This is a genomic window from Sphingopyxis panaciterrae (genome assembly GCF_011762125.1).
In the GTDB taxonomy this organism is placed as follows: domain Bacteria; phylum Pseudomonadota; class Alphaproteobacteria; order Sphingomonadales; family Sphingomonadaceae; genus Sphingopyxis; species Sphingopyxis panaciterrae.
Genome location: NZ_JAASQN010000004.1, coordinates 283,069 through 340,537, shown reverse-complemented (window position 1 = coordinate 340,537; position 57,469 = coordinate 283,069). Strand labels below are relative to the sequence as shown.

Below are 57,469 nucleotides of genomic sequence, written 5' to 3'. Positions count from 1 at the left end.
TGGAGCAGGCGGCCTTCGAGCCCGACCGTCTCGCCAAGATGCGTGCCCTTCGAGCAAAGGCGGCCGCGGTTAGCGGGATGGTCGGGATCGCCCGCAATCTCGACCGTCCGCGCACCCGTTACCGTCGCGCGAATGCCGCAGCCGACGCCGCAATAGGCGCAGGTGGTGCGGATGGCGGTCATATAGGCCACATTTTATGAAGACTGCCGTACCCCCGCGAAGGCGGGGGCCCATCTCCTGCGCTATCATTCGCCGATCGCCGTCCACGTCGTGCCGACAGAATAGGTGATGGGCCCCCGCCTTCGCGGGGGTACAGGGATAGGGAATGCGCGATGATCACGCGGCGGCCTTCAGCGTGCTCGCGCGGCAGATGAGGACGCGGCCGCCGTCGATCTTGACCGGTACCGTGGGCGTGCAGCCCTTGTCCTCACCGAGCGCTTCGCCGGTCGACAGCGAAATCCGCCAGTTGTGCAGCGGGCAGGCGACCGCGCCGCCATGGACGATGCCCTGCGAAAGGCGGCCATGCTTATGCGGGCAGCGGTCGAGCAGCGCGAAGACCTTGCCCTCGGCGGTGCGGAAGAGGGCGATGTCGTCGCCTCCCGCGACCTGCACCGTGCGGCTGCCGCGCACCGGGATCTGGTCGACCCAGCCTATGTCGAGCCAATCGGGGGCGCTCATGCCAATTCCTCCTGCGGGGTGAAGCGCGCCATCGGCGCATGATGTGCGGCCTCGGCCCCCTCGGCGCGCTGTGCCCAGGGATCGTCCTGCGAAAAGCTCTGCGAAGTGAGGAAGCGCGCGCGCAGCGCCTCGCGGTCTGCCGGGTCATCGACGATCCGCGCCATGATATGGGCGAGCCCGACGCGTTCGATCCACGGCGCGGTGCGCTCGAGGTAGCGGGCCTCTTCGCGGTAGAGCTGGATGAAGGCGGCACAATACTCCATCGCCTCCTGCTCGCTCGCGACCTTGCAGAGCAGGTCGGTGACGCGGACGTGGATGCCGCCGTTGCCGCCGACATGCAGTTCGTAACCGCTGTCGACGCAGACAATGCCGAAATCCTTGATCGTCGCCTCGGCGCAGTTGCGCGGGCAACCCGACACGGCAATCTTGAATTTGTGCGGCATCCAGCTGCCCCAGCTCATCCGTTCGAGTCTGACGCCGAGCCCGGTCGAATCCTGCGTGCCGAAGCGGCACCATTCGGAGCCGACGCAGGTCTTCACCGTGCGCAGCGACTTGCCATAAGCGTGGCCCGAGACCATGCCGGCGGCATTGAGATCGGCCCAGACCGCCGGCAAATCCTCCTTCCTGATCCCGAAGATGTCGAGCCGCTGACCGCCGGTCACCTTGACCATCGGGGCGTTATATTTCTCGACGACGTCGGCGATCGCGCGCAGCTCGGTCGGGTTGGTGAGCCCGCCCCACATGCGCGGAACGACGGAGTAAGTGCCGTCCTTCTGGATATTGGCGTGCATCCGCTCGTTGACGAAGCGGCTCTGCTGGTCGTCGACATAATCGCCGGGGAGCGCGCAGAGCAGATAGTAATTGAGCGCGGGACGGCATGAGGAGCAGCCGTCGGGGGTGGTCCAGTGCAGCTTCTGCATCACCTCGGGGATCGAGTGCATTGCTTGTGCGACGATCTCGCGGCGGACGTCGTCATGGCCGAAGCTCGTACATTTGCACATCGTCTTCGGGCCACTCTGCACATCGTCCCCAAGTGTCAGAGCGAGCAGGGTTTCGACGAGGCCGGTGCAGCTGCCGCAACTCGCCGACGCCTTGCAGGTGCCCCGCACCGTGTCGAGGCTGCGCGCGCCCTTGGCGATGCACGACACGACCTGGCCCTTGGTGACGCCGTTGCAGCCGCAGATTTCCGCATCGTCGGAAAGCGCCGCAACGGCTGCCTTAGGGTCCGCCGCGCCGCCTCCCGCGGCGAAGGCCTGGCCGAAGATCAAGAGGTCGCGGAGGCCGGAGACATCCTCCTGTTTCTTGAGCAGGTCGAAATACCAGCTGCCGTCGGCGGTATCGCCATAGAGCACCGCGCCGACGATGCGGTCGTTCCTGACGATCACGCGCTTGTAGATACCGCGGCTGGCATCCCGGAGCACGATATCTTCGCACCCGTCGCCGCCCGAAAAATCGCCCGCCGAAAACACATCGATCCCCGACACCTTGAGCTTGGTCGAGGTCACCGAGCCGCGATAGCCCGTGTGTTGCTCGACCAGCCCGTCGGCAAGGCTGCGGCACATGTCCCACAGCGGCGCGACAAGGCCATAGACCTGCCCGTCGTGCTCGACGCATTCGCCGACCGCGAGGATTTCGGGGTCGCTGGTCACCATATGATCGTCGACCTGGATGCCACGCCCGACCGCCAGCCCGGCGTCGCGGGCGAGGGCGACCGAGGGGCGGATGCCGACCGCCATGACGACAAGGCTGGCCGGGATCAGCGTCCCGTCCTTGAGCTTCACCCCCTCGACCTTGCTGTCGCCGACGATCCCGGCGGTGTCGGCGCCGGTCAGGATCGTCTGGCCGCGGGCTTCGAGCGCCTGCTTGAGCAGCCACCCGGCTGCCTCGTCGAGCTGGCGTTCCATCAAGGTCGGCATCAGATGGACCACCGTGACCTTCATCCCGCGCAGGCTGAGCCCGTGCGCCGCCTCGAGCCCGAGCAGGCCGCCGCCGATCACCACCGCATCGCCCCCGGCATCGGCGGCCGCAAGCATCGCGCTGACATCGTCCATGTCGCGAAAGGCAATGACGCCGGGCAAATCCTTGCCGGGGACAGGGATGATGAAGGGATCGGAGCCGGTCGCGATCAGCAGCCGGTCATAGGCTTCCACGGCCCCGCCACGCGTGGCGACGGTCTTCGCAGCCCGGTCGATCGCGACGACCGGATCGCCAGCGACCAGCGCAATCCCGTTGTCGGCATACCAGCCCGCGTCGTTGATCACGATATCGTCGAAACATTTCTCGCCCGCGAGAACCGGCGAGAGCATGATGCGGTTGTAATTGACCCGCGGCTCGGCGCCGAAGATCGTGATGCGATAACGCGCCGGATCGCGTGCGAGCAATTCCTCGACCGCGCGGCAGCCGGCCATGCCGTTGCCGATCACGACCAGATGCTCGCGCGTGTCGGTTTCGGGTTTCAGAGGGCGGTGTTCCATCAGAGCATCCAGTCCAGTTGCAGCCAATATTTGTCGGTGTCGGTCGCAAAGCCGCCGGCTTCGTAACGGGCGTAGCGCGCCGAAGCGGTGCATTTGCCGAGCTTGGCGCTCGCCAGCAGGTCGATTTCGTCGCCATAGGAGCGGCTGATGCGATCGCTGCGATAGTCGTGGTACGCGGCTTGCAGCGTCACGGCCTTGAGCGGCCCAATCGCCTTCCAGCCCCAGCCTGCGCTGGCATAAAGATCGCGCACGCCGTCGGGCGGAGTGGTCAGAAACTTGTCGGCCCAGCCCTGGAATTTGAACCCCGTGGCGAGCGGGGTCTGGAAGCTGGTGAGGGCTGTGCCCCCGATGGCACCCGAACCGGCGCCGAGTATTTCATAGCCCGCACCGAGCCGTGGCCCGCCGAAATCGACACCGACGTCGGCAAGATAATAGTCCGCTGCATAATCATTCGGGTTGCGATGCCAATCCGACTGGCGCGCATAGCTGAGCTGCCAGGCGATCTTCGCCTTGCCGATCGGCCGGACGCCGTCGAGCCGCACGCCATAGCTTTGGCTGGACAAGCGATGACCCTGCACCGCGGCCTCGTCCTGATCGACCAGATAGGCAAAGGCGGTGAGCTTCCCGACGGGCGTTTGGACACTAAGGTTGCCGAAGACATTGTCGCCCGACACCGCCTGCTGCCGCGCACCCGCACCGTCGATGCCCCAGATGGTGCGGACGCTCCACGCATAGCTGAGATCGGCTTTCACACCTTTCAGCGGCGTTACTTCGGCGCGCACTGCGTCGAAGCTTTGGCCGTTCTGGCGAAAGCCGACGCTGCCGACGAAACGCTCGTCGTCGAGCGCGATCCGCTGCCGTCCCGCTGTCATCGTGAAGGCGGGCGAGGCATAACGGATCTGGGCGCGGGCGAGGGCGATATTGCCGGGATCGGCGACCAGCGGGCGATTGGCAGGACCGCGAAGGCCGTCGAAATAATCATCGACCATAGCCAGCGTTCCCTGGCCTTCGACCAGTGCCGACCAGGGGCCGGCATTCGCTTCGACCCCGGCGCGGATGCGCAGGGTCAGGGCATCGGCATCGGCCGCAAGGCCTTGCTGATCGACGCTTTCATAACGGAGCCGCGCTTCGCCGAGGGGCCTCAGGGTGATGCTCTGGGCGTGCGCCACCCCGGCCGGCGCAAGCGCCAGAAAGAAGATGAGGGTGCGGGTCATCGGTCAGATCCGCACGCCTTCGGCGGCGCCCCACGTCGCGCGCCACTGGCCCTTGACGAAGAGCAGCGCGACGAGCGCCAGTACAGCGAGCCCGGCGAAGATATAGAAGCCGGGGGCAAAGCTGCCCGCCCACTGTTTGGCGAAGCCGAGCGAGGAGGCGAGATAGAAGCCGCCGACCCCGCCCGCCATGCCGACCAGCCCGGTCATCACGCCGATCTCCTTTGAAAAGCGCTGCGGCACCAGCTGGAACACCGCGCCGTTGCCGGTGCCGAGCGCGAGCATCGCGATGACGAACAGGCTGAGCGCGGCGGGCAGGTTCGCCGCCTGCGGCACGCCGGCAAGGGCGAGCGCCGCGACGACGAACACCATCATCATTGCCTTGACCCCGCCGATCCGGTCGGCGAGCGCGCCGCCCATCGGCCGCACCAGCGATCCGGCAAACACGCACGCCGCGGTGCAATAGCCCGCCATGACCGGGGTCAGGTGGAACTGGTCGGTGAAATAGATCGGCAGCGAGGCGGCGAGCCCGACGAAGCCGCCGAAGGTCACCGAATAAAAGGCCATCAGCCACCAGGCGTCGGCGGTCTTCAGCGGTTCGAAATAATCGATCAGCTTCTTGGGCGCCGGAACGTTCGGAGCATCCTTCGCCATCGCGAGATAGATCAGGAAGACGATGGTCAGCGGAATGCATGCGAGGCCGAGCACGGCGTTCCAGCCGAACAGCTTGGCCAGCATCGGGGCGAAGAGCGCCGCGAGCACGGTGCCCGAATTGCCCATCCCGGCGAGCCCCATCGCCTTGCCCTGATGTTCGGGCGGGTACCAGCGGCTGGCGAGCGGCAGCGCGATCGCGAAACTCGCCCCCGCAAAGCCGAGGATGACACCGAGCGCGAGGGTGCCGGCAAAGCTGTGGACGCCGAGGAACCAGGCCGCGAACAGCCCGGCGATGACGATCAGCTGGCTGATCGCGCCCGACCGTTTCGGCCCGATCCGGTCGACGAGCAGGCCGTTGACGACGCGCAACACCGCCCCCGCCAGCGTCGGCACCGCGACCATCAGCCCCTTTTGCGCCGGGGTCAGTCCAAGGTCGTCGGAAATCGTCGGGGCGAGCGGCCCGAGGATGACCCACACCATGAAGGCGAGGTCGAAATAGAGAAAGGCGGCGACCAGCGTCGGCCAGTGCCCGCTCGCCCAGAAATTTGATGTGGGGCCCGCCGGGGCCTCTTTGCTTGCCATGGTCATCGTCCGTCCCCTTTGTGACGGGCAATAAAAAAGCCGCCAGGACGGCGGCCACGAGGGCGCATCCTGACGGCTTCATTGCCTGTTGGATTACGGGAAAAGGCTTCCCGTCCGCCTGCGGTTCGGCCCCCTCGTTGGAGCCGTCGCCGCTTTATCCTGCCCCGGCAGCCTTGCCGAGTGCCTGTAAGCTGCCCGATTCGTCCTTGTCCCGCAAGGGGCTATTTCGCAGGTGCAGCATAAATTTACCGGAGCAGAAAAATCATTCCAGTCCAGCGAGATAGGCTGGGATATCGTCGGGGTCGAAGGCGCGGCCGTCGAAAAATCGGTCGCTGCCGAGGACGAGGCGGCCCTGCACCGAGCCCGCGCCGATGGGTTCGTCGAGGCCGCCTTCGAGCTTCGACGAGGCGCCGGGAAGCGGGGCGGCGGTGCCCGCCAGCGCGGCGCGATAGATGTCGGGACGAAACACCGACGCCGCCGTCTCGGCGTCGCTTTCGGAAAAGGGGGTGCCGTCCCAGCGGGTCATCTGTGCGTAGAGCCACGCGGCCTGGCTGCGCCACGGAAAGTTCGCTGCCTCGCGATACTGGAACATGAAGTCGGGATAATGGACCGGATCGCCGCCGGGGACGACGCGGATGCGATCGGTGATCGCGCGCAGCACCGCGTCGTGCGGCGCGCCCAGATATTCGGGCCGCGCCAATATCGCGGCGCTTTCCTCCGCCGCTTCGGGCATCACGAAATGCGCTGCCGCGGCGTGCAGCGCGCGAACGAGCGCCTCGACCGCGCCCTGCCGTTCGCCCGCGACCGCTTCGCGCATCGCGAGGATCTTTTCGACCCCGCGCCGCCAGATCTGGGCGGTCGCCAGCGCGATCTGGCCGACGCCGCGATCGACCGCGATGGAGTTCCACGGCTCGCCGACGCAAATGCCGTCGACCTCGCCTGCCGCCAGCGCGTCGGCGGCGAAGGGCGGGCTGGTCACGACGATTTCGACGTCATGATCGGGCCGGATGCCGACCCCCGCGAGCCAGTAGCGAAGCATGTAATTGTGGCTCGAATAGCGATGGACGACGCCGAAGCGCAGCGGCTTGCCTGCCCCCCGGCGCGCCGCCGCCACGTCGCGCAGCGCCGCGCCGATGGCGGCCGGGTCGCCGAGCGTCGCGCCCAGTCCGACCGCGCCGGCGAGCGCGATGGAAAAGGTCACCGCATTGCCGTTGAGCCCGAGCACGAAAGGGACCGCCATCGCGACCGGCGGCCGATCGCGCCCGAGCGCGGTCGCGATCGCCAGCGGCGCGATGAGGTGCGCGGCGTCGGTATGGCCATAGAGCAAGCGATCGCGCACCGTCGCCCACGTCATGTCGCGTATCAGTTCGATTGCGATGCCCTCGCGCGCGGCAAAGCCGAGCTCATGCGCCAGGATCGGAAGCGCGGCATCGACCAGCGGCAGGAAGCCGATGCGGAAGCTCTCGGTCATTCCATGTCTCCCAGCAAGGCGTCGCTCGTGACGATGGCCTCGGCGATTTCGCCGATCCGGCGATTGGTGCGCATCGCCTGGCCGCGGAGCAGCGCATAGGCGGCGGGCTCGTCGATCTGCCGCCGTTTCATCAAAATGGCTTTCGCGCGGTCGATCGTCGCGCGTTCGGCGAGCGCATTCTTGGCCTCGTCGAGCTCGCGCTGGAGGGTCGAGAAGGCCTGGAAGCGCCGGATGGCAAGCTCGATCACCGGCTTGATCCGCTGTTTCGACAGCCCATCGACGACATAGGCCGACACCCCGGCATCGATCGCCGCACCGGTCGCTTCGGCATCGCTCTGGTCGACGAACATCGCGATAGGACGGGCGAGTGCGCGCGACATGGCGAAAAAATCCTCGAGCAGGTCGCGGCTCGGATTTTCGAGGTTGATCAGCACGACTTCGGGCCGCGCCGTCTCGACCTGTGCGACGAGCGGACCGGCGGGATCGATCAGCACAAGGTCGTCGAGTCCGGCCTCGCGCAGGCCATCGGAGATGATGGCCGCGCGCGTCGTGCTGGTGTCGATGATCGCGATCCGCATCGGGCGCCCTTACGCGGCTGCGTCCCGATCTTCCAGCGCGATCACCGGGACAGGGTGGATTCGCGCCTTTTTCCATCGACTCGTGATGCCATTTCACGCCGGATGGGAAGGCTTTCCTCCGGGCGTTCCGGCCACCTTGGGCCCGGACGACAGAGCTATGCCGCGGCGGGGTCGACCGTGACGGCATCGCTCATATGACCGGCGATTTTCGACTCGACAGCAAGATATTGCTCTCGGTCAGATTGACGCCGTCGATCAGCCTTATGCGACGAAGAACTTCGTCGAACGAGCGCAAATCCGAGGCTTCGAGTTCGGCAATCAAATCCCACCGTCCGTTGGTGCTGTGAACTGTTTGCACTTCGGTAATGCGGAGCAATTGCTGCGTGACATGGTCCGCCATTCGCCCCTGTATCTCCACCTGCACGAGCGCTCGCACGGTGGCATTGCGAAACTCTGCGCCCATTTCGATGGTGAAGCTCTTGATCAGGCCCGAGTGCACGAGGCGGTCGATACGGCTCTTGACGGTGGCTCGAGCGACATTTGTCGCATTGGCCAGGCTGGCGATCGGCAAGCGTGCATCGCGCCTCAGATACCTCAGAAGCTGCTGATCAAGTTCATCCATCAATCGATCCATCGGCGAGCAAAATGATAAATCATCATTAGCAGAATGCATATTCCAGCCAAGCTTTCCGTCATTTTTCCGGCTTTACGCTCACACCGCAAAACCCCACGCTTAGAGGCAAGTCTTTTGGGAGGAACATATATGATAGCGCAGCGGATTACGCTGGTGGGCGCGCCGGTCGAGCTGGGAGCCGGACTGCCGGGCTGTGCGATGGGGCCAGCTGCCTTGCGGATTGCAGGCCTAAAGGCAGCGCTCGTTGCGCTAGGCCATGATGTGGAGGATTACGGCGATGCCGTCGCTACGCCGGTTGGTAACATCAGTCTGCGGGGAGCCGCACGGAACGCGGAAAATGTGATTGGCTGGACCCGCATCCTGGAAGAGGCCGCGCATCATATTTTGAAGAATGGCCGACTGCCTGTTTTTATGGGCGGCGATCACGCACTGGCGATGGGAACGGTGGCGGGTGCGGCGCGCCACGCGCATGATGAGGGGCGCCCGCTTTGCGTCTTATGGCTCGATGCCCACGCCGACTTCAACACGCCGATGACGTCGGAATCTGGTAACATGCACGGGATGCCCGTGGCATTCTACTGCGGCGAGCCCGGTTTCGAAGGCATATTGCCTGCCGAAAGGCCAATCGTCGATCCGGGCAATGTCTTCATGGTCGGAATTCGGTCCGTCGACGCCGTCGAGCGTGAGTTGCTCGCCGCGCGCGGGATCCATGTCTTCGACATGAGAGCGGTCGACGAGTTTGGCGTCGCTGCCATCATGCAGCGCATATTGGCCCAGGTCGGGCGTCTGAATGCGATGCTCCACGTCAGCCTCGACGTCGACTTTCTTGACCCGTCCATCGCGCCCGGCGTGGGCACCACGGTAAGCGGGGGCGCCAATCTTCGGGAGGCCCATCTGATTATGGAAATGCTCTGCGAGTCTGGCCTCACCACGTCGATGGATCTTGGCGAACTTAATCCGTTTCTCGATGATCGCGGTCGCAGCGCACGGCTGCTTGTCGATCTCGCCGCCAGTCTTTTCGGGCGATCGGTGCTCGACAAGGCCGCCTCGCTTTGCGTCATGCAGGGATTTCAGAATGTCGCTTAGGGTCCTGACCCTGACCCCGTCGCGTTCGTCGGCGTCGATCGCATGATGAAGATCATTCTCGTTAGAGGTGTCGAGCGGGGCCTCGTCGAACTTGCCTGAGCGGCAATTGGCAACCTGCTTCAAACCGGTCGTCTCCAGGTTTTCCAAATTCCGGTTTACGCCGCATCAAAAATACGATTGATTCGTCGTCTTTCCTGTTTTCATTGCCGGACCTATGATGACCAAAGCTCGAAAGCCCTCCATTTCTGCCCGGAAACAACCCAAGCAGGCCCGGTCGAGCGAGCTTGTCGCGGTGATATTGGAAGCCGCCACTCAGGTTCTGGCGCGGGAAGGAGCGCACCGTTTTACGACCGCCCGCGTCGCCGAGAAGGCCGGGGTGAGCGTCGGGTCCCTCTATCAATATTTTCCCAACAAGGCGGCGATCCTCTTTCGGCTTCAGAGCGACGAATGGCGTGAGACGACCGCACTGCTGCGCTCGATCCTCGAGGATCGCGGCATGCTTCCGCTCGATCGATTGCGGGCGCTCGTCTATGCGTTCGTGCGCTCCGAATGCGAAGAAGCGGACATGCGTGCGGCGCTCGACGATGCAGCGCCGTTATATCGCGACGCTCCGGAGGCGCGCGAGGCGCGCAGGGCAGGCGATTCCATCTTCCAGACGTTCATGCTCGAATTGCTGCCGGATACCGCCGAAGCGGCGCGCGACATGGCCGTCGACCTCATCGAAACGACACTTGGCGCCGTTGGAAAGCGCTTCTCGGAAACGCCGCGCACCGAGACGGAGATTGCCGCCTATGCTCGTTCCATGGCGGAGATGTTTTGCGCATATCTTGAGAAGCTAGCCGTGGAAAGCCGCCGATAGGCGGCGTCTATTTTGCCGGTCGCGAATGTGATCGCCGAAATGCCGGGCAGGCTGCCACCCCAGCCCCTCCCCCGGCGTGGGGTCATCGCGCGAGCGCGAACAATTCCGCCAGGGAGGTGATCGCAAGTTTCCGGAAGATATTCTTGCGATGGTCCTTGACCGTGTGGCGGCTGAGCGACAGCCGCAGGGCGATCGCGTCGCTGGAACAGCCCGCCAGCAGAAGCTCGCAAATCTCGTTTTCACGGGCCGTCAGAGCGGAGGGCGGTATGGACCGCACCGCTCCCGTCGCCGGTCGCCGTACTGACCCGAGCGCCCGGTGACGTTCGAATGCGGCACGAACCGGATGGGTGAGATCGTTCAATGCGCGCATCACCTGAACGGGCGCTGGCCGGCGTGCGCGCTCGCGGTAGAGGCCGATCTCGACCATTCCTTCCCCGCCCGGAAAATAGAGGCCGATTTCTTCCAGCCGCTCGGGCCATCCTATCGTGCGAAAACCCAATTCCTCCCGCGGTGCCGGGAGCAGGTGCGGGCATATGGACTCCGGAATATTTGCCGGCGGGCGACGATAGTCCCTCGCCCGCACCGCGCGGTTGCGCACCCCGCCGAGCATCGGATTGAAGCCGTACGTCTCCCGCGCATATGTCTCCAGGCCGGGCCGGTGGCCGATCGCGCCGAAATTTTCGAACAGGATGGCGGAATGATTCCCCGATCGGTGGACGATGATTGCGGCCAGGTCGAACCCGGCAAAGCGGCACAGGGCGTCGGCCACGTTCGTTGCAAAATCACGCTCGCCGATGGTGCCGATGATGCCGGTCAAAACGGATTGGATGGTTTGCATCGGCAAATCGCTTTGTGCTTGGAAAAATGGTCGCGACGCAGCCCTCGCTCAGCTCACGACGACGCGCAGGAAGCGGACCTTGGTGTCTCCCGCATTGGCATAGGCGTAGTTTTGCGCGCTGCTGTAAATGGCGAAGTCGCCCGCCTCCACGGTGACGACGCCGTCCTGCTTTTCAATCCGCAGCCGCCCTTCCGCAACGGATATCATCTCATGCCATCCGGCTGGATCGGGTTCCGCCTGATAGCGTTCGCCGACGGCGAGCGACCAGTGCCAGAGCTGCGCTTCGCGTGCAGCGGGCGCGCTGCCCAGCAGAACGCCCTTGCTGTCCGGTCCGACGCCGCGCCAGCCAACGGCGTCAATGCGCTGGCTGCTGGCCGCGGGGCCGGCGATCATCGCCACGAAATCGACCCCGAGCGCGTCGGCTAGCCTGTCGAGGCTTGAAAGGCTGATGTTGGTGTCGCCGCTCTCGAGGTTGACGATCATGCGCCGGCTCAATCCTGATGCCTTGGCGAGAGCTTCCTGACTCAGTCCGGACGTCCGGCGCAGCCGGCGGAGATTGCTCGAAACATGGGCGAGCACATCGTCGCGTTCCCCCGTCGCCGTTCGTGCGTCATCCATCGGCGGGACCGGTCGCCTGTGCGAGATAATCCGACATGCGCGCTAGTCCTTCCCGCAATACAAGCTCGTTGTTGCAATATCCGATCCGGACATAGCCTTCCATGTCGAAAGCGCTACCCGGCGTCAGCATGACACCTGTCTTCCGAAGCAGATCGAGGCAGAGGGCTTCCGAGGCAATAGGCAGGTCGTATTTGAGCATCGCCGTGGTCCCGCCGCGCGGCTTGATCCAGTCGATGCACGGTTCATCCTCCACCCAGGCAGAAAGGATCGCGAGGTTCGTGCGGCTGATGGCGCGCGAGCGGCCCAATATGGTGCCGCTCCGTTCGAGCGCGATGGCGGCGAGATGATCATCGATCATTCCGACACTGATCGTATTATAGTCCCGGTGAACCGTGATCGGGTGGACAAGGTCGACGGGCGCCACGATCCAGCCGAGCCGCAGTCCCGCCAGCGAAAAGGATTTCGACATGCTGCCGGTGCTGATCCCGCGCTCGTAAAGGTCGAATATCGACACCGTCATGCCGTCGCCATCCTGACCGGTGCCGCGATAGACCTCGTCACACAGGAGCCAGGCGCCGCATTCGCGGGCGATTGCGACGATCTCTTCGAGCATGGCGCGATCCATGACCGAGCCGGTGGGATTGTTCGGGTTGTTGATCGCGATGAGGCGGGTGCCCGGTGTCGCCAGCGCACGCAGCTCGTCGAGATCGGGCAGGAAGCCGTTCTCCTCGCGCAGGCGCAGGATCTGGACGTCAGCGCCATAGCTTTCGGGAATCGAATAATGTTGCTGGTAGGTCGGCAGGACCGAGATGACGCGGTCGCCCGGCTCGACCAATGTCTGGTGGACGAGCGCGTTGGCGCCGATCGCGCCGTGCGTCACCAGCACATTCTCGCGTGTCGCATTCAGGAACATGCCGGCGATCAGGCCGCGCAGCCGGTCGCTGCCTTCGATCGCGCCATAGGTCAGCTTCATCGGCAAGAGTTCGGACAAGAGGGTGTCGGTCCGTCCGGTCATAGCGAGGAGTTCGGCGACCGTCAGCGATTCAACGCACGTCTCCGCAAGGTTGAGTTCGCACTGCAGTTCATATTTGTTCATCCACATTTCGACGGCAAATTCACGTATTTTCACGATTTGGGTTCCTTCATGACTGCACGGCGGACCGCGTCGGCGAGAATGACATCTTCAAGGCCAAGACCTATCGAACGAAAAAAACAGCGCCTGCCGCTGGTCGGCGGGGGCGCACTGCCGACAGCAAGGGCAGGCAGGTCGCCCTTCAGCTCATCGGGCGACCAGATGCCTCGCGCCATGGCGAGCTTCATCTCACCCGCTGCGAGCGGCGCGGTCGGGGCGTAGTCGCAATAAACGTCCATCTCGCGCAGCATGACGGGATCGATCTCGTGCGCATCGGGGGCGTTGGTACTGATGGATGTTATCAGCGCGTCCGCCTTGGTCTTTTTGACATCGAGCACGGGCAGGCCCGACGACGTGCAGAGCAACACGACATCGGCGCTGGCAACAGCGCGACCGGCATCGCTGGCTATGGCAATTGGACAGCCGCTATCGAGCCTGTCGGGCAGATCGGATCTGCGCGCCGCGCCGGGCGAGCAGAGTGTCACTTTCGTCCACTCGCGCAAGGATGCGACATGGCGCAGATGGGCAAGGCCGACCGGACCCGTCCCGATGACGACGAGTTCGCGAGCGCCTCGCGGGGCCAGCAGATCGACCGCCAGAGCGGTCGTGCCGGCGGTTCGTTCGGTAGTCAGCCGCTTGGCATCGCATAGCAACAGCGGCTGGCCTGTCTCCATCGACAGGATCACCGTCCAGGCGGTCACCAGCGCTCCGCTTTCGTGCACCACATAGGGCGAGAGCTTCGCACCGAACACCGCACGGTCCGAAAAGGCGCCCAGATAGGTGATGAAGTCGCCCATGCCGTCCGGAAACATCGCCAGGGTCTGGGGCGGCTGCACGGCGCGTCCCTCCGCAAGGCCCGCAAACATTGCCGCGAGCTCGGCGCGGACGTCGACCATTTTCAGCGCCGTCGCAACGGCCGCATCATCGAGTATGAGCGGAAGCCTCATCATGGAAATCTCCCAATCCCAAAGACAGCAGGGGAAATGCGCAGTAAATTGCGTCTATATAGGCATTATAATGCACAAAAGGACGCGTCAATGGTTTTGGAAAAAATGGCGTGCCGCGCGCGCGCCATCGCGAGGCCGACGTCGCGCCAGACGCGCGAACGGGCCCTTCAATGCCGGGCCATCCGATAGGCGAAGATTTGACGCATGGCGCAGCAAAGGGTCCGGAGCAGTTTTTCCGGGACCAACTGCGGAAGCGCTGGCACGCCAATTTTGCGGCGCGGGGGGCTTTACACCGTTTTAGTCGCTAAACCGATGCCTGGGGGTCATCCCTGTTGGTCCGGGTGCGCCGTTGGCCGACGTGGCCCGTGAACTCCTGATAGAGCTCGGAAATGAGATCAAGCCGTGGTTTGGCAGCGTCTCCGCGGCGAAGCACGACCTCTTGGACCAAGAGCGTCAGCGCTGCGACCATGGGGACGAGCGTCGCAAAAAACAGGGCGCTTTCATCGGGCAGCGCGAGCACGTGCGGGGTGTATTCCTTCGCCCAGTGGCAAAATTTGTCGGTCACGATGACGATGGTGAAACCCGCCGCGGCGGCGCGCTCGGCGAGCAGCTTCGCCTGCCGGGAGTATCGGCGTATCTCCACGATGACGACGCATTTGCCGCGACCATTTTCGGTCAGTATGTCGGCGAAACTGCCAGCGGCCAGGTCGGCCATCCTTACGCCCGGCCTGACATATTGCAGCGTATGCGCAAAATGTTCGGCGATACCGCGCTCGGTCTGAAAGCCTGCCACGAGCACCTCCTCACTCGAATCGAGGAGGCTGACGATCGCGTTCCATTCCGCTGTACCCGCTAACTGATATACCTCGCTGATCGCCGCAATCGTCATCTCGCGGTCGCGCTTCAGCAGGCCCTCGTTGCCGCCTGCGGACCCGCGGGGCGTGGATGACGGCCAAGGCTCGGATCCGATATCGTAGCGAAGCGCGGCTTTCAGTTCGCGAAAGTTCCGAAAGCCGATACGTTGGCAGAAGCGCCCGACGGTCACCGAGCTCACGCCGACCTTCTTGGCAACCGAGACTGCCGTCTCGAACGGAATATTCTGGCGATCGGACAAGAGGAAATTGGCCACGACACGCTCGGCGTCGCTCAGCGTCGCGATCTTGTCTTCGATCATTTCTGTCAGGCCAGCGCCGCCTTTTGTGATCATGGCATGGAGCTTACCGAAGCCGCGTCGATTCCGCCACCGGTGCACGGCAGCCGCCCCGCATTATTTTCGACATGGCGCGACCAAGGCATCTTCAGCACGGCGTTTCCTTCCAGGCGGCAATCCGACGGGCGCACCGTCGAGCGCCACATATTTCGAACGGCGCGTTCGATAGACCTGTATCCTGTTTTATCCATGCAAATTTCCTTGTCAGAAATGAACCATGAAAAGCGGTGGCTGGTCGGCCATAAGGACGGAATCCAGGCGAAAGCGACAATGCAACAGGTTATCCTTTCTATGTAAACTTTTTTACGTTGACTGCAAAAAGTCAATAATTTAAATATGCCCGATGCGCTGGACGACTCTCTTTGCATTGGGCCTCGCCGTATCCACGGCAACCAATTGCTACGCCTCGACCCTGATCCGATCCGCAACGATCGTGAACGGCCGTGATATCGAAACGACTTCTGGCGACGTCCGGATAGACGGCGACCGCATTGTCGCAGTCGGGACGCTAACCCCCCGGAAAGGGGAGGTCGTCGTCGATGGTCGCGGGCTCGTTCTCGCGCCGGGTTTCATCGACACGCATAGCCATCATGATGAGAAGCTCGGCAAGCATCTCGACGCGACGCAGTTGCTTGCCCAGGGCGTGACGACGATCGTCGTCGGGCAGGACGGCGGCTCTACCTTCCCCGTCGCGAAGCTGTTCGCCGAACGCCAGGCGCATCCCGCTGCCGTCAATATCGCTTCCTATTCGGGTCATGGCACGCTGAGGGGCGAGGTTCTCGGTCCGGACTATAAACGCGAGGCGACGCCCGCCGAGATAGACCGCATGCGCGCCTTGCTCGACGCCGACATGCGCGCCGGCGCGCTCGGCCTCTCGACCGGGCTGGAATATGACCCGGCGATATATTCCTCGCACGCCGAAGTGATCGCTTTGGCATCCGAAGCCGCCAAATTCGGCGGGCGGTACATCAGCCACATGCGCAGCGAGGATCGCGAACTCTGGGCGGCGCTCGACGAACTCATCGCGATTGGCCGCGAAACGCACATGCCGGTTCAGGTGAGCCATGCCAAGCTCGGCATGACCGACTGGTGGGGGCAGGCCGACCGCTTTCTGGCAAAGCTGGACGCGGCGCGCGCCGAAGGGATCGATGCATCCCTTGATATCTACCCTTACCCCTATTGGCAGACCACGCTCACCGTCCTGTGGCCGGAACGCGACTTCGACAATCGCGCGACCGCGGAATTTGTCCTGAAGCACCTCGCTCCCCCCGAAGGTCTGCTGATTTCAGCCGATGACGGCGACGCGTCGCATGTCGGAAAGACCGTCGCCCAGATTGCGACCGAGCGAGGATCGGACCCCGTCACCACCGTCATCTCGCTCATCCAGGCTGCCCGCGCCAAAGGCGGCGACATCAGCGTCATCGGGACCAGCATGGACGAGCGCGACATCGCCAAACTGATCCGATGGTCCAACGCCAACATCTCTTCGGACGGCACGTTCGAGGATTTGCATCCGCGCGGTGCGGGGCCTTTCGCAAAGATATTGCGGATGTATGTGCGGGAAAAAAAGCTGCTCCCGCTCGGTGAGGCGGTCAGGAAGATGAGTTCCTTGTCTGCATCGCACATGGGCATCGCGGATCGCGGGGAGATTCGTGTCGGCGCGTCGGCCGACCTCATTCTGTTCGATCCCGACACCATCCGCGACAATGCGACAACCGACCATCCGACCGCCATCGCCACGGGCATGCGGCGGGTCTGGGTGAATGGCGTCCTGTGTTTCGTCGATGGCAAGGCAACGGGGAAACGGCCCGGACGCGTCCTGCGCCGCGGCAAATCGACGCCGTGGACGGCGCCTGACGGGCGACCCGACTGATCTTCGAAGTCCGAAGCGACTCGCAGAAGCGAGCGACCGAAAAATACGCTCATGGGAGGCGGAATAAAGATGAACATGAAACGCAAGATCACGCTGAAATCGGCGACGTTCCTGACTGGCCTCATGCTGACCACGGGCGCTGGGGCGCAACAGGCCGACACGCTTACGGATTCCGAGGACATCGTCGTAACCGCGACCCGGCGCACCACCACGCTCCAGGATACGCCGATCAACATCAGCGCCCTGTCCGCCGACATGCTTGCCAAGCAGCGCATTGACGACGTGCGCGACATTGCAGACTTCACCCCCGGTATCACCATCAGCGACACCGGACCGACATCGACCGGCACGATTGTCCTGCGGGGTATCAGTGCGGACGATACCGGCGACAGTGGTTCCGACGGCGATAACACGCTCGGCATCTATCTGGGCGAAGTTCCGCTCTATTATGATTTCAAGCTGCTCGATCTTGAGCGGGTGGAAACGCTGCTGGGGCCGCAGGGGACGCTCTACGGCGTCGGCACGCTCGCCGGCGCGATCCGCTACATCCCGAAACGCCCCGATCCGAACAGTTTCGAGGCGGAGGTTCATGCGCGCGTCTATGGAAAAGACCATTCGGGCGACATCGGCTTCCAGGGCGATTTCATGCTCAATATTCCGATCGTGCGCGATCATGTCGCGTTCCGGACCGCCTCGGGCTATTATTTCGATCCGGGCTTCATCGACTATCCGCTGGTCCTGCAGGAACCGGGAGTTTCGCTTCCGCAAGCGGGAGGCGTGGATAACGCGATCGGCCCCGATTACGACGGCAATTTGCGGAAGGTGAAGGACGTTAATTTCGAACGCACCTACACGACGCGCAATCAGCTCCTCCTCCAGTATAACCCGAACGTCAAAGCGATCCTTACCTACGTCTACCAGCAAACGCGAACCGACGGCCGGCAGTCGAACAGCGCCGGTGTGCTGGGGACCGGTCGTTACGAAAATGCATCGCGGTACGTGGAGCCGCATCGGCGCCATGCGCATCTGGTCAGCCTTGAGCTCAATGCCAATCTGTGGGACGTGGCCGATCTTGTGGCGACGACCGCCTATACGAACAGAAAAGTCCGCGAGGTAAAGGATCAGACCGACCAGCTGCTCGATCTCGATTTGGGCTATGAAGCGTTTCCGGCATTTTCCGCCTATCTTGTTCGCGATAACAATACCGAACAATATAATGACGAAATCCGATTGGTCTCGCGTCACGGCGGACCGTTTAGCTGGACCATCGGCGGCTTCTACAACAAGACGACTGCGGCCTATCCTTATGTCGAAATCGCCCCGGGTCTGGCCGAGTTCTACGGGGTCGCCGACACCAACCCCGACGACATCGAATATGCCAGCATCACGCGCGGCAAGGTGACCGAAAAAGCCGCCTTTGGTGAGGTCACATACCAGGTGACGCCTGCCTGGCAGGTGACGGCCGGAGGGCGCTACTTCAAATATACGTCGCAATTGGCCGGCGCGATCGTGCTGCCGCTGCTTGGCGACCCGCTCGATCCGAACGAACTCCCGCAGGAAGGCGGAAAGGCCGGCAAGTCGGGCTGGGTGTGGAAGCTGAACAGCTCCTACAAGATCACGCCCGAACTGATGATCTATGCGACGTACAGCAAAGGCTATCGCATCGGCGGTCCGAACTATGTCGCGCCTTGTCCGAATCCCGTGCCGCCGGATCAGCAGAACGCCTGCGCGCTACCCGATGAACTGCAATACGGACCCGACACGACGAAAAATATCGAAGTGGGCGTGCGGGGCGAGCTGCTTGATCGGAAGCTCAATTTTCACTTCGATGTTTTCCGCATAAACTGGAGCGGGCTGCAGCTCGGCACGGAAACGACTTACGGCGCGGTCGGCATCACGGGCAATGGCGGCTCGGCGCGCTCGCAGGGCTTCGAAGCGTCTTTCACGGCTCGCCCGACGCGCGATCTGAGCGTGCAGGGCAGCTATTCCCATGTGGACGCCAAACTGACATCCGACGCGCCGGGTATCATCAGCGTTCGCACCGTGCCTGGCGACTATTCGTCGCCTGTGGTGGCGCTCGACGCCTTGTCGGGAGACCGTCTGCCGGGCTCCGCCAGGAATTCGGGCAGCTTGGGCGGGACCTATACGCAGCCGCTTGGCGACGCACGGTTGATCGGAAACTGGACCGCCGTATATCGGGGCAATATTGTCTCGCGCCTCGGCTATGAGCGAACCGATGGCGAAATCATTCCAAGCTATGTCACGCATCGCGCGTCGCTCACCTACAGCACGGAGACATACGATCTTTCGCTATGGGCCAATAACATCTTCGACAAATATGCCGTCGTATCGATCGGCGCCGATCGCTCGCGCATTGGCGTAAACGATGGTTTCGCGGTGCGTTATTACTCACGGGCGGTGCTTAATCCGCGGACCTTCGGCATCGAGGGCCGTATCAGGTTCTGAAGCCCGGACAGATCATTGCCGGCATCGATCCTAGTCGACCTCGATGCCGGCATCTTCGATGAGCTTCCGTGCCGGGCCCAATGCTTCGGCATATGCGCGCCACTGTCCGACCGCATCGGCATATATTGGCTGCCTGACCTGCGCCGCGCTCGGCGTCGCCACCGCCCCTTGATTTTCCTGAAACCGGAGGCAGCGTTCGTCCCAGCGAAGTCCGCAATGATCGAGAAGGCGGCGGGTCTCGCCTGTCTGGTCCGAGACCAGCGCTTCGTAACCAAGCTCGAGCACGCGGCCGGGAAAAACTTCGCGCCAGAAGGACATCAGCCTATCGAAGCGAAGATAATAGCGAGCGGTATCGATGAGGTCATAGGAGTAATGATGGAACGCCGAATTGCGCGCGAACAGATGCTTGTAGTTGCTCCAGATCGTGTCCATCGGATCGCGGCGCAGGCAGATGATTCTGGCATCTGGCAGGGCGCGCTGAATCAAGCCGATGTACAGGAAATTGGCGGGCAGCTTGTCGACGAACCGGCCGCCATCGGCGCGCAAATGCGGGCCGCAACGGGTTAGATAATGCCGGCCGAGGTCTGACGCGGACCGGCCGCGCGTGGCGGCGAACGTGTCGGGATCGATGATCGCGCCGGTCGGCTGGTCTGCCAGCTGCTTGACCGCCAGCGGCATCGCGGTCAGCTCTCCCGCCGATTGCACGTCTGCGTGCGAGGAGAGGATGCGCTCGACGAGCGTCGTGCCCGTCCGGGGCATGCCCACCACGAAAATCGGCGCCACCGTCGCATCGCCGCTGCCGACCAGGGGATCGCCGCTGCGGAACAGGCTTTCCACCGCGTCGAAGATGCGTGCATCTTGCGCGAACGCATAACCGGTCTCTTGTCGCCGCTGTGCGCTGGCCCGCTGAAGATGATGAAACGCGCCTTCGGACTCTCCGCATTCCTCATATTCTTTGGCGAGGGCGTAGCGGATACGGATTTGGTCATCGTCTCGCCGCGCGGCGGCCAGCGCCTGATCGAGCCGCGCAATATGGTTCTTCTCCGGCGTCTGGCGCCTTAGCCCCGACAACGCAAAATGCGCACGCCCGTCGGTGGGCGCGGCGGCAACGATCGCATCAAGATGTTCTTCCGCTTGCTCGGCTTGTCCGACGAAGCTGAGTGCCACGGCGAGATTATATCTGAAGTTCCGGTTTGCGGGCTCGCGCTCGACCGCCTGCTCGAACAGGCGGACCGCATCGGCATGGGCTCCCAGCCGCGCGTGGACGCAGCCGATCGTGTCGAATATGTGCGCGTCATCGGGCTCGAGCGCCTCCGCGCGACTGGCCGCCTCTCGTGCCTCGCCGTCGCGCCGCGCCAGGATGAGAAAGCGGGCAAGATGCGCCTGGTAGTCGGCGCTTGGCGAGAGCGCCGCTGCCTTGCCGATCAGTTGAATTGCCTGACCTGCCCGTCCCGCTCCGGCCTCGATGATGCCGGTGAGGAAATAGGCCTCCGCTGCCCCGCCGGGCAAATTCTGCAGCGCGGCGGCGATCCGCCGGACGTCTCCCGGAGTCCCGGTCGCTAGTGCGTCGCGACCCGCGCGTCGCAGCAGTTCAACGGGATCAGTCATGGGCAGGCCGATACCGGATGTGACATTGCGGCATGGTCAGGGGAACGGCCTTGCCGGCGCTGATTTTTGGAAATATTTCTGTCAATGGGTTCTCCCTGTACATTAATATACCGGCCGCAGCCAAGCCGCCGATAGCAAGCCGGGCTATGCGTATCGCTTTCGCCTGAGCCCGTAGAGCCAATAGACCGCGCCGCCGATCGCCAGCCATATGACAAGGCGAAGCCAGGTGTCCTGAGGAAGCGTCCACATCAGATAAAGGCAGGCGGCGATGCTGAGCAGCGGCGTCCAGGGGTAGAGCGGCACCCGGAACGGCCGTGCCGCCTCGGGCTCGCGGCGGCGCAGGACAAGGACACTCGCCGAAACCATCACGAAGGCGAAGAGCGTGCCCATCGAAATCAGTTCGCCGAGCAGGCTGAGCGGGAGTATGCCGGCAGCCACCGACGCGACGAGTCCGGTCACCAATGTTCCGGTAAAGGGAATGTTCGTGCCGGCGCGCATCCGCGTGAACGCGGGCGGCAACAGGCGGTCGCGGCCCATTGCATAGAAAATCCGCACCTGGCCGAGCAGCGTGACGAGCAGCACCGAGACCAGCCCGGCGATCGCGACAAAGCCGACGATGATCTTGGTCCACGCCAGCCCCGGTCCGGCGCTGTTGAGCGCCACATAGATCGGGTCGGCGACGTTGAGCAGGCGATAGCTCACCAGCCCGGTGATGACGAGCCCCACGAGCGCATAGAGCAAGGTGGTGAGACCAACCGAGGCGAGCAGGGCCCGCGGAACCGTGCGCTGCGGATCGCGAACATCCTGTGCCAGCGTCGAGACGGCATCGAATCCCACATAGGCAAAGAATAGCACACCGGCGCCCTGCATGACGCCGGACCAGCCAAAGCGGCCGAACACGCCCTCGTTGGCCGGAATGAAGGGCGACCAGTTGGCCGGATCGACGAAAGCGAACCCCGTAACCACCACCAGCAGCATCGCGGCGATTTTGATGACCACGATGAGAGTGTTGATCCGCGCGGAAAAGTCGGTGCCGCGCAGCAACATCGCAGTGCAAGCCAGGGTCACCAGCGTCGCGGGCAAATCGATGATGGATCCCGTCGCGACCAGGTGACGATTGCCGGAGATTGTAAACGGGGCTTGCGCCAATAGCGCCGGAATCCTGACCCCGACGTCGTGCAGCGCCGATTGAAGATAGGCCGACCAGCCGATCGCCACGAGCGCGCCCGCGAACAGATATTCGAGGACCAGGCACCAGGCGACCGCCCAAGCGGCCGCTTCGCCCATCGAGGCGTGGGTATAGGAATAGGCGCTCCCCGCAACCGGCATCATCGCAGCCAGTTCGGCATAGCAGAGCCCGGCGAGCAGGCAGACCAGGCTGGCGATGAGAAACGACAGCGCCACCGCCGGACCTGAATGTTGCGCCGCAACGGTCCCCGTGAGGATGAAGATACCCGCCCCGACCGTGCCGCCGACACCAAAGCAGATCAGAGCGAAAAGGCCGATGTTGGGTGAGAGTGTTGCGCCATCATCGCTGGTGCTTGCTCGCAACATCGCGACAGTTTTGCGCGCGAGCGGATTCATGGCCGCCTCGACGCGACGGTGTCGGCCTGCGGCCGTGACGAAAGCGGCCAAGCCGGGGTCAGGAAGGTTTTCAAACACGCTCTCCAGGTTTATGTGATTTGTAAAGTTTTTGACGATTGACATCTTATAGTAAAATTTATTACTAACAAGCTGTTCCGGCGACACAGCCAATGTGGCGCCCTCTTTGGCAGGAAAGACCGCAGCGAATGATCATCCCGGGAAAATATCTGTTGTTTCTGGGCGATGTCGCCGATCGGCTCGATGCGAAGACAGCTTGCGGGCTGGTCGATTGGTCGCGCGAGCGCTGCGTGGGGCAATGGCGGCTGCCGTCTTGCGGGATCGATATGGGCCTGCCGGACATGGATTTCGCTGAAGCGCGCTCCGCCGGCGCCCAGACGCTGGTGATCGGCGTCACGCCGTTCGGCGGCGCGATTGCACCGCAATGGATCGCGCCGATCGTCGCCGCGCTCGATGCCGGGCTCAACGTCGCGAGCGGAATGCATGTTCGGCTCGCGAGCGTGCCCGAGATCGCTGCGGCCGCGCAGGCATCGGGCGCATCACTTTTCGACGTTCGGGTGCCGGGACGCAGCTTTCCGGTCGGTTCGGGCCGCAAGCGGCCCGGCAAGCGGATGCTCATGGTCGGCACCGACTGCGCTGTCGGCAAGAAATACAGCGCTCTTGCGATCGCACGCGACATGGCGGCCGGGGGCATGAAGGCGACGTTTCGCGCCACGGGGCAGACGGGGATTTTGATCGCAGGCGAAGGGGTCCCGATCGATGCCGTCGTCTCCGATTTCGTCTCCGGGGCCGCGGAAGCGCTGTCGCCGGACAATGACCCTGATCATTGGGACGTGATCGAAGGCCAGGGCTCGTTGTTCCATCCTGCCTATGCGGCGGTGGCGCTGGGTCTCCTGCACGGCTCGCAGCCCGACGCGCTCATTCTCTGCCACGCGGCAGGCCGGACGCATGTCGATGGTTATCCCGATTTTCCGCTTCCGGATCTCGCCGAATGCATCGACGTCAATCTGGGCATGGCGCGCCGCATCAATGCGGCGGTGCGTTGCGCGGGGATCAGCATCAATTGTTCGGCGCTGCCAGCCGACGCACGGGCGGATCATCTTGCTGCCGTGTCCGATCGCTTCGGATTGCCTTGCTTCGATCCGGTGGCGACGGGCCCCGCCGCGCTCATCGCGCACATCTCGGCAAATTTCGACTGACCGGGGCCGGAAACGCCATCATGGACATCGCCGTTCGTATCGAAACCTGGCCCCTGATTTACCCGTTCCGCATCACGGGATGGACCTATGATGCGATCGAACTGGTGGTCGTGACCTTGCGCGATGGCGATCATGAGGGACGGGGCGAAGCGGCCGGAGTCGATTATCTCGGCGAGACGCCGGCGGGCATCGCCTCCGCCATCGCATCGATGCGCGATGCATTCCGCGCGGGCATGGACCGGGAGCGGCTTCAGTCGCTTCTGCCACCCGGCGGCGCGCGCAACGCGCTCGACTGCGCGCTCTGGGACATGGAGGCCGCCCGGTCGGGTCAGCCGGTCTGGCAGCGCGCGGGTGTCCCCGCTCCGAAACCGTGCCTGACGACCTGGACCATCGGCGCCGAACCTCCCGAAGTCGTTGTGGCGCGAGCGCGAGAGTTTGCCGGCGCCCGGGCGCTCAAGCTCAAGCTCATCGGGGACGGACAGGATGTCGCACGCGTCCGTGCGGCACGCGCCGCCCGGCCCGACATATGGCTTGGCGTCGACGGCAACCAGGGCTTTTCACGCGCGACGCTCGAACAGATCATGCCCGCGCTGGTGGAGGCGGGTGTCGCGCTGGTGGAGCAGCCTTTGCCTATGGACTGCGATGCGGATCTCGACGGTTTCAACTCTCCGATCCCGCTCGCCGCCGACGAAAGCGCGCAAGGACTGGCATCGATCGCTACTTTGTCGAGCGCCTTTTCGGTCGTCAACATCAAGCTCGACAAATGCGGCGGCCTGACCGAGGCCCTCGCGATGGTCGAGGCTGCGCGCGCCCGCGGCATGCAGGTGATGGTCGGCAACATGCTGGGCACGTCGCTTGCCATGGCGCCCGCGTTCATCGTTGGCCAGCTTTGCGACATCGTCGATCTCGATGGTCCGGTGTTGCTGGACGGCGATCGCGCGCCGGTCGCTGAATATGACGACGGCATGGTCTGGTGTCCCGAAGACATATGGGGCGGCGCTTGGAGACCCGCGCACGTTCATGAGGCTGAGTAACGACATCGACGGCAGACGAGAATATAAGGGGAGAGACAATGTTCGGATTGACGAAGACATTATGTGCAGCGGCGATGCTCTGCGTTGCCGGGCCGGCGCTCGCCGCACCTGACGCCGCCACTTTCAATACGCAGCTCGACGCGTTCGTCGAGCAGGAAATGGGTGCGGAGAAGGTGCCGGGGGTGTCGGTCGCGGTCCTGCACAAGGGCGAAATTATCGTCGCCAAAGGCTATGGCCTCGCCAATGTCGAGCATGATGTTCCCGTCACGCCCGAAACGATTTTCCAGTCGGGTTCGGTCGGGAAGATGTTCACGGCCGCGGTGGTCATGCGGCAGGTCGAACAGGGGAAAATGAGCCTCGACGACCCGCTATCCAAATATGTGCCGGATGCGCCGGCGAGCTGGCGCCCGATCACCATTCGCCATCTCCTCACCCATACGTCGGGCATTCCCAATGTCGGCGACGATTTCGACTTCCAGCGCAACTATAGCGATGACGAACTGATCAGGGGCTTCGCCGCCCTGCCGCTCAGCTTTCAGCCGGGGGCGCGATACAGCTACAGCAACAGTGGCTATGTCCTGCTCGGTATCGTGGTGGAACGGGCCACCGGCCGCTTCTACGGGGACATCCTGAAAACCGATATTTTCCAGCCGCTTGGCATGAAGACGGCGCGCGTGATCAGCGACAAGGACATCGTGCCCCATCGTGCCGCAGGATATGAACTCGTCGACGGCGTGCTCAAGAACCAGGATTTCGTCTCGGTGAAGATGAACACCACCGCCGACGGGTCGCTCTATGTCTCGCTCGACGACATGATCGCATGGGCGCGGGGCGTCGAGCAGGGCAAGGTATTGAGCGCAGCGAGCTGGAAGCAGGTTTATACGCCGGTTCGCCTCAACAGCGGCAAGACCTACCCCTACGGGTTCGGTTGGGACGTCGATGTGGCGGGAGGCAAGCCCCGCCTTCATCATGGCGGTTCGTGGCAGGGCTTTCGTTCCTATTATTCGCGCTACCTCGGCGACGATCTGGTGATCCTCTTTCTGGCGAATTCGGCGGAGGCCAATACCGAGACTTTCGTCGACGGCATTGCGAAGCTCTGGGATCCCGCGCTTGTGGCCGTGCCCAGCCCCAAGCCCGAGCCCGATGTCGCGCGCCGGGTGACGGCGCTGATCGAAACCGCGCGCGTGGGCGGCCTGCGGCCGCAGGATGTACCCCTCGCTCCGGCGACTTTCATCACCACGCAAAGCCCGTATTTCGTCAAGGATCTGAAGGAACTCGGTGCATTGACCAAATTGGAGCTGATCGAGCGCGGCGAAGCCGGGGATGATATAAACTATGTCTTCAAAGCCACCTTCGGCGAACGCGTCGCGAGAGTTTATTATTCGGTGGCGCCGGGCAACCAGGCGTCGAACTTTTTCCTCTCCTTATAAACCGCCGGCAAAGTGTAAATTCATGAAACCATGTCCTTCCGATTGCCGCGTGATCGGAAGGCCTTGAACGGAGACGCCCCGTGGAGATCGGACGGAGAAAGCTGCTTGCCGCCAGCGCGCTGGGCGCAGTCGGCATGACCTTGACGGCAGGGCGTGCATTAGCCCGGGGGATCGGTGAACCAGACCTTCTGGTCGTCAATGCCAATATGTACACGGTCGATCCGCTGCAGCCCCGCGCGCGCGCGGTTGCCGTCCAGGGCGACCGTTTCGTCGCCGTCGGCAGCGATTCCGAAATGCGCGCACTCGCGGGCAAGCGAACCCGCATTGTCGACGCGGGAGGCGCGACCATCGTGCCGGGTTTCAACGACTGCCACCTTCATGCCGAAGCCGATATCCTGCTGTACGAAACGCTCGTGGGCAATCCATATGAGGTCGAGTTCGTCACGATCGCCTCGATCGTCGACAAATTGAAGGGCAAGGCGTCGAAGACTTCGCCCGGCGAGTGGGTGTTCGGCTTTTTCTACGACGACACCAAGGTCAAGGACAGGCGCGCGCTCACACGGGCGGACCTCGATCGCGTATCGACGTCGCATCCCGTCCTGGTCCTCCACCGGGGCGGGCACACAGCCCTTGTGAATAGCAAGGCCTTTGCCCTCGCAGGTGTGAACCGCGATACGCCGAACCCGACGGGCGGAACGTTCGACCGGGATGCCGAAGGCGAGCTGAGCGGCCGGGTTACCGACAGCGCCATGGACGCCTTTTACCGGCCCGATATCATGCCCTCTCTCGGCAAGGCGGCCGACCCGGCGCGGAAGCGAGAGGCGGCCGCATTCATGTCCAGCCAGTTTGCGCGCTACGGCCTGACGAGCGTGTCGCACTCGGGGGACGACTTCGCCGCGCTGCAGGCGATCCGTGCCGATGGCAAGCTGCTCCACCGCATAAGCTATGAATGCGACGACGCGATGCTCGACCATGTCATCAACGCCGGTATCGCGAGCGGCCTCGGCGATGAATGGATCCGGCTGGGCGCGACGATAGAGCATAGCCATGATGGTTCCTTTTCGGAACGAACAATGGCGCTCAGCCGCCCTTATCCGGGACGAACGCCGCCCTATTCGGGAAACATCGTCCAGCCACAAGAGCAATTGAACGCATGGGCGGAGCGAATGTACCGGGCCGGGATCCGGCCGAATATTCACGCCAATGGCGACGTTGCGATCGACATGGCGCTGAAGGCGTACGAGCATGCTATCGCGAAGATGCCGAAGGCGCGACTGCGACCGAAAATCACCCACTGCACTTACGTCAATTCAGACCTGATCAGGCGCATCAAGGCCGTGGATGCCATTCCCGCGCCATTCACCAGCTATCTCTATTATAATTCCGATAAATTCGCCTTTTACGGCGAGGAGATGATGAAGAACTGCCTCGCGTTTCGCAGCTTCCTCGACGCCGGTATTCCCGTGGTGGCAGGGTCGGATTTTCCGCCCGGCCCCTTTTCGCCGTTGATGGGAATTCAGGGGATGGTCACGCGCACGGGTTTCGATGGCCATAGCTGGGGCGAGAACCAGCGCATCACCGTCGAAGAAGCGATCGGAATCTATACGCTGAACGGCGCCGTTTCGACCAGGGAAGAGCATATCAAGGGATCGATCACGCCGGGCAAGCTGGCCGATTTTGTTATGCTCGGCGACGATCCGCATGCGGTCCAACCAAGCAAGATCAAGGACATCGAGATCGTGGAGACCTATACCGGCGGACAGTCCGTATTCCATACGTGAAAACACGGATATGCCGGCCTTCTGAATGCCATTTGCCGGCAAATCGCTCTTTCAGGCGAAACCCGCGTCGCCCGCAAGGGCACACAAAGTGCGATCTACGGCCATAGCCTTGTTTCGCAGGCGATCGGCTTCACCGACGTGCCGCAGATCGAGGTGCGTCGGTCGACAGCAATATCGACACCGCGCTCCATGGCCGGGTCACCCGGCCGCTCCGCCCGACGCTGTCGCTGACCGTCGGCGGGCGCCTGACCTCTGTGCGCACCGAAAGCTTCGTTCGCGACCCCAAGCCGCCGATACCGCCGAAGCCTATCGCGACGGCGCGCGCTTTGTTCACTTTGCACCCGCCAAGCGCAAAAAACCGTTTTGAACTTGTTGGTTTCGAATAGCATATGGGCCAACGGCGCTCTCACCGTCGCTTTCAACGAACGATTTGGAATACTTGAAGAAATGTCGTTTGAATCTGCGAGCTCCGGCGGCAGAAAAGCCCCGAAAACCCGGAAAGTTCAAAATGGCTCCCCGGGTAGGATTCGAACCTACGACCGGTCGATTAACAGTCGACTGCTCTACCGCTGAGCTACCGAGGAACACGCCGCCGAAGCGGACAAGGCGGCCCCTTTGCCGTCGCTCGCAGTATTTTGCAAGACCTCAAACGATAAATTGTTCCATCGCGATGCGTTCGTCGAGGCCCTGGTCGGGATCGAACAGCAAGGTTAGGGGGCGGCTGCGGTCGGTTGTGACCAAGACCGTCTTTACGTCGCGGATTTCGCGCTGGTCGGCGACGGCGCTGACCGGGCGTTTTGCGGCCTCGCGGACGTTGAAGCGGATGCTGGTCGATTCGGGGACGAGCGCGCCGCGCCAGCGGCGCGGGCGGAAGGGGCTGATCGGGGTCAGCGCGAGCATTTCCGATTCGAGCGGCAGGATCGGCCCGTTGGCGCTGAGGTTGTACGCGGTCGATCCGGCGGGGGTCGACACAAGCACGCCGTCGCACGCCAGTTCTTCGAGCATCGTCTTTTCGTTGATGACGACTTCGAGCTTTGCCGCCTGGCGCGTTTCGCGGAGCAGCGAAATCTCGTTGATCGCGGGCAGGATATGGCGCTCGCCGCTGATCGTCGTGATGTCGCCCGCCAGCGGATGGATCAGGAACGGCCGCGCCGCCGCGATCCGGTCGAGCAGCCCTTCGACGCGAAATTCGTTCATCAGGAAGCCGATGGTGCCGCGGTTCATGCCGAAGACGGGCAGGCTGCGGCGCTGGTCGAGCAGCTGGTGCAGCATGTGGAGCAGAAAGCCGTCGCCGCCGAGCGCGATCAACAGATCGGCCTCGTGCAAATCGACGAAGTCGTAGAGCGGGCGCAGTTCGGCCTCGGCCTCTTCGGCGGCGGGCGCGTTCGATGCGACGAGCGCGATCTTGCGTTGCATATTGATGAGGTCCCCCGTGCCTTCAAAACATCGGGGCGACGTGTCAGCCGCCCGTTGCACTCATATGACGCGCGACCGCCGGTTTGGACTCCCGTTCGATGTGGAAGTCATGCGCGCGGGGTTTGCCAGCCAATGCGCGGTCGATCAAGCCATCAACCGTTCCGATGCCGCCGTCGCGCAGCGCGGTGCGCAGGTCGATATGATCGTCCTGACCGAGGCACATATAGATACGCCCTTCGACGGTCAGGCGGATGCGGTTGCACGTCGTGCAGAAATTGTCGCTGAGCGGGGTGATGAGCCCGAGCGTCACCGGGCTGCCTTCGACCGCGAAATAGCGCGCCGGCCCGCCGGTGCGCTTGTCGACCGGATAGATGAAGCGGTCGGCGCGCAACGGCGCGATGAAGGCGTGGAGCGGGATATAATGGTCGCTGCGATCCTCGGCGATCTCGCCGAGCGGCATGGTTTCGATGAGCGTGAGGTCGCAGCCGGCCGCGGCGCAATAATCGAGCATCGGGAGGAGCTGGTCCTCGTTGAGCCCGGCGAGCGCCACCATGTTGATCTTGACGTCGATCCCGGCGGCGCGCGCGGCGGCGATGCCGTCCAGCGCGACCGCGACATCGCCGACGCGGGTGATGTGGCGGAAGGCGGCCGGGTCGAGCGTGTCGAGGCTGACGTTGATCCGGCGCACGCCCGCCGCCGCCAGCATCGGCGCCTGTTCGGCGAGCCGCATGCCGTTGGTCGTCAGCGTCAGTTCGTCGAGGCCGTGGCCGATCATCGCGCCGAGCCGCATCGCGAGCGTGTCGATGCCGCGCCGCACCAGCGGTTCGCCGCCGGTCAGCCGGATACGGCGGATGCCGCGCGCGACAAAACGTTCGGCGAGTTCGGCCATTTCCTCGATGCTGAGCACCGCCGATTTGGGGAGGAAGCTCATGTCCTCGGCCATGCAATAGCGGCAGCGCAGGTCGCAGCGATCGGTCACCGACAGGCGCAAATAGCTGATCTGCCGCCCGTGAGCGTCGGTCAGTCCGTTCGGAGTCGAAGGCGAGCGCGCGTCCATCCTGCCAATTGTGATGCAAAAGGCAGGGGATTGGCAAGCAATGCCTGCTATGGGGCCAGCAATGAATCGCATTTCCGACCCTTTTTCCGGCTGCGTCCGGAAGCTCGAAACGCTGCATATGCAGCACGAAGCCGACGCCGGCGTGATCCTGGTCCAGGTCGACCAGCTCGCGCGCATCAACAACAGCGCGGGCACCGCGGCGGGCGACGCGGTGCTCGACGAGATCGGCCGGCGGCTTGAAAATTTCGCCGGTGACGAATTCGGACAGGGGTCGTGCGTCGAACGGCTCGACGGCCCGCGCTTCCTGATCGTGCCCGCGGGCGTGCTGTCGCTCGACGCCTTGCGCGCGCAGGAACGCGCGCTGCACGTCGCGCTGGCCGAACCGATCGTCGGCGATCCCAACGGCCGGCTGGCGATCCGCATCGCCGCGGCGCTGATCACGCGCGAGGAACCGGTCGCCGAGCAGCTGCGCAGCGCGAGCGACCAGCTGGCGCGGCCGGCATCGGCGCGCGACGGCGCGATGGTGCACGGCGCCCTGTCGCGCGGCGAAGTGGTGATTTTCTACCAGCCGCAATATGATGTTGGCACCGGCGCGATGACCGGGGTCGAAGCGTTGCTGCGCTGGCAGCATCCCGAACTGGGCCTGCTCGGTGCGGGGGCACTGGTTACCGCGGCGCGCGCGGCGCGGCTCGAATGCGAGCTGACCGAACATGCGCACCGGGTCGCGCTGGCCGAGATCGCAGCATGGCCAAAGCCGCTGAAGCGGCTGCGCGTATCGCTCAACATCACCGCCGCCGACCTGGGCGATCCCGAATTCGCCGACCGGTTCGCCGCGATGGTGAAAAAGGCGGGGGTGGATCCCGATTGCCTGACGCTCGAACTGACCGAACAGGCGATGCTGAGCGATCCGGCGAGCGCCGCGGCGCAGCTGGCGCAGATCCGCGCGCTTGGCTGCGCGATCGCGATCGACGATTTCGGCACCGGCTACTCCAGCCTGTCGCTGCTCGCGCGGCTGCCGATCGATTATCTGAAGATCGACAGCGGTTTCACCCGCACGATCGACGGCAGCGACCGCGACCGCATCGTCGTACGCGCGATCGTCGACCTGGCGCGCGCGCTGGGGCTGCTGGTGGTCGCCGAGGGGATCGAGCATGAGGCGCAGCTGGCCCGGCTGTCGGAGATCGGGGTGGCGACCTGGCAGGGGTTTCTGAAGTCGGGACCGGTGCCGGGGGATCAGTTGCCGGGGTTGATGGAATAATCAAGCCCCTCCCCTGAAGGGGAGGGCGTATCCTACTACGTCACCTGCTTCGCCAGCTTCCCCAGCCCCTTCGACAATTGCAGCGCGCCGTTCAGCCGCGCCCCGGTGCTCGCCCAGTCGCCGCTGATCGACAGCTTGTTGTCGGGACGGATGCGGGCGCGGCCTTTCAGCCGTTCGACATAGGCGATCAGGCCGGGGACGTTGGCGAACTGGTCGCCGTGGAACGACACCAGCGCGCCCTTGGTACCGACGTCGAGCTTGGCGATGCCGGCGAGCTTCGCGTTCGCCTTGATCTCCATCAGCTGGACAAGGTTCGCGGTCTCGGGCGGCAGCGCGCCGAAGCGGTCGATCATCTCGGCGGCGAAAGCGTCGAGCGCCGGGCGATCGCCGGCGTCGTTGAGGCGGCGATAGAGCGCCATGCGCAGCGGCAGGTCGGGAACATAATCCTCGGGGATCAGGATCGGCGCGTCGATGGTGATGACGGGCGACAAGGCTTCGCGCGGCGGCAGCTTGCCGGCGCCTTCGGCCTTGGCCATCAAAATCGCCTCTTCGAGCATCGACTGGTAGAGTTCGAAGCCGACCTCGCGAATATGCCCCGACTGTTCGTCGCCGACGAGATTGCCGGCGCCGCGAATGTCAAGATCGTGGCTCGCCAGCTGGAACCCCGCGCCCAATGTGTCGAGATCGCCGAGAAGCTTGAGCCGCTTTTCGGCGGTGTCGGTGATCGCGCCGGTGTCGGGGGTGGTGAGATAGGCATAGGCGCGCGTCTTCGACCGCCCGACGCGGCCGCGCAGCTGGTAAAGCTGGGCGAGGCCGAAGCGGTCGGCGCGGTGGACGACCAGCGTGTTCGCGCTCGGGATATCCAGCCCGCTTTCGACGATCGTGGTCGACACCAGCACGTCATATTTGCGGTCGTAGAAGGCGCTCATCCGCTCTTCGACTTCGCCGGGCGCCATCTGGCCGTGCGCGACGACATATTTGATTTCGGGCACCCGCTTGCGCAGGAATTCCTCGATATCGGGCAGGTCCTTGATGCGCGGGGTGACGAAGAAGCTCTGCCCGCCGCGGTCGTGCTCGCGCAGCAGCGCCTCGCGGATCACCACCGGATCCCACGGCGCGACATAGGTGCGCACCGCGAGGCGGTCGACCGGCGGCGTCTGGATCACGCTGAGCTCGCGCAGACCCGACATCGCCATCTGCAAGGTGCGCGGGATCGGCGTCGCGGTGAGGGTCAGGACGTGGACGTCGGTCTTGAGCTGCTTCAGCCGCTCCTTGTGGACGACGCCGAAACGCTGTTCCTCATCGACGATGACAAGACCGAGATTCTTGAACTCGACCGATTTCGCGATCACCGCGTGGGTGCCGACGACGATGTCGATATGGCCGCTGGCGAGGCCGTCGCGCGTCTTCGCCGCCTCGGCCCCCGGAACGAGGCGCGACAGGCGGCCGATGTTGACCGGGAAGCCTTTGAAGCGCTCGACGAAATTGGTGAAATGCTGGCGCGCGAGCAGGGTGGTCGGACAGACGAGCGCGACCTGTACTCCCGCCATCGCCGCGACGAAGGCGGCGCGTAGCGCGACCTCGGTCTTGCCGAAACCGACGTCGCCGCAGACGAGCCGGTCCATCGGGCGCCCCGACGCCATGTCGGCGAGCACGTCGCCGATCGCGCGGTCCTGATCGTCGGTTTCCTGATAGGGGAAACGGTCGGCGAAGGCCGGATAGGCGGCATCCTGCGCAAGCAGTTCGCCCGAACGCAGTGCACGCTGTGCCGCGGTCGCGAGCAACTCGCCCGCGATCTCGCGGATGCGTTCCTTCATCCGCGCCTTGCGGCGCTGCCACGCTTCGCCGCCGAGCCGGTCGAGCGCCACGCCGTCGCTCTCGCCGCCGTAGCGCGAGAGGACGTCAAGGTTTTCGACGGGGACGTAAAGCTTGTCGCCGCCAGCGTAAGTGAGCGCGACGCAATCGTGCGGGCTGCTGCCGACGGGGATCTGGGTCAGCCCCTCATAGCGGCCGATGCCATGGTCTAGGTGGACGACAAGGTCGCCGACGCTCAATGTTGCGAGCTCGGCGAGGAAGGCGTCGGCGCTCTTGCGGCGCTTCTGGCGGCGGACGAGGCGTTCGCCGAGGATATCCTGTTCGGTGAGCAGGCTGATCGCGTCGCTGGCGAAGCCATGGTCGAGCGGAAGGACGACCATCGCCGTCGCCCCGCCGCTTTCGGTCGACGCGGTACCGAGCGCGTCCTGCCAGCTATCGGCGGGCGCGAGCGAGGTGACGCCATGATCGCGGAGCAAGCCCGACAGGCGTTCGCGCGCGCCACCCGAATAGCTGGCGATGATCGTGCGGCGGCCCTTGCGGCGCTCGTCCGACAGATGGTCGGCGACCTTGTCATAGACGTTGAGGTCGGCGGTACGCTCGGGGGTGAAATCGCGCGCGGCGAAGGTTTCGAGATCGACGATGTTCGCCGCGGGCGGAATGTCGAACGGCGTCACGACATGGATCGGACGCTGCGTCGCCGCCGCGGCCCATTCCGCGTCCGTCAGATAAAGTGTCTCGGGCGCGAGCGGGCGATAGCTGCCCGGCGACTCGCGCTCGGCGGCGACGCGGTTCGCATGATAGTCGGTGATGGCGGCGAAGCGTGTTTCGGCGGTCGCCTCGGTGCGGTGACCGCGCAGGACGGGGGTGGCGGGATCGATATGGTCGAACAATGTCGCCAGCCGTTCCTCGAACAACGGCAGCCAATGGTCCATGCCCGCCTGGCGCCGGCCGTCGCTGACCGCCTGATACAGCGGATCGCCGGTCGCTTGTGCCCCGAACAGTTCGCGATAGGCCGAGCGGAAACGCTTGATCGTCGCTTCGTCGAGCAGGGTTTCGGATGCCGGGAGCAATTGCAATGCCTTGGCGGGGCCAAGGCTGCGCTGGTCGGCGGGGTCGAAGCGGCGGATGCTCTCGATCTCGTCGCCGAAGAAATCGACGCGCAGGCCGTTGTCCTCGCCCGCGGGGAACAGGTCGAGGATGCCGCCGCGTACCGCGAACTCGCCCTGGTCGGCGACGGTATCGACGCGGCTGAAGCCGTTCGACACGAGCAGTTCGGCGAGCGCGTCGCGGTCGATCCGCTGTCCCGCGGCAAGCGTCGTCGCGAGCTGGCGGATGCGAAAGGGAGTCAGTGTGCGCTGGGTGATCGCGGCGACGGTGGTGAGGATCAGCTCGCCGCGCCTGGCGGGGAGTTGCAGCGCCGACAGCGTCGCGAGCCGGTCGGCGCTGACGCGCATCGACGGGCCGGCGCGGTCGTAAGGCAAACAATCCCACGCCGGAAAACGGTGGACGATCAGGTCGGGCGCAAAGAAGGGCGCGGCGTCGGCGACCGCCTGCATCGCGCTATCGTCGGTCGCGACATAGACGAGCCTTTTGTCGCTGGCGCGGGCGAGGTCGGCGAGCAGCAGCGGCAGGAAACCGTCGGCGGCGCGCGCGAGCGTCAGCGGCGCCGGTGCCGATCCGATGGCGGCGAAAATGTCGGCGGCGGGGCGGGTCATGGCAGCGGGATATAGTCCAGTCGGCGCATCGCCGCGATCAGGGTTGGGTGGTCCAGATGCGCGGGCGGGTGACCGGTGCCGAGCGCCCACGCCATGATGTCGACATCGTCTTCCTCGACAACGGCTTCGTACCAGCCGAGTTCCGCGTCGCCCCATTCCGCCGAATAGCGGTCGAAGAAGCCGCCGATCATATAGTCGGCCTCGCGCGTGCCGCGATGCCAGGCGCGGAATTTCAGGCGTTTCAGGCGGTCTTGCATGGCGGGCCTTTTAACCGTCTCAACAGATCTGGCAACGGGGACGGCATCGGGGATTTTTCGCTGTCCTACATTGTCGCTGCGGGATAGCGTCGCCGGATGACGCAGACGATTTTCCTGTCCATTGCCGCTGCTGCCGCACCCGGGTCAAAGCTTGCCAAAGAGGGCCAACACAAGGGGTATGTCGTGTGACCTTTGTGACCTTCCGGAAAAAATCTGGCCGGGAAAAATCACTCAGGCGGCGGCGGGGTTGATCGAGTCCCATGCGACCTGAAATCCTGAACCCGTTGTTCGCCGCGCTGACCGACCTGAAAGGCGTCGGGCCGCAGCTGGCCAAGCCGCTGACGCGGCTGGGGCTGGAGCGTGTCGTCGATGTGCTGTTCCATTTGCCGACGGGGCTGATCTCGCGCTTTCCGGTCGACCGGCTCGATCAGGCGCAGGCGGGGCAGACGATCATCGTCGAGCTGACCGCGCAGGATTACCGCCCCGGCCGTAGCCCGCGCGCGCCGTTCGGGGTCGAGGCGTTCGACGATGCGGGCGATCATGTGCGGCTCGTCTATTTCGGGCGGACGTCGGGGCTGGCGCGCAAGCTGTTCCCACTGGGCGAGAAACGCCGCGTGTCGGGGCGGCTCGACCTTTATGGCGACATGCGCCAGATCGTGCATCCCGACCAGGTGGTCGGGCCGGACGACGAGGGCGGGATTGCCGAGCATGAGCCGGTCTATCCGCTGACCGAGGGGCTCACCAACGCACGGCTGTCGCAATTGGGGCAGGTGGCGCTGGAGCGTCGGCCCGAGCTTGCCGAATGGATCGATGCGCCGCTGCTCGCTGCGCGGAACTGGCCGGCGTGGACCGAGGCGATGGCGCGCGCGCACGCGAGTCCGCGCGACGAGGCGGCGCGCGACCGGCTGGCCTATGACGAGATTTTCGCGAGCCAGGTCGCGTTGATGCTGATCCGGCAGGGCCTCAGGACGCGCAAGGGGCGGGCGGTGGTCGGTGACGGGCGGCTGGTCGAAGCGCTGAAGCTGCCGTTTGGATTGACGGGCGCGCAGGAGCGCGTCGGGCGCGAGATCGCGGGCGACATGGCGCAGGATACGCCGATGCTGCGGATGCTGCAGGGCGACGTCGGGTCGGGCAAGACGCTGGTGGCGCTGCGCGCGATGCTCGCGGCGGTCGAGGCGGGGACGCAGGCGGCCCTGCTGGCGCCGACCGAGATATTGGCGCGGCAGCATTTTGCGACGTTGCAGCGAATGCTCGGCGGGCTGTCCGTCAACCTCGCGATCCTGACCGGCCGCGACAAGGGCAAGGTTCGCGAATCGACGCTGATGGGGCTGGCCGACGGCAGCATCGATATCCTTGTCGGCACCCACGCGATCTTCCAGCAGGCGGTGGCGTACCGCGATCTCGCGCTGGTGGTGGTCGACGAACAGCATCGCTTCGGGGTCGCGCAGCGGCTGATGCTGACGCAAAAGGCGGCGCGGCCGCCGCATCTGCTGGTGATGACGGCGACCCCGATCCCGCGCACGCTGCAACTCGCCAATCATGGCGAGATGGACGTGTCGCAGATCGACGAGATGCCCCCCGGGCGCACCCCGGTCGACACGCGCGTCATCTCGCTCGACCGGCTGGGCGATGTCGTCGACTCGCTCGACCGCCACCTCGCGACGGGCGCGCAGGCCTATTGGGTCTGCCCGCTGGTCGCCGAGAGCGAGGGCAGCGAACTCGCGGCGGCGGAAGACCGCGCGGCGCTGCTGCGCGAACGGCTGGGCGCGGCGCGTGTCGGGCTGGTCCACGGCCGGATGAAGGGCCCCGAGAAGGACGAGGTGATGGCGCGCTTCCAGGCGGGCGAGATCGGCGTGCTCGTCGCGACGACGGTGATCGAGGTCGGGGTCGACGTCCCCGCCGCCAGCCTGATGATCGTCGAACATGCCGAGAATTTCGGGCTCGCGCAGCTTCATCAGCTTCGCGGCCGGGTCGGGCGCGGGGCGGCGAAGTCGGTGTGCCTGCTGCTGCGCTCGCAAAATCTGTCGGAGACCGCGCGCGAACGGCTGGCGCTGATGCGCGACACCAACGACGGCTTCGTGATCGCGGAGAAGGACCTGGAATTGCGCGGCGGCGGCGAATTGCTGGGGCTCAAGCAGTCGGGCGACGCCGATTACCGCCTCGCGACGCCCGAACAGCTGGTGCGGCTGCTGCCCGTCGCGCACGATGATGCGCGGCTGTTCGTCGAGCGTGATGGCGGGATGGAAGGCGCAAGGGCCGACGCGGTGCGGCTGTGCCTCTATCTGTTCGAGCGCGACGCGGCGGTGCCGCTACTCAGGAGCGGGTAGATGCTCCCGGGAGGTATGTCATTTAGACAAGTGAAGCGTGTGTACCCCGGCGAAAGCCGGGGCCCAGAGCGCCCAAAAGCTGAGGTTGCGTGGTACTGCCGTGGGCCCCGGCTTTCGCCGGGGTGCATCTACTTGTTCGAAAGGGACAAATGCCGATACTCCCCTCCCGCTTGCGGGTGGGGTTGGTCGGCCAGCAACCCATCGATTGCCCACCCTGCTGCGCCCCGGATCAAGCCCGGGGCTCGCTGCCCCTCCCGCGTGCAGGAGGGGATATTCGTTCAGCTTTTCAATGCCGATGAGTTAGGCGTCGCCGCGGGCGCCCATGGCGCGGATCATCGGCAGATAATCCTCGACCGAAATCGACTTGTCGAACTGGACGCCGGTCTTGCCGCCGATCGACCAGATCACCTTGGCGGCGACGCGGCCGACGATCGGCATGCGGAAGACGACGAGGTCGCCGATTTCCAGCCCGAGTTCGTAGCGCATCAGCATGCCGTCGGCGCTGATATTGACGCAGGTGCACATTTCCTGCCGCCCGTCGGGCAGCGCGAAAGGCAGGCGGCAATAGACGTCGCTACGCGGCGCGATCCGCTGGTCGAGGCCGATATAATGGGCCTTTTTGAGATCAATTTTGCGCATGCCAAATACCTTGCTGGTCTGGTGTGGCAGAATCGGCCCGATTCATCAAGAATCGGTAAACGGCCCCACCCGGATCAGCGGGTGACAAGGCCATGCTTCTTCGACCCGAGGCTGAGCGGAACCGCTTCGGCGGCGGGCATAATCCGGTGCTGCGGGTCGCGGATCACCGTCCCGTCGACCTTCACCGCACCCTCTTCGAGCTTGCGGCGGCCCTCCTTGTTCGAGGCGGTGAAGCCAAGTTCGCGCAGCGCGGTCAATATGTCGATGCCGTCCGCGGGCGCCGCGACCTGCGGCAGGTCGCCGCCGATCTGCCCCTTTTCAAAGGTTTGCGCGGCGGTCTGTGACGCGGTCTGCGCCGCCTCCTCGCCGCGGCACATGGCGGTCGCGGCATCGGCGAGGATTTTCTTCGCCGCGTTGATCTCGGCGCCCTCAAGCGCTTCCAAGCGCGCGATCTCGTCCAGCGGCAGGTCGGTGAACAGCTTCAGGAACTTGCCGACGTCGCGGTCGTCGCAGTTGCGCCAATATTGCCAATAGTCAAAATGGGACAGTTGGTCAGGATTAAGCCACACCGCGCCCGCGGCGGTCTTGCCCATCTTGGCGCCTGCCGCAGTGGTCAGCAGCGGCGTCGTCAGGCCATAAAGATCGGCGCCGTCCATCCGGCGGCCAAGTTCCATCCCGTTGACGATATTGCCCCACTGGTCCGACCCGCCCATTTGCAGTCGGACGCCCATCGCCTTCGACAGATGGCGGAAATCATAACCTTGCAGGATCATGTAATTGAATTCGAGGAAGGTCATCGGCTGTTCGCGTTCGAGCCGCAGCTTGACCGAATCGAAGGTCATCATGCGGTTGATCGTGAAATGGGTGCCGACTTCCTGGAGCAGTTCGATATAGCCGAGCTGGCCGAGCCAGTCCTGATTGTCGACCATCACCGCGTCGGCCGGGCCGTCGCCGAAGGTCAGGAAGCGCTGGAAGATGCTGAAGATCGACGCGATGTTCGCGGCGATCGTCTCGTCCGACAGCATCTTGCGGCTTTCGTCGCGGCCCGTCGGGTCACCGATCCGCGTCGTCCCGCCGCCCATCAGCACGACGGGCTTGTGCCCCGTCTGTTGCAGGCGGCGCAGCATCATGATCTGCACCAGACTGCCGACGTGCAGCGACGGCGCGGTGGCGTCGAAACCGATATATCCGGGGACGACCTGTTTGGCCGCGAGCGCATCGAGCCCTTCGGCGTCGGTGGTCTGGTGAATATAGCCTCGCTCGTCGAGCAGGCGCAGCAGGTCGGATTGGTAACTGGTCATAGCGGCCGGGCCCTTAGCACCCTATGCCCCGACAATGAAGTCCAGCCCGGTCAAGAAAGTGACGCCGAGACAGACCGACAAAAGGCCCCAGAAGGCGGCCGCCGGCCAGCTGCTGTCCATGGTCCGGCGAAAGAAGACGACCTGCGACCAGAAATACCAGATGATGATGACGAGCATGGCGAGAACCATGAACGCCAGTACATCGACATCCTGAAATCGCGTCGCGACGACGGTAGCGATCGAAAACACGATCGCCAGTGGCGCGCAGAGATAGGCTTGCTGATAAAAGGGCAGCCGGAAGCTATGGTGGCTGATGCTGCCGGGCGTTCGCCATTCGTAGATCAGGGCGCCGGCGAAGGGAAAGACGCAATAAAGCGCCAAGCGGTAGGTGAGCAGCGACATCACCGAACCGTTGATGAGGCCGGCGATTGCTGTCTCCGATTCCGACGCGGCAGCCGCGGGCGCCGCCGGCGAAATCATCCAGGCGAGCACGATCGACAGGAAAAGGAATACCGGCGGGCTCAATCCGCGATCGAAGAGTTCTTCCTTGTCCGGATTCTTTCTCAGCTCCGTGGCGGCATAGCCGATCATATATCCGGGCCAGATGAGGACGCGGATCAAGGTGTAGGGGTAGAAAATCACCCACATCAGAATGTCGAAAATCAACTCGTCGAGCGATTTGGAAAGTTTGAAAATATCCATATCGTATTTCGTCTACGGTCATGATCAGCTTGTCAATTGAAGGCGTTGAGGGTGGTGGTTTTCCAAGTCGAGTTGTATTCCTTGCGTCACCCCGGACTTGATCCGGGGTCCCGCTCAGCAACCTTGAAAGGCGGGGTCCCGGATCAAGTCCGGGGTGACGAAGAACGTAAAATCCCGCTCGGCTGTTCAATTGCGGCGTTGTCAGCCGGTCACAATCGAAGTCGCGATCGCGTGCTTGTCTCGGCTGCGGTTTTCGCACATCCCATTTTGCGGCGACCGGGATAAGATTTCGAGCTTGGCAAAAGGCAAGGACGGTCCTTCGGCTAGCTCAGGACAAACGGGGAAAAAGTGATGTCGGTCCACTCCGGCAAACAGTGCCAACTCATCTGTCACCCCGATACCCCGGCACGGGCGGTGCGGTCGATCGCGGTCGAGGTCGATCTGTCGTTCGACGAAGGCTTTGCGTTGCGCTTCGTCGTCGACGGCGAGATCGGGGGGATCCTGTTGCCGCCGGGCGAGGGCGAGCTGGTCATCGCTGATGGCGGTACCGACGGGCTGTGGCAGAGCAGTTGCTTCGAGGCGTTCCTGACCGAGGAAGGCCAGCCCGATTATACCGAATTCAACTATGCGCCCGATGGCCGCTGGGCCTGTTATCAGTTCGACGATTACCGATCTTTGCTGCGTACCGACGATCTGGCGCCGTGGCGGATGGCGGTCGAGCGCGAGCCCGGCCATTATGCGCTGAGCATCGAGCCCGGCATCTTTCCCGAGACGGGGGCCAGGCTGGCGCTGTCGGCGGTGATCGAGGAGGTGGACGGCACCAAAAGCTATTGGGCGCTGGCGCACCCGCCGGGCAAGCCTGACTTTCATCATCCCGATTGCTTTGCGCTCACGCTTGGGGCACCCGACGCGGCATGACTGTTCACTTCGGCATCGACCGCCTGCTCGCCGATCCGGCGCTTCGCAAACCGCTGGAAGGCCAGCGCGTCGCTTTGCTCGCGCATCCCGCTTCGGTCACCGCTGACCTGACCCACAGCCTCGACGCGCTGGTCGCGGCGGGAATCGACGTTACCGCGGTGTTTGGGCCGCAGCATGGCGTACGGGGTGACCTTCAGGACAATATGATGGAGTCGCCCGACTTTACCGACCCCGTCTATGGCATGCCGGTGTTCAGCCTATATGGCGAGGTGCGGCGGCCGTCGGGGCAGTCGATGCATACATTCGACGTGATGCTGGTCGACCTGCAGGACCTGGGTTGCCGCATCTATACCTATGTCACGACCTTGCTCTACATCCTCGAGGCGGCGGCGGAGCATGGCAAGGCGGTGTGGGTGCTCGACCGGCCGAACCCCGCGGGCCGCCCGGTCGAGGGTACGCGGCTGCGTTCCGGCTGGGAAAGCTTCGTCGGCGCGGGGCCGATGGTGATGCGGCACGGGCTGACGATGGGCGAGATGGGGCATTGGTTCATCCGCCACTTCGGGCTCGACGTCGATTACCGCGTGATCGAAATGGACGGGTGGCAGCCCGAAGGGCCGGGCTTCGGCTGGCCCGCCGACCGCGTGTGGATCAACCCCAGCCCCAACGCCGCGAACGTCAACATGGCGCGCGCCTATGCCGGCACGGTGATGGTCGAGGGCGCGACGCTGAGCGAAGGGCGCGGGACGACGCGGCCGCTCGAACTGTTCGGCGCCCCCGATATCGACGCGAAGGCGGTGATCGCCGAGATGCAGCGGCTGGCGCCCGCATGGCTGACCGGCTGCAAGCTGCGCGATATCTGGTTCCAGCCGACCTTTCACAAGCATGCGGGGCAGCTTAACAGCGGCGTGCATATCCATGCCGAGGGGGCGTGGTACGACCACGCCGCCTTCCGGCCGTGGCGGGTGCAGGCGCTGGGGTTCAAGGCGATCCGCTCGCTTTATCCCGACTATCCGATCTGGCGCGGCACCGATTTCAAATATGAATATACCGACGATGTGCTGGCGATCGATGTGATCAACGGGGGGCCCGGGTTACGCGAATGGGTCGACGATGCGGGTGCGGGGGCGGGTGACCTCGACGCGCTGGCGCTGCCCGACGAGGCGGCGTGGCGTGAGGAAGTTGCGGACCTGCTGATCTATTGAGGAAAGGGAAGGTGATGCACCGGCGGCAATTCCTGGGTACCGCGGCGCTTGGCGGACTGGCCGTCAGCTTGCCCGCCGCCGTGTTCGCCGCCGATACGGCGGGCCTTCCCAATCTAGCGGCCAAGGCGGTGCCGATCGGTCGTCAGGAACGGATGGCGCGGATCGCGCAGGCGAAGGAGCTCATGCGCGCGAACGATATCGGCGCGTTGCTGATCGAGCCGGGGTCGAGCCTCATTTATTTCACCGGGGTCGAATGGTGGCGCAGCGAGCGGCTGACCGCCGCGGTGCTGACGCGCGAGGGCGAGGCGGCGATCGTCACCCCCTTTTTCGAAGAACCGTCGGTGCGCGAAAGCCTGGGGATCGACGCCGAGGTGCTGACGTGGAACGAGGATGAGAATCCGCTGGCGGCGGTCGCGGCGTGGCTGGGCAAGCGCGGGCTGGCAAAGGGCCGCATCGGGGTCGAGGAGACCGTGCGCTATTTCGCGGTCGATGGGCTGCAAAAGGCGATGCCAGGGGTAACGGTGGTCAACGGCGCGCCCGTCGTGCGCGGGTGCCGGATGCACAAGTCGGCGGCCGAAATCGCGCTGATGCAGGTCGCCGCCGACATCACCATCGCCGCCTACCGTCACACCGCGCCGCGGATCGAGGCGGGGATGACGCCCGCCGACATCGGCGCGATCATGAAGGCCGCGACCGAAGCGCTGGGCGGCAAGAGCGAGTTCGAGCTGATCCTGCTCGGCGAGGCGAGCGCCTATCCGCACGGGAGCGGCAAGCCGCAGGCGGTGAAGAGCGGCGAGGTCGTGTTGATGGATTGCGGCGCGACGGTGCACGGCTATCAGTCCGACATCTCGCGCAGTTTCGTATACGGCAAGGCCAGCGCGCGCCAGCGCGAGGTGTGGGACCAGATGCGCAAGGGGCAGGACGTCGCTTTCGCGGCGGCGAAGCTCGGTACGCCGGCGGGCAAGGTCGACGATGCGGTGCGCGGCTTTTATCAGGGGCTGGGCTGGGGACCCGGCTATACGCTGCCCGGCACGTCGCATCGCACCGGCCACGGCATCGGGCTCGACGGGCATGAGCCGGTCAACCTCGTGCATGGCGAAACGACGCCGCTCGCGCCGGGCATGTGCTTCTCGAACGAGCCGGGGATTTATATTCCGGGCGAATTCGGGATCCGGCTGGAGGATTGTTTCCATATGACCGACGGCGGGCCCAAATGGTTCAGCGAGCCGCCGCCGTCGATTGATCAGCCGTTTGGTTAGGTTCTCCTCCCTGTAAGGGAGGGGTTAGGGGTGGGTTGGCGAGCCTAGCTCGCCGCTCTATCTGTCGATCGTGCGCCGCATTCCGCCAGAGATGACTGACCGCGCTCGTCGCCTGCGGAATGAGGAGACTCCGGCCGAGCGGGCGGTCTGGCGGCTCCTTTCCAATTACCGGCCTGCCTTTACGCGGCAGTTGGTTGTCGGATCGTACATCGTCGATCTTGCTTGCCGCGAAGCAAAGCTGGCGATCGAATTCGACGGCAGCCAACATCTCGATCAGCAGGCTTATGATGATCGACGGACACGTTTTCTCGAAGCGGAAGGTTGGCGCGTCCTGCGCATTTGGAACACAGATGTGCTCGCAAATCCGGAAGGCGTCGCTCGACTAATTTTAGAAGAAGCCGCCGAGTGCCTCGGCGGTACCCACCCCCAACCCCTCCCTTCCAGGGAGGGGAGAAAGAGGCGGCCGCGTTACGAGTGATCCGGCGCCTTCGGCGGCTGCACCAAGCTGACCAGCACGAACGAGATGATCATCAGCAGATACCAGCTGCCAAGCTTCTCGACGCCGACCATGTGCCAGTCGCCCGCCTGGCTGGGATAGGTCCAGGCGCGGGCGAAGGTGCCGATATTCTCGGCGAACCAGATGAACAGCGCGACGAGCCCCCAGCCGACGAGCAGGGGCATGCGGCGGTGGGTGTGGAGCGGGCGGAACCAGACCTGGCAGCGCCAGAAGAGCCATGCGGTCGCCGCGAACAGCAGCCAGCGGATGTCGGGCAGCCAGTGGTGGGCGAAGAAATTAACATAGATTGCGGCGGCGAGCGCGTAGCTCGTCCAGATCGGCGGATAACCCGTGTAGCGAAAGTCGAAGATGCGCCAGACGCGTGCGATATAACTACCGACCGCGGCGTACATGAAGCCCGAGAAGAGCGGCACGGCGCCGATGTGGAGCAGGCTCGCCTCGGGATATTGCCATGAACCGGCGGCGGTCTTGAACAATTCCATCACGGTGCCGACGATGTGGAAGATCAGGATGACGACTGCCTCCTTCGGCGTTTCGAGCCGGAAGGCGAGCATCGCGAGCTGGATCAGGACGGCGCCGATCGTGATCGCGTCGTAACGGTGCAGCGGCGCGCCGTCGGGCCAGAAGAGGTGCGTGCCGAGGAGCAGCGCGAGCATCAGGCCGCCGAACAGGCACGCCCAGCCCTGTTTGAAGCCGAAGACGAGGAATTCGAGGAACCAGCCGCGCGGCCCCGGCGTGACCGCCATCGCCTCCAGCCGCGTGCGGACGGCGTGGAAACGCGAGTGACGGCGCGCCACGTCCTCGTCCGGCTCAGACATGCACGGCGACGTAGGCAATCAGCAGCGCGGCGGGCGTCAGCAACAGTTGCGCGAGAACCGTGCCCGCAAGGCGGCTCAGCGAGATCAGGGTGATCGCGCGGCGGAAATCGGCCTCGTCGACTTTGCCCTCGACCGCGTCGTCGGTCATCACCGAGAGTTGCGGGTCGATGAAGGCGAACAGCAGGATCGTTGCGAAACCGTTGATCAGCGCCGAAAGCTGCGATGCGGTGACGCGGAATTCGGGGGCGAGATAGCCCGCGTAAAGCGAGGCGACGACGCCGACGGCGAGCAGCGACTGGGCAAGGCAATTGGCGATCAGCACGCCCCAGCCGATCCCCTTCGGCATCCGCCAGTCCCGGAGATGCGCAAGGCTGGGGAAGCGGAGCGATTGACGCAGCGTACGCAGTCCGCTGGGGCTCATCGCCTTCAGCGCCAGCTTCGTCGTCGAGCGATTGTTCTGGTACCAGCCGATCGCGGCGGCGAACATGCGCTGCCCGGTGGGGACGAGCAGGATGCCGATCAGCGTCGCGATGCTGGCCGCCGCGAGCACGAACTGCATGTCGATGAAGAGCGAGGCGCCGCTGCCATCGTGGATCCGTGTCTCGATCCGCTTGGCGAGGAAGGGGCCGAGGAAGCTGTTCGAGGTGCGCGAGAAGAGCACGAGGATATTGAACAGCGCGAAGGACATGGCGATGCGCCGCGTGCGGACCCCGGCGATGCGCGCGGCATAGGCGAGCGCACCGATCAGGTTGATGAAGCCCGTGAGCAGCAGGATGGTGACGAGGGGGAGGTCGATCATGGCAGGCCTAGTATGAGAACCCAGACCCCTCGTCATTGCGAGCGAAGCGAAGCAATCCAGGGCGGTTTACGCGGGCTCTGGATTGCCACGGGCCTGCGGCCCTCGCAATGACGATTAATCGAAGCTGTGGATCAATGTTTGCGCGTCAGCTCGCGCATCGCATCGTCCAGCCCGGCGAGGCTGAGCGGATACATGCGGTCGTTCATCAGCTGCTTGATCAGCTTCACCGACTGGGTGTAGCCCCAGTGCGCCTCGGGCACCGGGTTCAGCCATACCGCGGCGGGATAGACTTTGGTGATCCGCCCGAGCCAGACCGCGCCGGACTCTTCGTTGAAATGTTCGACGCTGCCGCCCGGATGGGTGATTTCATAGGCGCTCATCGACGCATCGCCGACGAAGATCACTTTATAATCATGGCCATATTTGTGGAGAATGTCCCACATCTGGTGGCGTTCGGACCAGCGGCGCTTGTTGTCCTTCCACACGCCCTCATAGGGGCAGTTGTGGAAATAGAAGAATTCGAGATTCTTGAATTCGGTGGTCGCCGCGCTGAACAATTCCTCGCAGAGCTTGATGAACGGGTCCATCGATCCGCCGACGTCGAGGAAGAGCAGCAGCTTGACCGCGTTGCGCCGTTCGGGGCGCATCCGGATGTCGAGCCAGCCCTGGCGGGCCGTCCCATCGATGGTGCCCGGAATATCGAGTTCGTCGGCGGCGCCCTCGCGCGCGAATTTGCGCAGGCGGCGGAGTGCGATCTTGATGTTGCGGGTGCCGAGTTCCTTGGTGTTGTCGAGGTTCTGGAATTCACGCTTTTCCCAGACCTTGAGCGCGCGCTTGTGCTTGCTTTCGCCGCCGATCCGCACGCCTTCGGGATTATAACCCGAATTGCCGAAAGGCGAGGTGCCGCCGGTGCCGATCCACTTGCTGCCGCCCTCATGGCGCTTCTGCTGTTCCTCGAGCCGCTCCTTCAGCGTCTCCATGATCTTGTCCCAGTCGCCGAGCGATTCGATCGCCGCCATTTCCTCGGGCGTCAGGAATTTTTCGGCCACCGCCTTCAGCCAGTCGGCGGGCACGTCGACGGGGTTCTGGCCGTAATCGGAAATGATCCCCTTGAAGACCTTGTTGAACACCTGGTCGAAGCGGTCGAGCAGGCCTTCGTCCTTCACGTAGATCGCGCGGCTGAGATAATAGAATTGCTCGGGGCTGCGATCGATCACTTCGCGGTCGAGCGCCTCAAGCAGCATCAGATGCTCTTTCAGGCTGGCGGGAATGCCCGCGGCGCGGAGCTCGTCGAGGAAACCGAAAAACATGGGCATGGACTATCGCTTCGGCGCGGCGGGCGCAATGGCTTTACGTAAACGGAAAGTGCTTTGGGTGGGGCGGGGGCGAGGTCGGGTGCGGGATGCCGAAGACGAATGTCCGCAAGCGGCCGGACGTGGACGTTCCATTATCGTCACCCCGGACTTGATCCGGGGTCCCGCTTGGTGCCGGAATCTGCCGGATGACAAAAAGCGGGATCCCGGGTCAAGCCCGGGATGACGAAGGTGAGTGGAGCTCATGGCAGCTTCCCACCCCAATGCCGATCCTCGCGACAGCCCGTCGTCTTCGCCGCCGTCCGCAGCCAGCGATGGACAGCGATGCGCGGGCCAGCCTAAAAGCCCGGCATGACCGTTTCCGAACCTTCCCCCGCCGCCATTCCCGACACCATCCGCGTCGCCGCCGTCCAATATGCGTTGCGCGGTATTTCCGCCCCCGAGGAGCTGGAGCGACAGGTCGAATATTTCGTGATTTCGGCAGCCGATTACGGGTGCGATTTCATCACCTTCCCCGAACTGTTTCCGATGCAATTGCTGTCGCCCGCGCGCCTGGCCGCCGGCGAGGCGATGGATGCGATCGATGCGCTGACGCCGCGTTTCAACGCCTTCATGGCGGGGCTGGCTAAACAATATCGTATCAACATCATCGGCGGTTCGCATCCGGTGCGCATCGCGAGCGGCAAGATGCGCAACCGCGGCCATATTTTCCTGCGCGACGGGCGCATCGAGCATCGCGACAAGATTCATCCCACCCCTTCCGAGCGCACGGCGTGGGGGATCGAGGGCGGCGGGACGCGCGACGCCGATGTGGTCGCCACCGACTGCGGTCCGATCGGGCTGATGATCTGTTACGACAGCGAGTTTCCCGAACTCGCCCGCCGGCTGGTCGATCAGGGGGCGGCCATCCTGTTCGTTCCCTATTGCACCGATGACCGCCGCGGCCATTTGCGCGTCCGCTATTGTTGCGCCGCACGGGCGGTCGAGAACCAATGCTATGTCGTCACGGCGGGGATTACGGGCAATCTGCCGAATGTTTTCAACATGGATATTCACCATGCCGAAAGCGCGATCCTGACCCCGTCCGATTTCCCCTTCGCGCGCGACGGCATCGCGGCGGAGGTCACGCCGAATAGCGAGGGGATGGCGATCGCCGACCTGTCGCTCGCCGACCTGACGAAGGCGCGCGAGGGCGGAGCGGTGCGCAACCTAGCCGACCGGCGGGACGATCTTTATCGGGTGGAATGGATGGGGTGACGAGATGCGGGGAGGCGGCTCCTCGCCAATAAGGTCGCGCGTCCGCCTGTTTCCAATGCCTCTCCCTCTTGCGTGACCTTCCGTTTACGTTAAGGTCAGTTGCAAATGGCAACCGGAGAGTGATTCATGGCCCTTCCCCCGATTTTCGACCGTCTGCGCCTGCCCGTCATCGGCTCGCCGCTGTTTATCGTTTCGGGGCCCGAACTCGTCATCGCGCAGTGCAAGGCGGGCGTGGTCGGCAGTTTTCCGGCGCTCAACGCCCGCCCGCAGTCGCTGCTCGACGAATGGCTGCACCAGATCACCGAGGAACTGGCGGCGTGGGACCGCGACAATCCCGATCGCCTGTCGGCGCCCTATGCGGTCAACCAGATCGTCCATAAATCGAACGACCGGCTCGAACAGGATATTGCGACCTGCGCGAAGTGGAAGGTGCCGATCACCATCACCTCGCTCGGCGCGCGCGAGGAACTCAACCAGGCGGTCCATGGTTGGGGCGGCATCACGCTCCACGACGTCATCGACGACCGTTTTGCGCGCAAGGCTGTCGAAAAGGGCGCCGACGGGCTGATCCCCGTCGCGGCGGGCGCGGGCGGCCATGCCGGCCGGCAATCGCCCTTCGCCTTGGTGCAGGAAATCCGCGAATGGTTCGACGGTCCGGTTGCGCTGTCGGGCGCCATCGGCCACGGCCGTTCGATCCTCGCCGCGCAGGCATGCGGCGCCGACCTTGCCTATATCGGCAGTGCCTTCATCGCGACCGAGGAAGCCAATGCCGAAGACGGTTACAAGAACGGGATCGTCGAAGGCCGCGCGGCCGACATCGTCTATTCGAACCTCTTCACCGGCGTGCACGGCAATTATCTTCGCCAGTCGATCGTCGGCGCGGGGATGGACCCCGACAATCTGCCCGAGGGCGATCTCAAGACGATGAATTTCGGGTCGGGCGGCAACACCAAGGTCAAGGCGTGGAAGGATATCTGGGGTTCGGGCCAGGGCATCGGCCCGGTCAGCGCGGTGCGCCCGGTTGCCGAATTCGTCGCCGAACTGGAAGCGCAATATGCGGCCGCCAGGCGCGAGCTGGAGGCAAAGGTTCGCCTTTGATCGGAGCATCATCGGCGCTGCGCGGCTGACGGAGCCGCCGCGTCCCGCCGCCCATTGACCCTGCGTTAACCATTATCGGCCATGACCGGTTGATGATTTTACCGTGGGTGGCGTAATGAAATTCGATCCGATCAATCCCGGCGCGCCAATCCTCGACCAGTCGGTCGCCAGCGATTGCGGCGAACTCGCCGTCGGGTGCAGCGAGGCGGCGGGGCGGATCAAGCGCGCGACCGACCAGATGGACCGCCAGATCGTCGAACTCGGCCGGCTCGAAGAGTTCGTCGTCAGCCTCGAGGCCGACCAGCGCCAGATCGCCGATTCGACCGACGAAGCAAAGCTGCTGTCGGCGCGGGCGTGCGAGCAGCTCGACACCGGTGCCGAGCGCGTCAACGCCGCGGTCGCCGAATTCCGGTCGGTCATCGACCTGGTGGCGCGGCTGGGCCAGCATGTCACCAACTTCGCCGCGGTGATGGAACAGGTGCAGCAGGTCAGCCAGTCGATCGAGCAGATCGCCAAGACCACCAACATGCTCGCGCTGAACGCCGCGATCGAGGCCGAGCGCGCGGGCGATGCCGGGCGCACCTTCGCGGTGGTCGCCGCCGAGGTGAAGAAGCTGGCGCAAAACACGCGCGGCGCGACCGACGAGATTCGCCGCAGCATCGGCAGCCTTGCTGCCGAGGCGGGCGGGCTGGTCGCCGAAATCCAGTCGGGGGTCGAACAGTCGAGCCGCGCCGAGGCGCAGTTCGAGACGATCACCGACGCGCTGCACGACGCGACGCATCTGGTGGCGCTGCTCGACGACCAGAGCGACCGTATCGCGCAGTCGAGCGCGATGGTCCATGCCAATGGCGCCCGGGTGCGCGGCGCGCTCGATCGCGTCGTCGCATCGGTGCGCGACAATGGCGCGGCGCTGGGCGATACGCACGACAGCATATTGTCGATGGAGCATGTGTCGAACCGCATGTTCAACGCGGTGATCTCGGCCGGGGTCAGCCCGCAGGATTCGGCGATCGTCGAGCTGGCGGCGGGGCTGCGCGACGAATTCGTCGCGCTTGCCGAGCGCGCGATGGCAGAGGGCACGCTGTCGATGAAGCAGGTCTTCGATAGCGATTATGTCCGGGTGCCGGGATCGAACCCCGAACGTTTCCGTACCAGCCTCTGCGATTGGGCCGATACCCATTGGCGGCCGCTGTTCGACCGTATCGTCGCCGACCATCCCGAAATCAAGATGTCGTCGGCGAGCGACATGAAAGGCTTTCTGCCCACTCACATGACCGACCATTCGCATGCCCCGACCGGCGACCTGGAACATGACACGGCGCATTGCCGCAATGGACGGATCCTGTACGACGAGACCGAAGCGGTCGCCAAACGCAGCACGGCGCCCTTTTTCATGATGGTTTATCGCCAGGAAGGCGACGGCATCAATTATGTTACGGTGCGCAATGTCTATATGCCGGCGATCATCAACGGCCGCCGTTGGGGCGACGTCGAGGTGGCGTATCAGTTGTAGGCCGCCTGTTTGGCAGCATCGACTGAAATCCAGGCTCCGGTCGCCCTGAGCTTGTCGAAGGGTTGCGACGTTCGAAAGAATGAGCGGCGCTTTGGCAAGCTCAGCACGAACGAGGATAAGGACGTTCTGCCTGGCGGCTCTCAGCCGCCCTGGCGCCGCGCCATGAAGGCGAGCTTTTCGAACAGCATCACATCCTGTTCATTCTTGAGCAGCGCGCCGTGGAGCGGCGGGATCGCCTTGCCGACGTCGCGGTTCTGGAGCACTTCGAGCGGCATGTCTTCGTTGAGCAGCAGTTTCAGCCAATCGATCAGTTCGCTCGTCGACGGTTTTTTCTTGAGCCCGGGGACGTCGCGGACTTCGTAGAAAATATCCATCGCGCGGCTGACCAGCGTTTTCTGGATGCCGGGGAAATGGACCTCGACGATATCGGCCATCGTGTCGCGGTCGGGGAATTTGATATAGTGGAAGAAGCAGCGGCGCAGGAAGGCGTCGGGCAGTTCCTTTTCATTGTTCGAGGTGATGACGACAATCGGGCGTTCCTTCGCCGTCACCGTCTCGTCGGTCTCGTAGACATGGAAGGCCATGCGATCGAGTTCCTGGAGCAGATCGTTCGGGAATTCGATGTCAGCCTTGTCGATCTCGTCGATCAGCAGGACGGGGAGCTTGGGCGAGGTGAATGCCTCCCACAATTTACCCTTGCGGATATAGTTGCGGATGTCGTGGACGCGCTCTTCGCCGAGCTGGCCGTCGCGCAGCCGTGCGACCGCGTCATATTCGTAGAGGCCCTGCTGGGCCTTGGTCGTCGACTTGATGTTCCAGGTGATCAGCGGCGCGTCGAAGGCCTTGGCGATTTCCTCGGCGAGCACGGTCTTGCCGGTACCCGGTTCGCCCTTCACTAGCAGCGGACGGCGCAGCAGGGTCGCGGCGTTGACCGCGACCTTGAGGTCGTCGGTGGCGATATAGGCGCTGGTACCTTCGAAGCGCATGGGCGTGCTGCCTTTCCCTTAACGTGAACGTCAATCGGGATTCGGCATAGCGAGGGCGGGGGAGGGGCGCAAGCCAAGCGTCGCCCGGGTGCAGTGCGGGGGCTCCGGCGCTTCCTTTGCGGCATGCGGGGTAGCGCGTGTTTTCGCTGCGGCGCGGATCAGCTGCGCGCGCGGCTCGCGACGCGCGCGGCGAGGAGATCCCATAGCCCGCTGTGCTGGGTGATCAACTGCTGCGCGCCGAACAGCATCGCGCGCTCGATGGCGGGGCTGTCGGCGATGGTCGCGGCCAGCCGTGCGGTGTCGCGAAGATCGGGCAGTGTGCAGCGCGGCGGGTTCATGTCGAGCCGCTGTGCGCTGATGTCGAGGAGGACGCGGATTGTCCGCCAGTCGAGCGTCAGCGCGATCGCGGCGCCAACCGCGCAGCCGTGCCGGTCCGATTCGGAGAGCATGTCGAGCGCCTTCTGCTGCGCGCCGACCGCGGCTTCGCTTTGCGCCTGTCCATGCGTGCTCGGCACCGGTCCAACCGCGGCGGTCATTTTCGACAGGAAGGCGCGTTCCTGGGCGAAAGCCTCGGCCGCCTCGTCCATCCACTGGCGCGATGCGGGGTCGACCGCCTTGCGCGCAGCATTGTCGATCACGCCCGGATAGCGGCCGTGGAGCAGGCAGAGGAAATGGACCGCGTCGGCAAGGTTGCGCATCGCGTCGGGGCCATTCGACAATTCGCCCGCGCGAATGTGCGGATGCGCTCCCGTGCCTTCGTTCGCGACGAGCGTATCGAGCATTTCGGCGACATCGCGTGCCGGCAGCTGGGGCTGGGTCGATTGGCTCAACGCTTGATCCTCGCTGGGGCGCGGGATCGCGCCGTGGAATATCGGCGACGAGTCTTAGGCCAACGTCGTAAACGTCGCGTTTATAAGGATCGGCGGAACCCGCCGTTTCTGTGCCAGCGCGAGACGGGACGAAAATAAAAGGGACCGGCAAGCGCAAGGTGCTTGCCGGTCCCGGTTTTGGCTATGGCGCCGAAGGCACCAGGGAGCCCGAAGGCGGACCGGGCAGGGGAGAGGGAATGCCCGGGTCCGCGTTCAATCAGGCAGCGAGGGCGAGTGCCCCGGCCGTTGTGTCGTCGGTCCGCGCCGCCGGTTCGATCGCGGCGGGCTCGACGGCAGCGTCGCGGATCTTCGTGGGGAAGAACAGGCGCGAGGCGAGGACGGCGATGCCGAGGGCGAAATAGCCCATGAAGGTCTGGACCGGGAAGAAGAAGAGCGGCGCGACGAAGGCGAGGCGCAGCCACAGCGGGTTGAAGCCGAAGTCCTGGCCAACGGCCTCGCAGATACCGAAAAAGGTGTCACGGCGGCGGAAGAGGTTGGTGGTTTCTTGTTCCATCTTTTTATCTTTCCTTTGGCTGCGGTCACTGTGCCGTGCCGATGCGAGGTGCATCGCAAAGGCCGTGCCAGATTTCGCAGCCCCCGGTTTTCCGGGCTTTTTTATGCCGGCCAAGTGGGGCTGAGCCGTTCGTCTTGTGAATCGAATCCCATTGAATGGGATTGATTGCCATTTGATGGTGCGCATGTGCCATCCGCTGGCGGGCAGTATCTGGGGCGCTCATATGAAGATTTAAAGATGATCGCCAAGAAAAATTGTGCAGTGCAGCATTTTGGCAACGCTTTGATCCAAAATGCAAACAGGTGACAGCATCGATGGCGGCGCGGAGGAGGAGTCGTCCGCTTTGGGATGGGAAGCGGACGTTTGTTTAATCAAGCCCCTCCCCTTCAGGGGAGGGGTTGGGGGTGGGGGCCATCGGCCTTGCGCAAGGTTTCGAGCCCCCACCCCAACCCCTCCCCTAAAGGGGAGGGGCTAAAGACTGTGCGTCCGCTAACGGCGGCAACCAGCCATTCACATTCCGGACATGCAAACGACGTCACCGCCAAAACCAAAACACCCCGCCGGTGAGGGCGGGGTGTCTGGTGGTCCGGAAAAGTCCCGAAGCTTTATTGGTCGAGGAAGCTGCGCATCTTGCGCGACCGGCTCGGGTGCTTGAGCTTGCGCAGCGCCTTCGCCTCGATCTGGCGGATGCGTTCGCGGGTCACGCTGAACTGCTGGCCGACCTCTTCGAGCGTGTGGTCGGTGTTCATCCCGATGCCGAAGCGCATGCGCAGCACGCGTTCTTCGCGCGGGGTGAGCGACGCCAGCACGCGCGTCACCGTTTCCTTGAGGTTCGACTGCACCGCGGCGTCGACCGGGATGACGGCGTTCTTGTCCTCGATGAAATCGCCGAGATGGCTGTCTTCCTCGTCGCCGATCGGCGTTTCGAGGCTGATCGGTTCCTTGGCGATCTTCATCACCTTGCGGACCTTTTCGAGCGGCATCGACAGACGCTCGGCCATTTCTTCCGGGGTCGGCTCGCGGCCGCTTTCATGGAGGAACTGGCGGCTGCAGCGGACCAGCTTGTTGATCGTCTCGATCATATGGACCGGGATGCGGATCGTGCGTGCCTGATCGGCGATCGAGCGGGTGATCGCCTGCCGGATCCACCAGGTCGCATAGGTCGAGAATTTATAGCCACGGCGATATTCGAATTTGTCGACCGCCTTCATCAGGCCGATATTGCCTTCCTGAATGAGGTCGAGGAACTGCAAGCCGCGGTTGGTGTATTTCTTGGCGATCGAGATCACGAGACGCAGGTTTGCCTCGACCATTTCCTTCTTGGCGATACGCGCTTCGCGTTCGCCCTTCTGGACCATGTTCACGACGCGGCGGAATTCGGTCAGGCTCATGCCCGCCGCCTGCGCGATTTCAGAAATCTCGATGCGGATGCGATCGACCGCGCCGCCTTCATTCTCGGCGAAGGCGGACCATTTCTTGTCGAGCCCCGACACTTGGTCGAGCCAATTCTCTTCGAGTTCGCGCCCGACATAATTGTCAAGGAACGACTTGCGCGGCACCTTGTGGCGCTCGGCCAGGCGCAGCATCTGGCCGCCGAGCGCGGTCAGGCGGCGGTTGTAGCTGTAGAGCTGGTCGACAAGATATTCGATCTTGGTGCCGTGAAACTGCACGCTCTCGACCTGTGCGGTGAGTTCCTCGCGCAGCTTGTGGTATTTCTTCTCCGACGCCGAGGGGAATTCCTCGCCGCCCGAAAGCGATTCGAGACGCGCTTCCTGCAGCTTCTGGAACGCCTTGAAGCTCTTGGTGATGTTCGCGAACTTTTCGAGCGCGTCGGGCTTGAGCAGTTCTTCCATCGCCGCGAGGCTTAGTGTATTATCTTCTTCGTCTTCCTCGAAGCTTTCCCGCTTGCCCGACGAGCCTTCGCCGTCCTCGTCATCGCTGTCGGCGGCGGGTTCTTCCTCGACCTCATCCTCGTCCTTGAACGAGACGCCGGCGGTCTTCTCGCTGATTTCGCCGTTGTCCTCGGCACCCTCTTCCTCGAGGTTTTCGGGCGCCGGGTCCTTCGACAGCATCGCTTCGAGGTCGACGATCTCGCGCAGCTGCATGTCGCCATTGTTGAGCGCGTTCGACCATTCGATGATCGCGTTGAAGGTCAGCGGGCTTTCGCAAAGCCCGAGGATCATCGTGTCGCGGCCCGCCTCGATCCGCTTCGCAATCGCGATTTCGCCTTCGCGGCTGAGCAGTTCGACCGCGCCCATTTCGCGCAGGTACATGCGAACGGGATCGTCGGTGCGATCGACCGTTTCCTTCTTCTTTTCGACCGCGGGGTTCGACAGCGATCCGGTGCCGGCGCTGACATCGACTTCGTCGTCGGGCTCGGCATCGGCCTCTTCCTGCACATCCTCATCGCTTTCGACGATGTTGATGCCCATGTCGGAAATCGCCGACATGATATCCTCGATCTGCTCGGACGACATTTCATCCTGCGGGAGCGCCGCGTTGAGCTCGTCATAGGTCAGGTAACCGCGCTTCTTGCCGCGCGCGATCAGCTTTTTGACGTCGGCCTCGTTGAGGTCGATCAGCGGGCCGTCGGTGTCGGTATCGGTGTCGGCGGCGGTGTTCTTCGTGGCCATATTTGTTCCTGCCTTAGGGGCATCAATGGTTTCGGTTTCAGCTGCCGCCTTCGCGCAGCGCCTGAAGCCGGTGCATCAAATCTTCATCCATCGCCCGCAGCCGGTGCTGCTCCGCGATGGACTGTTCATCGAGCCTAGCTCTCGCAATCTCATCGGCTTGCAAGCGGCGCATTTTCAGCTCCGCCTGCGTGTTGATCAGAGAGATGAACTCGGAAAGCTCTCTCTGCGCCCGATCGTGATCGATAGCCTCATTCTTCTTCGGCGAGCGATTGAATGAGAAGTGCATTCCATCGGCTCTGAGCAATGTCGTCGCCCTATTATACACTTTCATTGGCTCCAATATGGCAAGCAACCCCTCGCAATCAAGCCCTTCTTGATGCATTGCGGTGTCAAGCATCGCATCGAGCAATTCGGCGTCGGCCGGATCGCCGACCGACATCCTCGCCAGCGCTTCTTCGTGATGGCGAATGATAGCCGGATAACGGAGCAATCCGCCGATCAGGGCGGCGATCAGCGGCGCGGCGATTCCGGCTTGGCCGATGGAACGCGTTTCGTCGGCCGGGGGTTGCAGGCGCGGGTCGGGGGCGAAGCGGCGATTCGTCCCGCGCGGGGCCGACGGCGCCCATGGCACGCGCGGCCCGCGTTCGGGTACCCGCCTTGCGAACAGCGCGTCGAGGCGTTCGCGAAACGCCTCGCGATAATGGTGACGGACGTCGGCGTCCTCGATCGTGTCGGCATGCGCTAGCACGCGCGTCTTGAGCGCGGCCCGCTCTTCGGGCGTTGCGAGCGGCCCGGCGGCGACTTCGTGCGCCCACAGCCGTTCGACGAGCGGCTGGGCGTCTTCGAGCAGCGCGGTGAAGCCATCGGCGCCGCGCGCGCGCACGATATCGTCGGGATCCTGGCCCGCGGGCAGCGTCGCGAAAGCAAGGCTGAAGCCGGGGCGGAGCAGGGGAAGGGCACGCATCGCGGCGCGCATTGCCGCCTTCTGGCCTGCCGCGTCGCCGTCGAAACAGAGTATGGGCACCGGCACCATGCGCCAGATCATTCCAAGCTGGTTTTCGGTGAGCGCGGTGCCGAGCGGGGCGACGGCATCGGCGATCCCCGCCTCGGCGAGCGCGATCACGTCCATATAGCCTTCGACGACGATGATCCGGTTGGTCTGCCGCGACGCCGGGCTCGCCTTGTCGAGATTGTAGAGCGTGCGGCCCTTGTCGAAGAGCGGCGTGTCGGGCGAGTTCAGATATTTGGGCTCGCCGTCGCCCAATATGCGCCCGCCGAACGCGATCACCCGTCCGCGCGCATCGCGGATCGGGATCATCAG

Annotated in this window: 48 protein-coding genes and 1 tRNA gene (2 of these 49 running past the window's edge); 18 read left to right on the top strand and 31 right to left on the bottom strand. The window is 64.0% G+C overall.

Annotated features, from left to right (window positions below; genetic code table 11):
- The 8 genes from FHR22_RS15775 to FHR22_RS15740 all read right to left on the bottom strand — a co-directional run.
- Positions 1-182: the beginning of a nitrate reductase gene (locus tag FHR22_RS15775; RefSeq protein ID WP_166944540.1), read on the bottom strand. The gene continues 2,413 nt to the left of window position 1, outside the view; 182 of the gene's 2,595 nt are visible here — the first part of the coding sequence; its start codon is at positions 180-182; its stop codon lies off the left edge, out of view.
- A 154-nt stretch (positions 183-336) separates the two neighbouring features.
- Positions 337-678 carry a nitrite reductase small subunit NirD gene (nirD, locus tag FHR22_RS15770; protein WP_166944537.1) on the bottom strand — a complete coding sequence of 114 codons (342 nt, stop codon included), beginning with the start codon at positions 676-678 and terminating at the stop codon, positions 337-339.
- Complete coding sequence (gene nirB, locus FHR22_RS15765; RefSeq protein ID WP_166944535.1) at positions 675-3,152, bottom strand: nitrite reductase large subunit NirB; 2,478 nt, start codon at positions 3,150-3,152, stop codon at positions 675-677. Before nirB ends, nirD begins: the two co-directional genes overlap by 4 nt.
- On the bottom strand, positions 3,152-4,366 hold the full coding sequence (locus FHR22_RS15760) for an alginate export family protein (RefSeq protein WP_166944533.1): 1,215 nt from the start codon (positions 4,364-4,366) through the stop codon (positions 3,152-3,154). The genes nirB and FHR22_RS15760 overlap by 1 nt, the downstream gene beginning before the upstream one ends.
- A gap of 3 nt (positions 4,367-4,369) precedes the next feature.
- The gene (locus tag FHR22_RS15755; RefSeq protein ID WP_166944531.1) at positions 4,370-5,605 is read right to left on the bottom strand and encodes a nitrate/nitrite transporter; all 1,236 of its coding nucleotides are present in this window, start codon (positions 5,603-5,605) and stop codon (positions 4,370-4,372) included.
- A gap of 256 nt (positions 5,606-5,861) precedes the next feature.
- On the bottom strand, positions 5,862-7,070 hold the full coding sequence (locus FHR22_RS15750; RefSeq protein WP_166944529.1) for a CmpA/NrtA family ABC transporter substrate-binding protein: 1,209 nt from the start codon (positions 7,068-7,070) through the stop codon (positions 5,862-5,864).
- Positions 7,067-7,648, bottom strand: a complete 582-nt coding sequence (locus FHR22_RS15745; RefSeq protein WP_166944527.1) for an ANTAR domain-containing response regulator — start codon at positions 7,646-7,648, stop codon at positions 7,067-7,069. The genes FHR22_RS15750 and FHR22_RS15745 overlap by 4 nt, the downstream gene beginning before the upstream one ends.
- 190 nt (positions 7,649-7,838) lie before the next feature.
- Positions 7,839-8,270: an Lrp/AsnC family transcriptional regulator gene (locus FHR22_RS15740; RefSeq protein ID WP_166944525.1), complete on the bottom strand. Its 432-nt coding sequence runs from the start codon at positions 8,268-8,270 to the stop codon at positions 7,839-7,841.
- Between the two features lie 141 nt (positions 8,271-8,411).
- Here FHR22_RS15740 and rocF point away from each other — a divergent pair, with 141 nt between their 5' ends.
- Together rocF and FHR22_RS15730 are read left to right on the top strand one after the other, a co-directional pair.
- On the top strand, positions 8,412-9,368 hold the full coding sequence (gene rocF / locus FHR22_RS15735; RefSeq protein WP_166944523.1) for an arginase: 957 nt from the start codon (positions 8,412-8,414) through the stop codon (positions 9,366-9,368).
- Between the two features lie 217 nt (positions 9,369-9,585).
- Positions 9,586-10,227 carry a TetR/AcrR family transcriptional regulator gene (locus FHR22_RS15730; RefSeq protein ID WP_166944749.1) on the top strand — a complete coding sequence of 214 codons (642 nt, stop codon included), beginning with the start codon at positions 9,586-9,588 and terminating at the stop codon, positions 10,225-10,227.
- 82 nt (positions 10,228-10,309) lie between these two features.
- Here the strand turns inward: FHR22_RS15730 and FHR22_RS15725 are convergent, their stop codons facing one another.
- From FHR22_RS15725 to FHR22_RS15705, 5 genes are all read right to left on the bottom strand, one after another.
- On the bottom strand, positions 10,310-11,065 hold the full coding sequence (locus FHR22_RS15725) for a helix-turn-helix transcriptional regulator (protein ID WP_208417738.1): 756 nt from the start codon (positions 11,063-11,065) through the stop codon (positions 10,310-10,312).
- Between the two features lie 48 nt (positions 11,066-11,113).
- A complete protein-coding gene (locus FHR22_RS15720) occupies positions 11,114-11,683 on the bottom strand; it encodes a helix-turn-helix domain-containing protein (RefSeq protein ID WP_166944521.1) in 570 nt (189 codons plus the stop codon).
- Positions 11,676-12,812: an aminotransferase gene (locus FHR22_RS15715; protein WP_166944519.1), complete on the bottom strand. Its 1,137-nt coding sequence runs from the start codon at positions 12,810-12,812 to the stop codon at positions 11,676-11,678. Before FHR22_RS15715 ends, FHR22_RS15720 begins: the two co-directional genes overlap by 8 nt.
- Positions 12,809-13,765, bottom strand: coding sequence for an ornithine cyclodeaminase family protein (locus FHR22_RS15710; protein WP_208417737.1), 957 nt, complete (start codon positions 13,763-13,765; stop codon positions 12,809-12,811). Before FHR22_RS15710 ends, FHR22_RS15715 begins: the two co-directional genes overlap by 4 nt.
- A gap of 301 nt (positions 13,766-14,066) precedes the next feature.
- On the bottom strand, positions 14,067-14,969 hold the full coding sequence (locus FHR22_RS15705) for a MurR/RpiR family transcriptional regulator (RefSeq protein WP_208417736.1): 903 nt from the start codon (positions 14,967-14,969) through the stop codon (positions 14,067-14,069).
- 3 nt (positions 14,970-14,972) lie between these two features.
- On the opposite strand from FHR22_RS15705, the gene FHR22_RS15700 reads away from it, so the two are divergent.
- The 3 genes from FHR22_RS15700 to FHR22_RS15690 all read left to right on the top strand — a co-directional run bounded on the left by FHR22_RS15700 (position 14,973) and on the right by FHR22_RS15690 (position 19,311).
- The gene (locus FHR22_RS15700) at positions 14,973-15,269 is read left to right on the top strand and encodes a hypothetical protein (protein ID WP_166944517.1); all 297 of its coding nucleotides are present in this window, start codon (positions 14,973-14,975) and stop codon (positions 15,267-15,269) included.
- A 46-nt stretch (positions 15,270-15,315) separates the two neighbouring features.
- Positions 15,316-16,845: an N-acyl-D-amino-acid deacylase family protein gene (locus FHR22_RS15695; protein ID WP_166944515.1), complete on the top strand. Its 1,530-nt coding sequence runs from the start codon at positions 15,316-15,318 to the stop codon at positions 16,843-16,845.
- 69 nt (positions 16,846-16,914) lie between these two features.
- Complete coding sequence (locus FHR22_RS15690; RefSeq protein ID WP_166944513.1) at positions 16,915-19,311, top strand: TonB-dependent receptor; 2,397 nt, start codon at positions 16,915-16,917, stop codon at positions 19,309-19,311.
- A 30-nt stretch (positions 19,312-19,341) separates the two neighbouring features.
- Here FHR22_RS15690 and FHR22_RS15685 read toward each other — a convergent pair whose 3' ends face one another.
- Positions 19,342-20,919 (bottom strand): tetratricopeptide repeat-containing sulfotransferase family protein, encoded by a 1,578-nt coding sequence (locus FHR22_RS15685; RefSeq protein WP_166944511.1) that lies wholly within the window; start codon positions 20,917-20,919, stop codon positions 19,342-19,344.
- 144 nt (positions 20,920-21,063) lie between these two features.
- Positions 21,064-22,668, bottom strand: a complete 1,605-nt coding sequence (locus FHR22_RS15680) for an APC family permease (protein WP_341786646.1) — start codon at positions 22,666-22,668, stop codon at positions 21,064-21,066.
- A gap of 41 nt (positions 22,669-22,709) precedes the next feature.
- Here FHR22_RS15680 and dgcN point away from each other — a divergent pair, with 41 nt between their 5' ends.
- From dgcN to FHR22_RS15660, 4 genes are all read left to right on the top strand, one after another.
- A complete protein-coding gene (gene dgcN, locus FHR22_RS15675) occupies positions 22,710-23,720 on the top strand; it encodes an N-acetyltransferase DgcN (protein WP_166944506.1) in 1,011 nt (336 codons plus the stop codon).
- 20 nt (positions 23,721-23,740) lie between these two features.
- Positions 23,741-24,754: a dipeptide epimerase gene (locus FHR22_RS15670; protein ID WP_166944504.1), complete on the top strand. Its 1,014-nt coding sequence runs from the start codon at positions 23,741-23,743 to the stop codon at positions 24,752-24,754.
- A gap of 38 nt (positions 24,755-24,792) precedes the next feature.
- Positions 24,793-26,184 carry a serine hydrolase domain-containing protein gene (locus FHR22_RS15665; protein ID WP_166944502.1) on the top strand — a complete coding sequence of 464 codons (1,392 nt, stop codon included), beginning with the start codon at positions 24,793-24,795 and terminating at the stop codon, positions 26,182-26,184.
- Positions 26,185-26,264: 80 nt separating this feature from the next.
- Positions 26,265-27,965, top strand: a complete 1,701-nt coding sequence (locus FHR22_RS15660; RefSeq protein ID WP_166944500.1) for an amidohydrolase family protein — start codon at positions 26,265-26,267, stop codon at positions 27,963-27,965.
- Positions 27,966-28,474: 509 nt separating this feature from the next.
- Here the strand turns inward: FHR22_RS15660 and FHR22_RS15655 are convergent.
- The 3 genes from FHR22_RS15655 to moaA all read right to left on the bottom strand — a co-directional run bounded on the left by FHR22_RS15655 (position 28,475) and on the right by moaA (position 30,438).
- Positions 28,475-28,549 (bottom strand) — tRNA-Asn (locus FHR22_RS15655).
- 61 nt (positions 28,550-28,610) lie between these two features.
- Complete coding sequence (locus FHR22_RS15650; RefSeq protein WP_208417733.1) at positions 28,611-29,381, bottom strand: NAD kinase; 771 nt, start codon at positions 29,379-29,381, stop codon at positions 28,611-28,613.
- A 43-nt stretch (positions 29,382-29,424) separates the two neighbouring features.
- Positions 29,425-30,438, bottom strand: coding sequence for a GTP 3',8-cyclase MoaA (gene moaA, locus FHR22_RS15645; RefSeq protein WP_166944498.1), 1,014 nt, complete (start codon positions 30,436-30,438; stop codon positions 29,425-29,427).
- Positions 30,439-30,499: 61 nt separating this feature from the next.
- Here moaA and FHR22_RS15640 point away from each other — a divergent pair, with 61 nt between their 5' ends.
- Positions 30,500-31,696: a GGDEF domain-containing phosphodiesterase gene (locus FHR22_RS15640; RefSeq protein WP_166944496.1), complete on the top strand. Its 1,197-nt coding sequence runs from the start codon at positions 30,500-30,502 to the stop codon at positions 31,694-31,696.
- A gap of 35 nt (positions 31,697-31,731) precedes the next feature.
- On the opposite strand, the gene mfd is transcribed toward FHR22_RS15640, so the two are convergent.
- Both mfd and FHR22_RS15630 read right to left on the bottom strand, forming a co-directional pair.
- Positions 31,732-35,226 (bottom strand): transcription-repair coupling factor, encoded by a 3,495-nt coding sequence (gene mfd / locus FHR22_RS15635; RefSeq protein WP_166944494.1) that lies wholly within the window; start codon positions 35,224-35,226, stop codon positions 31,732-31,734.
- A complete protein-coding gene (locus FHR22_RS15630) occupies positions 35,223-35,483 on the bottom strand; it encodes an FAD assembly factor SdhE (RefSeq protein WP_166944492.1) in 261 nt (86 codons plus the stop codon). Before FHR22_RS15630 ends, mfd begins: the two co-directional genes overlap by 4 nt.
- Positions 35,484-35,743: 260 nt before the next feature.
- Between FHR22_RS15630 and recG the strand changes: the two genes are divergently transcribed.
- Positions 35,744-37,810 carry an ATP-dependent DNA helicase RecG gene (gene recG, locus FHR22_RS15625; protein WP_166944490.1) on the top strand — a complete coding sequence of 689 codons (2,067 nt, stop codon included), beginning with the start codon at positions 35,744-35,746 and terminating at the stop codon, positions 37,808-37,810.
- A 300-nt stretch (positions 37,811-38,110) separates the two neighbouring features.
- Here recG and FHR22_RS15620 read toward each other — a convergent pair whose 3' ends face one another.
- The 3 genes from FHR22_RS15620 to FHR22_RS15610 form a co-directional block, all read right to left on the bottom strand.
- Positions 38,111-38,449, bottom strand: coding sequence for a PilZ domain-containing protein (locus FHR22_RS15620; RefSeq protein WP_166944488.1), 339 nt, complete (start codon positions 38,447-38,449; stop codon positions 38,111-38,113).
- Positions 38,450-38,523: 74 nt separating this feature from the next.
- The gene (tyrS, locus tag FHR22_RS15615) at positions 38,524-39,750 is read right to left on the bottom strand and encodes a tyrosine--tRNA ligase (RefSeq protein WP_166944486.1); all 1,227 of its coding nucleotides are present in this window, start codon (positions 39,748-39,750) and stop codon (positions 38,524-38,526) included.
- 21 nt (positions 39,751-39,771) lie between these two features.
- A complete protein-coding gene (locus tag FHR22_RS15610; RefSeq protein ID WP_166944484.1) occupies positions 39,772-40,452 on the bottom strand; it encodes a hypothetical protein in 681 nt (226 codons plus the stop codon).
- A gap of 351 nt (positions 40,453-40,803) precedes the next feature.
- On the opposite strand from FHR22_RS15610, the gene FHR22_RS15605 reads away from it, so the two are divergent.
- From FHR22_RS15605 to FHR22_RS15590, 4 genes are all read left to right on the top strand, one after another.
- Entirely contained in the window at positions 40,804-41,370 is a 567-nt protein-coding gene (locus tag FHR22_RS15605; RefSeq protein ID WP_166944482.1) for a DOMON-like domain-containing protein, read from the top strand.
- The gene (locus FHR22_RS15600) at positions 41,367-42,572 is read left to right on the top strand and encodes an exo-beta-N-acetylmuramidase NamZ family protein (protein WP_166944480.1); all 1,206 of its coding nucleotides are present in this window, start codon (positions 41,367-41,369) and stop codon (positions 42,570-42,572) included. Before FHR22_RS15605 ends, FHR22_RS15600 begins: the two co-directional genes overlap by 4 nt.
- A gap of 14 nt (positions 42,573-42,586) precedes the next feature.
- Positions 42,587-43,831: a M24 family metallopeptidase gene (locus tag FHR22_RS15595; RefSeq protein ID WP_166944478.1), complete on the top strand. Its 1,245-nt coding sequence runs from the start codon at positions 42,587-42,589 to the stop codon at positions 43,829-43,831.
- Between the two features lie 91 nt (positions 43,832-43,922).
- Entirely contained in the window at positions 43,923-44,309 is a 387-nt protein-coding gene (locus FHR22_RS15590; protein WP_208417732.1) for an endonuclease domain-containing protein, read from the top strand.
- On the opposite strand, the gene FHR22_RS15585 is transcribed toward FHR22_RS15590, so the two are convergent.
- The 3 genes from FHR22_RS15585 to FHR22_RS15575 all read right to left on the bottom strand — a co-directional run bounded on the left by FHR22_RS15585 (position 44,300) and on the right by FHR22_RS15575 (position 47,275).
- Positions 44,300-45,166, bottom strand: a complete 867-nt coding sequence (locus FHR22_RS15585) for a DUF817 domain-containing protein (protein WP_166944475.1) — start codon at positions 45,164-45,166, stop codon at positions 44,300-44,302. The genes FHR22_RS15590 and FHR22_RS15585 overlap by 10 nt on opposite strands.
- Positions 45,159-45,965, bottom strand: coding sequence for a lipid II flippase Amj family protein (locus FHR22_RS15580; protein ID WP_166944473.1), 807 nt, complete (start codon positions 45,963-45,965; stop codon positions 45,159-45,161). The genes FHR22_RS15585 and FHR22_RS15580 overlap by 8 nt, the downstream gene beginning before the upstream one ends.
- Positions 45,966-46,096: 131 nt before the next feature.
- Positions 46,097-47,275: a vWA domain-containing protein gene (locus FHR22_RS15575; RefSeq protein WP_166944744.1), complete on the bottom strand. Its 1,179-nt coding sequence runs from the start codon at positions 47,273-47,275 to the stop codon at positions 46,097-46,099.
- Positions 47,276-47,629: 354 nt separating this feature from the next.
- On the opposite strand from FHR22_RS15575, the gene FHR22_RS15570 reads away from it, so the two are divergent.
- The 3 genes from FHR22_RS15570 (at position 47,630) to FHR22_RS15560 (ending at position 51,146) form a co-directional block, all read left to right on the top strand.
- The gene (locus tag FHR22_RS15570) at positions 47,630-48,535 is read left to right on the top strand and encodes a carbon-nitrogen hydrolase family protein (RefSeq protein WP_166944471.1); all 906 of its coding nucleotides are present in this window, start codon (positions 47,630-47,632) and stop codon (positions 48,533-48,535) included.
- Between the two features lie 126 nt (positions 48,536-48,661).
- On the top strand, positions 48,662-49,633 hold the full coding sequence (locus tag FHR22_RS15565) for an NAD(P)H-dependent flavin oxidoreductase (protein WP_166944469.1): 972 nt from the start codon (positions 48,662-48,664) through the stop codon (positions 49,631-49,633).
- Positions 49,634-49,748: 115 nt separating this feature from the next.
- Positions 49,749-51,146, top strand: a complete 1,398-nt coding sequence (locus FHR22_RS15560) for a methyl-accepting chemotaxis protein (protein WP_166944467.1) — start codon at positions 49,749-49,751, stop codon at positions 51,144-51,146.
- A gap of 140 nt (positions 51,147-51,286) precedes the next feature.
- On the opposite strand, the gene FHR22_RS15555 is transcribed toward FHR22_RS15560, so the two are convergent.
- The 5 genes from FHR22_RS15555 to dnaG form a co-directional block, all read right to left on the bottom strand.
- Entirely contained in the window at positions 51,287-52,132 is an 846-nt protein-coding gene (locus FHR22_RS15555) for an AAA family ATPase (RefSeq protein WP_166944465.1), read from the bottom strand.
- 158 nt (positions 52,133-52,290) lie between these two features.
- Positions 52,291-52,962, bottom strand: a complete 672-nt coding sequence (locus FHR22_RS15550) for a DUF6975 family protein (protein ID WP_243853756.1) — start codon at positions 52,960-52,962, stop codon at positions 52,291-52,293.
- A gap of 256 nt (positions 52,963-53,218) precedes the next feature.
- Positions 53,219-53,515 (bottom strand): PspC domain-containing protein, encoded by a 297-nt coding sequence (locus tag FHR22_RS15545; protein WP_166944463.1) that lies wholly within the window; start codon positions 53,513-53,515, stop codon positions 53,219-53,221.
- Between the two features lie 605 nt (positions 53,516-54,120).
- Positions 54,121-56,148 (bottom strand): RNA polymerase sigma factor RpoD, encoded by a 2,028-nt coding sequence (gene rpoD / locus FHR22_RS15540; protein ID WP_166944461.1) that lies wholly within the window; start codon positions 56,146-56,148, stop codon positions 54,121-54,123.
- 37 nt (positions 56,149-56,185) lie between these two features.
- Positions 56,186-57,469, bottom strand: partial view of a DNA primase gene (gene dnaG / locus FHR22_RS22685; protein WP_425057461.1) — the 3' portion only. It continues 870 nt past the right edge of the window; the window shows 1,284 of its 2,154 coding nt (coding positions 871-2,154); its start codon lies beyond the right edge, outside the window — the gene reads right to left on this strand; the stop codon is at positions 56,186-56,188.

What these genes read in the sequence shown, in the direction of transcription:
- nirD (WP_166944537.1), bottom strand. Translation starts at nt 678, where the DNA reads ATGAGCGCCCCCGATTGGCTCGACATAGGCTGGGTCGACCAGATCCCG.
- nirB (WP_166944535.1), bottom strand. Translation starts at nt 3,152, where the DNA reads ATGGAACACCGCCCTCTGAAACCCGAAACCGACACGCGCGAGCATCTG.
- FHR22_RS15760 (WP_166944533.1), bottom strand. Translation starts at nt 4,366, where the DNA reads ATGACCCGCACCCTCATCTTCTTTCTGGCGCTTGCGCCGGCCGGGGTG.
- FHR22_RS15755 (WP_166944531.1), bottom strand. Translation starts at nt 5,605, where the DNA reads ATGACCATGGCAAGCAAAGAGGCCCCGGCGGGCCCCACATCAAATTTC.
- FHR22_RS15750 (WP_166944529.1), bottom strand. Translation starts at nt 7,070, where the DNA reads ATGACCGAGAGCTTCCGCATCGGCTTCCTGCCGCTGGTCGATGCCGCG.
- FHR22_RS15745 (WP_166944527.1), bottom strand. Translation starts at nt 7,648, where the DNA reads ATGCGGATCGCGATCATCGACACCAGCACGACGCGCGCGGCCATCATC.
- FHR22_RS15740 (WP_166944525.1), bottom strand. Translation starts at nt 8,270, where the DNA reads ATGGATGAACTTGATCAGCAGCTTCTGAGGTATCTGAGGCGCGATGCA.
- rocF (WP_166944523.1), top strand. Translation starts at nt 8,412, where the DNA reads ATGATAGCGCAGCGGATTACGCTGGTGGGCGCGCCGGTCGAGCTGGGA.
- FHR22_RS15730 (WP_166944749.1), top strand. Translation starts at nt 9,586, where the DNA reads ATGACCAAAGCTCGAAAGCCCTCCATTTCTGCCCGGAAACAACCCAAG.
- FHR22_RS15725 (WP_208417738.1), bottom strand. Translation starts at nt 11,065, where the DNA reads ATGCAAACCATCCAATCCGTTTTGACCGGCATCATCGGCACCATCGGC.
- FHR22_RS15720 (WP_166944521.1), bottom strand. Translation starts at nt 11,683, where the DNA reads ATGGATGACGCACGAACGGCGACGGGGGAACGCGACGATGTGCTCGCC.
- FHR22_RS15710 (WP_208417737.1), bottom strand. Translation starts at nt 13,765, where the DNA reads ATGATGAGGCTTCCGCTCATACTCGATGATGCGGCCGTTGCGACGGCG.
- FHR22_RS15705 (WP_208417736.1), bottom strand. Translation starts at nt 14,969, where the DNA reads ATGATCACAAAAGGCGGCGCTGGCCTGACAGAAATGATCGAAGACAAG.
- FHR22_RS15700 (WP_166944517.1), top strand. Translation starts at nt 14,973, where the DNA reads ATGGAGCTTACCGAAGCCGCGTCGATTCCGCCACCGGTGCACGGCAGC.
- FHR22_RS15695 (WP_166944515.1), top strand. Translation starts at nt 15,316, where the DNA reads ATGCGCTGGACGACTCTCTTTGCATTGGGCCTCGCCGTATCCACGGCA.
- FHR22_RS15690 (WP_166944513.1), top strand. Translation starts at nt 16,915, where the DNA reads ATGAACATGAAACGCAAGATCACGCTGAAATCGGCGACGTTCCTGACT.
- FHR22_RS15685 (WP_166944511.1), bottom strand. Translation starts at nt 20,919, where the DNA reads ATGACTGATCCCGTTGAACTGCTGCGACGCGCGGGTCGCGACGCACTA.
- dgcN (WP_166944506.1), top strand. Translation starts at nt 22,710, where the DNA reads ATGATCATCCCGGGAAAATATCTGTTGTTTCTGGGCGATGTCGCCGAT.
- FHR22_RS15670 (WP_166944504.1), top strand. Translation starts at nt 23,741, where the DNA reads ATGGACATCGCCGTTCGTATCGAAACCTGGCCCCTGATTTACCCGTTC.
- FHR22_RS15665 (WP_166944502.1), top strand. Translation starts at nt 24,793, where the DNA reads ATGTTCGGATTGACGAAGACATTATGTGCAGCGGCGATGCTCTGCGTT.
- FHR22_RS15650 (WP_208417733.1), bottom strand. Translation starts at nt 29,381, where the DNA reads ATGCAACGCAAGATCGCGCTCGTCGCATCGAACGCGCCCGCCGCCGAA.
- moaA (WP_166944498.1), bottom strand. Translation starts at nt 30,438, where the DNA reads ATGGACGCGCGCTCGCCTTCGACTCCGAACGGACTGACCGACGCTCAC.
- FHR22_RS15640 (WP_166944496.1), top strand. Translation starts at nt 30,500, where the DNA reads ATGAATCGCATTTCCGACCCTTTTTCCGGCTGCGTCCGGAAGCTCGAA.
- mfd (WP_166944494.1), bottom strand. Translation starts at nt 35,226, where the DNA reads ATGACCCGCCCCGCCGCCGACATTTTCGCCGCCATCGGATCGGCACCG.
- FHR22_RS15630 (WP_166944492.1), bottom strand. Translation starts at nt 35,483, where the DNA reads ATGCAAGACCGCCTGAAACGCCTGAAATTCCGCGCCTGGCATCGCGGC.
- recG (WP_166944490.1), top strand. Translation starts at nt 35,744, where the DNA reads ATGCGACCTGAAATCCTGAACCCGTTGTTCGCCGCGCTGACCGACCTG.
- FHR22_RS15620 (WP_166944488.1), bottom strand. Translation starts at nt 38,449, where the DNA reads ATGCGCAAAATTGATCTCAAAAAGGCCCATTATATCGGCCTCGACCAG.
- tyrS (WP_166944486.1), bottom strand. Translation starts at nt 39,750, where the DNA reads ATGACCAGTTACCAATCCGACCTGCTGCGCCTGCTCGACGAGCGAGGC.
- FHR22_RS15610 (WP_166944484.1), bottom strand. Translation starts at nt 40,452, where the DNA reads ATGGATATTTTCAAACTTTCCAAATCGCTCGACGAGTTGATTTTCGAC.
- FHR22_RS15605 (WP_166944482.1), top strand. Translation starts at nt 40,804, where the DNA reads ATGTCGGTCCACTCCGGCAAACAGTGCCAACTCATCTGTCACCCCGAT.
- FHR22_RS15600 (WP_166944480.1), top strand. Translation starts at nt 41,367, where the DNA reads ATGACTGTTCACTTCGGCATCGACCGCCTGCTCGCCGATCCGGCGCTT.
- FHR22_RS15595 (WP_166944478.1), top strand. Translation starts at nt 42,587, where the DNA reads ATGCACCGGCGGCAATTCCTGGGTACCGCGGCGCTTGGCGGACTGGCC.
- FHR22_RS15590 (WP_208417732.1), top strand. Translation starts at nt 43,923, where the DNA reads ATGACTGACCGCGCTCGTCGCCTGCGGAATGAGGAGACTCCGGCCGAG.
- FHR22_RS15585 (WP_166944475.1), bottom strand. Translation starts at nt 45,166, where the DNA reads ATGTCTGAGCCGGACGAGGACGTGGCGCGCCGTCACTCGCGTTTCCAC.
- FHR22_RS15580 (WP_166944473.1), bottom strand. Translation starts at nt 45,965, where the DNA reads ATGATCGACCTCCCCCTCGTCACCATCCTGCTGCTCACGGGCTTCATC.
- FHR22_RS15575 (WP_166944744.1), bottom strand. Translation starts at nt 47,275, where the DNA reads ATGTTTTTCGGTTTCCTCGACGAGCTCCGCGCCGCGGGCATTCCCGCC.
- FHR22_RS15570 (WP_166944471.1), top strand. Translation starts at nt 47,630, where the DNA reads ATGACCGTTTCCGAACCTTCCCCCGCCGCCATTCCCGACACCATCCGC.
- FHR22_RS15565 (WP_166944469.1), top strand. Translation starts at nt 48,662, where the DNA reads ATGGCCCTTCCCCCGATTTTCGACCGTCTGCGCCTGCCCGTCATCGGC.
- FHR22_RS15560 (WP_166944467.1), top strand. Translation starts at nt 49,749, where the DNA reads ATGAAATTCGATCCGATCAATCCCGGCGCGCCAATCCTCGACCAGTCG.
- FHR22_RS15555 (WP_166944465.1), bottom strand. Translation starts at nt 52,132, where the DNA reads ATGCGCTTCGAAGGTACCAGCGCCTATATCGCCACCGACGACCTCAAG.
- FHR22_RS15545 (WP_166944463.1), bottom strand. Translation starts at nt 53,515, where the DNA reads ATGGAACAAGAAACCACCAACCTCTTCCGCCGCCGTGACACCTTTTTC.
- rpoD (WP_166944461.1), bottom strand. Translation starts at nt 56,148, where the DNA reads ATGGCCACGAAGAACACCGCCGCCGACACCGATACCGACACCGACGGC.